Here is a 54,915-nt window from a genome sequence, read left to right as displayed (position 1 = left end):
AAGGTCTAACTTTCATTGAATCCCCCGAAGATTTTCAATTGAAACTCAAGCCAATTTACATTTGGCTGAGAATAAATGGTCCGTCCTTGGTGATGGCCACCGAATGTTCAAAATGAGCAGATAGGCTTCGATCTTTGGTTACTGCGGTCCAACCGTCGGAGAGGATTTCGACTTGGTCGGTACCAATTGCAACCATTGGCTCAATGGCAATCACCATTCCCGGCTTCAAAGGCAATCTTGAGCTATTCTTGGGCACGAAATTGGGGACTTCTGGCTTCTCATGAAGCATCCTGCCGATTCCATGACCAACAAATCGCTTTATAACGGAAAACCCTTGAGCCTCAACCCGTTCCTGTACAGCCCGTGAAACATCGTAAAGGTCATTTCCCGGAACGGCCTGCTCGATTCCCAATTTGAGGGAATCCAAGGTGACTTCCAGTAAATGGGCCGCGCCCTCACTGATGCTTCCTACAGGAAAGGTCCTTGCGGTATCTCCGTAAAAACCCTGAAACTTAACGCCAAAATCAATGGATACTATGTCACCCTCAAGAAGTTCTCGCTTGGACGGAAATCCATGCACGATCTCTTCGTTGACGGAGCAGCAAAGGGCATATGGGAATCCCAGATAGCCCTTGAATGCTGGAATAACATCAAAAGCAGCGCACAGCTCTATAGCTTTTTCTTCCAATTCCCAGGTCGTTACTCCGGGGGCAACCAAGCAGCCAACTTCATCGAGAACGTTGGCCGCTATCCGGTTGGCTTCTCGCATGACGGCAATTTCCTGCGTATTTTTCAGGAAAATGCCCCTATGTTTTTTCAACCTTGCCTGCCCTTGATTTTTGCCTTGGCAAGCAGGCCGTCATATCGTCCCGAAATGAGATGCGACTGCACCTGGGACATGGTGTCCATGGCCACACCGACAACGATCAGCAAGGATGTTCCACCGTAATAAAAGGGGACATTGAACTGCTTCATAAGGACCATGGGCAAAACACAGACGAGCGAGATATACAAAGCGCCCCATAAAGTCAAACGGGTCAAAACCTTGTCGATATACTCGTTCGTCTTGAACCCAGGGCGAATGCCAGGGACAAAAGCCCCTTGTTTCTTTAGATTTTCGGAAATTTCCTTGGGATCAAAAACAATCGCCGTATAAAAAAAGCAGAAAAATACGATGAATGCAACGAAACAAATATTGTAAATGATTGAATCTGGCCTGAAATAATCAGACATCTTGTTCAATATTTCAACATTTGAAAAGTTGGCTATCGTCGCGGGAAACATCAGGATCGAAGATGCGAAAATGGGCGGGATGACTCCAGCCGTATTTATCCGCAACGGCAGATGACTCGTCTGCCCTCCATACATTTTCCGTCCGACCATTCGTTTGGCGTAATGGATGGGAATCCTGCGCTGCGCACGCTCCATGAAGGTGATGCCTACCAGAACCCCAGCCATGACAACGACAACCAGCAGTACCGTAAAAAGGGAGACGTCACCGGCCGTGAAAAGCCGGTAGGACTTCCCGATACCGCTGGGCAGACCGGAGATGATACCAGCGCAGATGATCAGGCTGATACCGTTGCCGATCCCCTTCTCCGTGATTTTTTCCCCCAGCCACATGATGAACACAGTGCCTGCGGTAAGAGTCAGAACGGTGATGAACCGAAATCCCCATCCCGGCATGTAAACAATGGAAGCCCCAGTGGGGCTTGTCATCGTTTCAACACCAATGGAGATTCCAAGACCCTGAATCACGGATATCAACACCGTTCCATATCGCGTATACTGGGTAATTTTCTTCTTTCCCGCAGCGCCTTCTTCCTTGCTCAGCCTTTTGAGTTCAGGGCTGACCACGGTCAAAAGCTGCAGGATAATCGAAGCGGAGATGTAAGGCATAATCCCAAGTGCAAATATGGACAGATTCATCAAGCCGCCGCCCGAAAACATATCGAACAGCCCAAAAAGGGTATTTTGTGCGTTGGCAAAAAAATCTGCTAGAGCATTCCCGTCAACACCTGGTATCGGCAGATGAACACCTACTCGGAAAACAGCCAACAGGAGAAAAGTCCATAAAAACTTGCTTTTCAGCTCTGACATACCCGTGTTTGCGCCTTTGGATATACTCACATTACTATCCTTCGATCGAAATGGCTTCGCCACCTGCTGCAGTGATTTTTTCCACAGCCTGCTTGCTGAACTTGTGAGCAGTGATCTTGAGCGCCTTGACAGCTTCACCGTCGCCAAGAATCTTGATCGGCTGATCGCGATCAACAAGACCGGACAGATACAAATCTTCGATCAGCACTTCGGCCTTATCTGCAAAGGCGGAATAAACGGTCGAGAGATTGAGGGTCTGGTAGCTGACGCGAAAAGGGTTCTTGAAGCCGCGCTTCGGCAGTCTGCGATAAAGGGGCATCTGGCCGCCTTCAAACCCTGCGCGTACACCGCCACCAGTGCGGGCATTCTGACCCTTGTGACCTTTGCCTGAAGTTCCGCCCTGGCCCGAAGCAGTGCCGCGGCCCAATCTTTTCACCTTGGCGCGTTCCTCGGGATATGGATACAATTCATGCAGGTTCATTATTGAATAACCTCTACAAGATGCTTGACTTTATTGATCATCCCTCGAACACATTCATTGTCGGGAAGAGTGCGGACCTGGTTGAGCTTGGTAAAACCAAGAGCCTTTACAGTTCTTTTCTGCACAGGGCTCTGGGTGATGAGGCTCTTAGTCAGTTTGATCTTAATCATAACTTCACCTATTTTCTCTTGATGGTGAGAGTTTTGCCTCTCATCCGTCCGACGAGTTCGGCGCTGCGCAGGGAGCGAAGTCCGGCGAATGTAGCGCGAAGCACATTGTGAGGATTGTTCGTTCCAATGGCCTTGGTCAGGATGTCATGAACGCCAGCGGCTTCCATGACGGCACGGACGGGCCCGCCGGCAATGATCCCGGTACCTGCCGAGGCAGGTTTGAGCATCACGTGACCTGCGCCAAAATTCCCCAATACTTCGTAAGGGATGGTACCATCGAGAAGTTCAACCTTCTGCATATCCTTGCGAGCCCTGTCGGTGGCCTTCTTGATGGCATCGGGAACCTGGTTGGCCTTACCAAGGCCAAACCCAACCGTTCCCTTTCCGTCACCGACAACGACTAATGCGCTGAAGCTGAATCGACGGCCACCCTTGACAACTTTGGCGACGCGATTGAGATAGACAATTTTCTCAATGAGTTCAAATTCGTTTTGTTGCATGGATGTCCTCGATTAAAAATTTAAGCCGCCTTCTCGGGCTCCATCGGCAACGGCTTTGATCCGGCCATGGTATACGAAGCCGTTGCGATCAAAGACCACGGAAGTGATGCTCTTCTTGATCGCTTCTTCGGCAACCTTCTTTCCTACCAGCTTGGCATTCTCGACAGTCAGACGAATATTGTCGCCTTCGAGGCTCAGTGTTGAAGCGGATGCCAATGTTGCGCCAGCCAAGTCGTCAATTATCTGCGCGTAAATATGCTTGCTGGAGCGAAAAACAACAAGTCTAGGCCTATCAGGCGTACCGTTGATCTTTTTACGAATCCGCATTTTGCGTTTTTTACGGGCTTCATCTCTTGATAATTTCATAGCTTATCCTATTTCTTGCCACCGGATTTGCCGGCCTTGCGACGGATAGTCTCATCAGTATATTTGATACCCTTGCCCTTATAGGGCTCAGGCGGACGAACCCGGCGAATCTGAGCCGCGACTTCGCCGACAGCCTGCTTGTCACATCCGGAGATGGTAAGCTTGCTGCCTTCGGCCTTGGCCTGAATTCCGGCGGGCAACGCAAAGTTGACCGGATGAGAAAAGCCGACATTCAGCACTACGGTATTGCCCTGAACGTTAACCTTGTAACCAACGCCAATGACTTCGAGAGTCTTCTCGAATCCGCTGGTGACGCCGGTCACGGCATTGGCAAGCAGTGTTCTCCGCAAGCCATGCTGCTGGCGAGCGATCCGGCTGTCGTCAACAGGATTAACGGAAACCGTATTATTGTCGACACTGACTGCGATGGCAGGATGATTGGCAAGAGTAAGAACCCCCTTGGGTCCTTTCACTTCAATCCCGCTTTCCGCGATTTTGAGATCAACACCACCAGGGATGCTGATCGGCATTTTTCCTACTCGAGACATAGCGATCTCCTACCAAATCTCACAAAGAAGTTCGCCGCCAACGCCGATTTCGGCAGCCTGTTTTCCCTCGAGCACACCCTTGGAGGTGGACAAAATGCAAATTCCAAGACCATTTTGCACCGAAGGAATGCTCTTTGCACCCACATAAATACGACGACCCGGCTTGCTGATTCTCTTCAAGCCGGCAACGACAGCCTTATTTTCATGGTATTTCAAATTAACCAATAAGGCATCATTCTCAAGGGCATATCCATTGATATAGCCCTCTTCGTTCAATATTTTGAGCAGCGCCTCGCGGGTGCGGCTGGGAGTAATAGAAACAGTTGAATGCATAGCTTTGTATGCATTACGAATTCGAGTCAATAAATCTGCAATAGGATCTATGACAGACATGAGCGTACCTCATTTACCAGCTAGATTTTCTTACGCCAGGCAGTTCACCGGCAAGGGCCATATTCCTGAAGCAGATTCTGCAAATGCCGAACTTGCGCATGAAGGCTCTGGGCCGACCGCAAATGGGACATCTGTTATACTGGCGTGTGGAAAATTTGGGCTTCCGCTGAGCCTTGACCATCAAAGATGTACGAGTCAAGTTACACTCCTCCTTACTTCTTGAAGGGCATTCCAAGAAGCTTCAAAAGCATCTTGCCTTCTTTGTCAGTCTGGGCAGTAGTTATAACAGAAATATTCATACCCACTGCTTTTTCGATCCTATCAATCTCGATTTCGGGAAAGATAGTATGTTCCTTAATGCCAAGGGTATAATTTCCGCGGCCATCAAAACCTCTGTCCGGTACTCCCCGGAAGTCGCGGACTCTGGGAAGCGCAATGGTCAAAAGCTTCTCCAGAAAAGCCCACATTCTGTCTCCTCGAAGCGATACCCGGCAGCCTACAGGCATTCCCTCACGCAGCTTGAACGCAGCGATGGATTTCTTTGCCCGTGTTACAACGGCCCGCTGACCAGCAATCAGAGACAAATCGCGTACAGAATCCTGTATGATTTTGTTATTCTGGCTACCTTCACCCAGTCCCATATTCAATGAGACACATTTAATCGAAGGAATCTGCATCACTGACGTGTAGTTGAATTCCTTCGAGAGTTCAGGAGCGACTTTATCTTTGTAGATCTTTATGAGACTACTCATTGCTGCACCTTAACTGATCGTTTCATTGCATTTTTTGCAATAACGAACTTTCTTGTTATCGTCAGTAAACTTATAACCAACTCTTGTCGGCTTTGAGCAAGCGTTGCACACCAACTGAACGTTAGAAACGTCAACAGGCATTTCCTTCTCAACGATTCCGCCAGGCTGGTTGTTATAAGGATTAGGCTTGGTGTGTTTTTTCACCATATTAGCCTTCTCGACAATAACCTGTTTTTTGCTGCGAAGAATTTTGACAACCTTGCCGATCTTACCTTTGTCTTTTCCGACAAGAATCATCACATTGTCATCTTTGTGAATTTTCCAGACATGAGTAGACATAGATTACAACACCTCTGGGGCTAAAGATACAATCTTCATAAAGTTCTTTGCCCGCAATTCACGTGCAACAGGCCCAAAAATACGAGTGCCCATCGGCTCAAGGTTCTTATTCAACATAACTGCTGAATTATTGTCGAAACGGATAAAAGTACCATCGGGTCGGCCGATCTCTTTTGTTGTTCTTACAACTACTGCCTGGAGAACATCGCCCTTTTTGACTTTTCCATGAGGAATCGCTTCTTTGACGGACACCATGATGATGTCCCCAACACGAGCGTAACGCCTCTTGCTTCCGCCTAGCACCTTGATGCAGGCAACCTTCTTGGCTCCGGAATTGTCTGCGACATCCAAAGTCGTCTGCATTTGAATCATTTTACAATCCCCTACAAAGCTCTTTCAATGATTTTCATCAGATGCCAATTCTTCCGCGCACTCAAAGGACGGGACTCGACGATCTGAACTTTATCCCCAATGTGACATTCATTGTTGGGGTCATGAGCCATGAATTTCTTTCTGCGGCGGATATATTTTTTAAGAACAGGATGTTTGACCAGTGTTTCGACACGCACGACAATGGTCTTGTCGTTCTTATCGCTCACTACGAAGCCAACAAGAGTTCTCTTGTTTGATGTCTTTCCGCTGTTACTCATCACCTGTCTCCATGTCCTTCGCTTTCAAAATCGTCAAAATCCGAGCTATGGATTTCTTAACAAGCGGTATTCTCTGACTATTTTCAAGCTGCGCGGTTGCATGCTGAAAACGAAGATTCATCAATTCCTTACGAAATTCACCAAGTTTAACCTGGAGCTTCTCAGGACCCAATTCCCGTAATTGTTGAGCATTCATCCTGTCTTACTCCTTTTCGACTATGGTAGTCTTTATAGGCAGCTTGTAGGCAGCTCTCTGCAATGCTTCTTTAGCCAGTTCGAAGTCGACACCCTTGATTTCATAAAGGATGCGGCCTCTCTGAACTGGTGCGCACCAACCGACTGGCGAGCCCTTACCTTTACCTTGACGAACTTCCAAGGGTTTGGCCGTGATCGTCTTGTCGGGAAAAATACGAATGAAAACCTTACCGCCTCTTTTAATGTGTCGCATCATCGCGATACGGGCGGCTTCAATTTGCTGACTCGTGAGTTTTCCGCATTCCATAGCCTTCAAACCGATTTCACCAAAAGCAACCGTGGTCGCGCGTCCTGCAAGACCGCGAATACGACCCTTCTGCTGCTTCCGAAATTTGACCTTTTTAGGACTCAGCATCAGCTATCTACCTCGCTCAGGATCTCACCCTTGAACACCCATACCTTTACGCCAATGATCCCATAAGTGGTCTTGGCAAGTGCAACACCGTAATCGATGTCGGCACGTAAGGTATGCAAAGGCACACGACCCTCTCTCGCCCATTCCGTACGAGCGATTTCCGCTCCACCAAGACGGCCGCCACACTGGACCTTGATCCCGAGTGCGCCGAACTTCTGGGCCATGCCCAGTGTCTTCTTGATGGCACGACGAAAAGCTACCCGACGCTCAAGCTGCTGCGCAATGGATTCCGCAACGAGCTGTGCATCTGTTTCCGGGCGGCGGATTTCGTTGACCTCTATCACAAACTCACGAGCGAACTTGCTTTTGAGTTCAGCCCGCAACTTTTCAATTTCAACGCCCTTTCGTCCGATAACAATACCGGGGCGTGCAGTGAAAAGTATCAGACGAACCTTGTCGGCAGCTCTCTCGATTTCAATCTTGGAAATACCGGCGTGAAACAGCTTTTCCTTTACATATTTCCGAAGCTTACTGTCTTCGAAAACATACTCAGCATATTTCTTGTCGCTGAACCAACGGGACTTCCAGTTTTTATTGTATCCCAAACGGAATCCGTAAGGATGAACTTTATGACCCAAAGCACTGCCCTCCTAGAGTTCATCGACAACCACAGTGATGTGGCTGCTGCGCTTGATAATTCTGTAAGCCCGGCCCATTGCCCTCGATTGAATCCGCTTCCAGCTCGGGCCGCCATCTATGCGAACTTCCTTCACATAGAGGTTGTCGACGTTGAGCTTGGAATTGTGTTCAGCGTTGGCAATTGCAGTCGTCAGAACCTTCTCAATCAGACGGGCAGCTTTCTTGGGGGTGAATTTCAGGACATTCAACGCATCTTCCACGTGTTTACCGGTCACGTTACGTGCGACCAACCTGGCTTTCTGCGGGGAAACGCGTATAAACTTGGCAACTGATCTTGTTTCCATTTGAAACTTCCTGTCTATTTCTTCTTCTTATCAGCAGCGTGGCCAAAATAAGTCCTGGTGGGTGCAAATTCACCAAGTTTGTGTCCGACCATATTCTCGGAGACAAACACCGGGATAAATTTCTTTCCATTATGAACTGCAAAGGTAAGTCCGACCATCTCTGGTAAAATCGTAGACCGGCGAGACCAAGTCTTGATCACCTGACGGCTTCTATCAGTGTGGGATTTTTCCACCTTGTTAAGCAGATGGCCATCCACGAAAGGGCCTTTTTTCAGAGACCTAGGCATAGAAACTCCTACTTACTTCCACGGCGTTTTACGATTAACTTGGACGAAGGCTTCTTCGGTGAACGAGTCTTATATCCCTTGGTGGGTTTACCCCACGGGGTAACGGGATGACGTCCGCCAGAACTTCTGCCCTCGCCACCACCCAACGGGTGATCGACGGGGTTCATCGCTACGCCACGAACCTTGGGGCGCTTGCCGAGCCAACGATTACGTCCTGCTTTGCCGATGGAGACATTCTCATGCTCGATATTGCCAACCTGACCGACAGTTGCGATGTTGACGGCCAACACCTTACGAACTTCGCCGGAAGGCAATCTGAGCAGAGCGTACTTGTCTTCCTTGGCGATAACCTGGGCGTATGCTCCGGCAGAGCGGGCCAACTGGCCGCCACGTCCGGGGTACAGCTCAATGTTATGCACAAGGGTGCCAAGGGGAATGCGGGCCAGCGCCAAGGCATTGCCGGGCTTGATATCGGCCTTGTCGCCGGCAAGGATCTGATCGCCTACATTAAGTCCAAGCGGACAGATTATGTAACGCTTGTCGCCGTCAGCGTAATGCAGCAGAGCGATTCGCGCACTTCTGTTCGGGTCGTACTCAATAGTGGCTACCTTGGCCGGAACATCGATCTTGTTACGCTTAAAATCAATCAGGCGATACAAAGACTTGTTTCCACCGCCGCGGCGGCGCATGGTTACACGGCCGTTATTGTTACGACCGCTTTTTTTATTCAAACCCTTGGTCAGGGACTTCTCAGGGGTTGTACAAGTGATCTCATCAAACGTGAGAACAGTTTGCGACCTGCGTCCGGCAGATGTGGGTTTAAGCTTTCGAATTGCCATGATTACACCCCTTCAAAGAAATCAATCTTTTCGCCGGCGGCAAGAGATACGTACGCTTTCTTGTATCCGCTGATCTTGCCTACCACGCGACCGAACTTCTTTCTCGTGCGCGGACGGTAATTGACAATGTTCACAGCGGTGACTTTAACGTTGAATACGTTCTCAACTGCACGCTGCACGTCGATTTTGTTCGCGGCAGAATGAACAAAAAAAGCAACTTGATTCCCAAGTTCCTTAAGGCCCGTGGATTTTTCAGAAATCAACGGCCTGAGTAATACTTGCGTGCTTTCCATTATTTCAACCTCTCCTGCAGGGCCAAAACAGCACCCTGGTCCAGGACCATCTGGGGATACTTGAGGATTTCGTAAACATTGATCGACTGCGGATCCAACACGAGAATACCAGGAACGTTCCTGGCCGAAAGAGCAAGGTTGGTATCTTTTTCAGCAACAACAATCAAGGCTTTTTTCAACCCGAGGGTATCCTTGCAGGCCACGAAGTTCTTGGTTTTGATCTCATCGAACTGGAGCTTGTTGACGACAAGCATGTTCTCGGAGGTAAACCGCGAGGAGATGGCCATCTTCAGAGCAAGCTTGCGGATCTGCTTGTTGATCTTGAAACTGTAGTCACGGGCCTGAGGTCCGTGGATCACAGCGCCACTTCTCCAAAGAGGGGAACGGCTGGATCCGGCACGAGCCCGACCGGTGCCCTTCTGGCGCCACGGTTTCTTGCCACCGCCCCTGACGAGACCGCGGGTTTTGACACCTACGGTTCCGGAGCGAAGCTTCGCCAAATGAGATTTCACAGCCAGGTGAAGCACTTCGGGTCTTACTTCAACCTGGAAGATGTCATCGGCCAGGGAAATCTCGCCGACTTCCATCCTGTTTTGATCGTATACTTTCGCGTTTGCCATTATCTATACCCCTTTACTTCATCTTGCTGAGGACGACGATCCCCTGCTTGGGTCCTGGAACTTGGCCGCGTACAAGCACGACATTGTCTTCCGGGCGGACGTCCACAATCTCAAGATTGAGCATCGTGGCGGTCTTGTTTCCAAGCTGACCCGGCATTTTCTTTCCCTTGAAAACCTTGCTCGGCCATGCGCACTGGCCGATCGAGCCGGGCTTTCTGTGGACCTGTTCGTGTCCGTGTGATGCAGGAGCTCCGCCGAAATTCCAACGACGGATGACGCCTGCGAATCCGCGGCCCTTGGAGGTACCGGTAACGCGAATTTTTTCGCCGGGAGTGAACATTTCAACGGTCAGTTTCTGACCGACTTCATATTCATCAACGCTGCCAAGACGGATTTCCTTCAGCATTTTGTAAAAGCCACAATTTGCCTTTTGCTGATGGCCCTGCTCGGGTTTGGTCAGTCGATGTGCTGCCACTTCTTCAAAACCAACCTGTAAAGCGGTGTAACCGTCTTTTTCGCTGACCTTTTTTTCAATAACTGGGCAAGGACCGGCCTGAATGACCGTTACGGGGATGACGTTTCCGTCAGCACCATAGATTCTGGTCATACCGATTTTGCGCCCAACGATTCCCAAAGTCTTTTTCATGATAGCCTCTCGTTATCCCTACAGCTTGATTTCTACATCAACGCCAGCGGGAAGATTCAGCTTACCCAGAGCATCAACCGTCTGTTGGGTGGGTTCAAGAATGTCCAAAAGGCGTTTGTGTACACGCATTTCAAACTGTTCCCGAGATTTCTTGTCCACATGCACAGACTTCTGAACCGTCTGCTTGTGAATACGGGTCGGCAACGGAATGGGACCGGCAATAGATGCACCGGTATTACGTGCGGAATCGACAATCTCGGCTACAGCCTTATCCAGAATGCGGTAGTCGTACGCTCTCAATTTTATGCGAATTTTGTCACTGTTCATGATGACCTTGCCTCATTACTCCACAATTTCGGAAACAACACCAGCGCCAACGGTACGTCCACCTTCGCGGATAGCGAAGCGAAGACCCTTTTCCATGGCGATCGGGTTGATCAGATGCACATGGAAAGTCGTGTTGTCACCAGGCATGATCATTTCTACGCCTTCGTCCAGAGTCACCACACCGGTGATGTCTGTCGTACGGAAATAGAACTGAGGACGATAGCCGGAGAAGAAAGGTGTGTGACGGCCGCCTTCTTCCTTGCTCAGAACATACACTTCGGCAGAGAACTTCGTGTGCGGGGTGATGCTGCCCGGCTTGGCCAGAACCTGGCCACGCTCGACGTCGTCACGCTTGATACCGCGAAGCAGGGCGCCGATGTTGTCGCCGGCCTGGCCTTCGTCAAGAAGCTTGCGGAACATTTCAACACCGGTGCAAGTCGTCTTGCGGGTGTCGGTGATGCCGACGATCTCGACTTCCTCGCCAACGCGGACGATGCCGCGCTCAACACGACCGGTGACGACTGTGCCGCGACCGGAAATGGAGAACACGTCTTCGATGGGCATCAGGAAGGGCTTCTCGGTCTCACGGATCGGATCGGGAATGTATGCGTCGCAGGCGTCGAGCAGCTCGAGGATGCACTTGGCCTCATCGGTGTCGGCGCTGTCGCTCTCAAGAGCCTTCAGTGCGGAACCGCGGATGACAGGAACGTCATCGCCGGGGAACTCGTACTTGGACAGGAGTTCACGAACTTCCATGTCGACCAGTTCGATCAGCTCTTCGTCGTCAACCAGGTCAACCTTGTTCAGGAAAACCACGACATAGGGAACGCCGACCTGACGAGCGAGCAGGATGTGCTCACGAGTCTGGGGCATGGGACCGTCGGTGGCGGCGACAACGATAATCGCGCCGTCCATCTGGGCCGCGCCGGTGATCATGTTCTTGATGTAGTCGGCGTGACCGGGGCAATCCACGTGAGCGTAGTGACGCTTGGAGGTCTCGTACTCGACGTGCGCGGTGGCAATGGTGATACCGCGTTCCTTTTCTTCAGGAGCCTTGTCGATCTCATCGAACGCTACATAGGATCCACCGCCCTTGAGGCTCGCGATCTTGGTGATCGCGGCGGTCAACGTGGTCTTGCCATGGTCGATATGACCAATCGTACCAATATTGACGTGCGGCTTCTTTCTTTCAAATTTTTGCTTGGCCATTCTTCATCTCCATTCTCATTTCTTGGTCAATTCTTCAGCAAGACTTGCAGGGACGCGATCATAATGATCAAACAACATAGTGTATGTCGCACGACCTTGAGTTTTTGAACGCAGATCCGTTGCATAACCAAACATGCTACTAAGCGGCACGTTTGCGCGGATGATCTGCATCCCGTGTCGCATTTCAAGACTGACGATCCGACCACGACGGCCATTGAGGTCGCCCATGACATCGCCCATATAGTCGTCCGGAGTCAGTACTTCCACAAACATAATCGGCTCAAGTAGCACTGCGGCCGCTTTATGACACGCTTCTTTCACAGCCATGGAACCGGCAATGTAGAAAGCCTGCTCGGAAGAATCAACTTCATGATACGAGCCGTGAACCAATTCGACCTTGAGATCGACCATGGGAAAACCGGCAAGAACACCGTTGAGCAGAGCATCGCGGATGCCCTTGTCAACAGCGGGGATGTATTCCTTGGGAATTACACCGCCCACGATGCCGTTCACGAATTCATAACCGCCACCCGGCTCCTGAGGCGTGACCTTGATGACGATATGCGCATACTGACCACGACCGCCAGACTGCTTGGCGTATTTGAGATCTTTTTCCGCCGGCTTGGAAATGGTTTCACGATAGGCAACCTGAGGCTTGCCAACGTTGGCGTCGACCTTGAACTCACGGGTGAGGCGGTCAACAATGATCTCAAGGTGCAATTCACCCATTCCGGCAATAAGCGTCTGTCCGGTTTCTTCATTCGTCTTGACACGGAAGGAGGGATCTTCCTTGACCAGCTTCTGCAGGGCCTGCCCAAGGGCATCCCTGTCGGTCTTGGTCTTGGGTTCGATCGCGACTTCGATAACAGGCTCGGGAAAATCCATTGATTCAAGCAGGATTGCCCGCTTGAGATCGCACAGAGTTTCACCAGTGCTGGTCTGTTTCAGGCCGACTGCGGCAACGATGTCGCCCGCATAGGCTTCCTTGATGTCTTCGCGTTTGTTCGCATGCATCTTCAGCAAACGGCCAACACGTTCCTTTTTGCCTGAGGCGGCATTCAGAACCGTCGAACCGGTAACAAGCACGCCGGAATATACTCTCAGGAAGGTCAGGTGCCCAAAGAAGGGATCGGCCATGAGCTTGAACGCCAAGGCGCTGAGCGGCAGATCATCGGAACACTCACAAAGAACCTCTTCCTTGGTGTCAGGATCAACACCAACCATGGCCGGGACCTCTACCGGAGAAGGCAGATAATCCACAACGCAATCAAGCAGTGCCTGTACGCCCTTGTTCTTGAACGCTGAACCGCAAATCACCGGGCAAATTTTCATGCCTATGGTGGCGGAACGAATTCCCGCCATGATTTCTTCAGGCAGGAGCTCTTCTCCGCCCAAATACTTTTCAAGCAGGGTCTCATCTTCCTCGGCGATAGCCTCGACAAGATTCATGCGCCATTCATCAGCCAGATCCATCATTTCAGCCGGGATCTCGCGCTCGACAATTGTTTCGCCCTTGGAATCAGCGTCATAATAGAGAGCGACCTTGCGAACGAGGTCGATCTGCCCCAAAAAGTTCTCCTCTGCGCCGATGGGCAGGTGCAGCGGAACAGGCTTCGCCTTGAGACGATCCTTGATCATGTCGACAACCCGGTAGAAATCTGCTCCCGAGCGGTCCATCTTGTTTACAAAGGCGATCCGGGGAACCCGGTATCTGTCCGCCTGCCGCCATACAGTCTCGGACTGCGGCTCGACTCCACCAACAGCGCAAAAAACAGCAACAGCGCCATCAAGCACGCGCAGCGAACGCTCTACTTCAACGGTGAAATCCACGTGGCCGGGAGTATCGATGATGTTGATGCGGCAATTACGCCAATGACAGGTTGTCGCAGCAGAGGTGATCGTGATGCCACGCTCCTGCTCCTGCTCCATCCAGTCCATGGTCGCCTGGCCATCATGAACTTCTCCAAGTTTGTGAGAAACACCGGTGTAATATAATATACGTTCGGTAGTCGTGGTCTTGCCCGCATCGATGTGGGCCATGATACCGATATTGCGCTGATCTTTTATGGGAACACGTTTAGACACGGAAAGAACCTCTTTTACCAGCGGTAATGAGCAAAAGCTTTGTTGGCTTCTGCCATTCGATGGGTGTCTTCACGCTTCTTGATGGCACCACCGCGATCGTTATAAGCATCCAGAAATTCAGCCGCCAAACGCAAAACCATGCCTTTCTCTCCGCGAGTACGGGCATAGTTTACCAGCCAACGGATAGCCAATGCTTCCTGTCGTGCCGGGCGGACTTCCATGGGAACCTGATAGGTGGCGCCACCGACTCGACGGGATTTGACTTCCATCTGCGGCTTCACCTTTTCAATGAGCTGCTCGAAAGCCCTCAGCGGCTCGCTGTCGGTGCGCTTTCCAAGTTCTTCAATGGCATCATAGAATATCGTTTCGGCAACGCTTTTCTTGCCGTCATACATCATCTGGTTCACAAATTTTGTGACCACCCGGCTTCCGTACTTCGGATCCGGCAGCACTTCACGCTTTGGCGTGGCTCCCTTGCGAGGCATACGTCAATCTCCTTGTACCTATTTAGGACGTTTGGCTCCGTACTTGGAGCGGCTCTTCCGGCGATCCTGAACACCGGCCGCATCCAACGTACCTCTGATAATGGTATAGCGGACACCGGGCAGATCCTTTACGCGGCCGCCGCGGATCATGACCACTGAGTGCTCCTGCAGATTGTGCCCTTCACCGGGAATGTAGGATGTCACTTCAATTCCATTGGTCAGACGCACTCTGGCCACTTTCCGAAGAGCGGAGTTCGGCTTCTTGGGCGTCGTGGTGTAGACGCGCACGCAAACTCCCCGGCGCTGCGGGCATTCCTGCAGCGCGGCTCTCTTTTTGCCTTTCACCTGGAGGACCCGTGCTTTACGGACCAACTGATTAATAGTGGGCATTTCAAACTCCATTAATAAACATTTTGAGAAGGGGGTTCATAATTGAACTCCCTCCCCCTGTCAACTCAACTGCCGAGACAATAAAAAGTTATTGTCCCATGAAAAACGGATCTTTCTCCAAATCTTCCAGGAACTTGTCTGGGCTTTCCGGCTGATCCGGAACCACAATTCCATTTTCGATATAAGATCTGAACCCGGTTCCGGCGTTGACCAATCTGCCGACAATGACATTTTCCTTGAGGCCGTAGAGGTAATCCTTTTTACCAATCAACGCGGCTTCGGTCAGCACCTTTGTCGTCTCCTGGAAGGACGCCGCGGAGATGAACGATTCCGTGGACAAGGATGCCTGCGTGATTCCGAGCACCAGCGGCTCGGCAGTCGCCGGCAGCATCCCGGTGCCTACGCACTTGGCGTTGATGTTGGCAAACTTGGCCTTATCGACCTGTTCGCCCATGAGCAGACCTGTCTCGCCCGGATCGATGACCAGCAATTTCTTGAGCATCTGGCGGACGATGATCTCAATGTGCTTGTCATTGATGTAAACACCCTGGAAACGGTACACGTCCTGCACTCCTTCGACCAGGTAAAAGGCCAGGTATTTTTCACCCTTGACCTTGAGCAGGTCGTGAAGATCCGGGGTGCCCTCTGTCAGCAGCTCTCCGCTCTCAACGAAGTCACCTTCACCAACACTGATATGCTTGCCTTTGGGAATGAGGTAGACGCGGGCGTCTCCCACTTCCGGCTCGACAATAAGCTTACGCTTGCCTTTGGAGTCGGGGCCGAAGCTGACGATACCGTCGATTTCGGACAGAATCGCCTGATCCTTGGGCTTGCGCACCTCGAAGAGTTCGGCAACGCGGGGCAAACCACCGACGATGTCCTTGGTCTTCATGGTTTCACGCGGCTTACGTGCGATGATGTCGCCCGGCTGGACCACATCACCGTCGTTGACCATGACGATGGCGCCAACCGGCAGTGCATAGGAAGTCTGAGTTCCCGTGTCCGGCTTGGTCTTGCAGACGCCATTCTCATCGCAAATGGAGATGCCTGGACGGAAGCTCGACGACCTGAATTCAATAACCGTCAGAGTCGACTTGCCCGTGGCTTCGTCTATACGCTCCTGAGCGGTGCGGCCTTCGATGATGTCCGTGAAATGGACAACACCCTCGACATCCGTGACGAAAGGCTCGTTGAAGGGATCCCATTCAGCCAGACGATCGCCTTTTTTGACTTCGGCACCGTTCTCAAAATACAGCTTCGCGCCGGAAGGCAACGCGTATTTTTCACGTTCGACGCCCTGATCATCGACAATGCGCAGCTGGCCGCTCTTGCCGAGAACCATGCGCTCCCCACGGTTATTGGTAACCGTCCGCACACGAGAGAGAACGATCCGACCCTTGTTCAGAGCCTCATACCTGCTCTGCTCGATTTCCTTGGAGGCGGTACCACCGATGTGGAATGTTCTCATGGTCAACTGCGTTCCAGGCTCACCGATGGACTGGGCGGCGATGATGCCTACAGCCTCACCGACATTGACCAGATGGCCCCGCGCCAGGTCGCGACCATAACACAGCGCGCACACCCCGTGCTTCGCCTTGCATGTCAGCGCGGAACGGATGGTGATGGTCGAGATGTTGCGCCGTTCGATCTCGGAGACAAATTCCTCGTTGATCATTGCATTGGCGGGGATGAAAACCTCGCCGGTTTCAGGATCAAGAATGTCGTACATGGCTGTCCGGCCAAGAACGCGCTCACTCAGACGCACGGTGATTTCACCGCTCTTGGTGACGTGCGTGAGCTCGATACCGTCAACCGTCTTGCAGTCATGCTCGCTGACGATGACATCCTGCACCACGTCGACCAGACGGCGTGTCAGGTAGCCCGAGTTCGCGGTCTTGAGCGCGGTGTCGGCGAGACCTTTGCGTGCTCCGTGCGTGGACGTGAAGTACTGCAGAATGGTCAACCCTTCACGGAAGGACGAGGTGATGGGCGTCTCGATGATTTCACCGGAGGGCTTGGCCATCAGACCACGCATGCCGGCCAGCTGGCGCATCTGGTCCTGATTGCCTCGGGCGCCGGAGTTGGCCATCATGAACACCGAGTTGAAGCTGTTGCAGCGCTCTTCCTTGAGCTTGGAAACTTCCCAACGCAGCGCATGCTTGACATGCGGGGAATCATCCTGCTTCGGGTTGAGCACGGTGTCGTACTTGAGCTCCCGCATCATGGCGTCGGCCACGTCATTGGTCGCCTTTGTCCAGACGTCAACGACCTTGTTGTATTTTTCCGTGCGGGTGATGATACCCTCGCGGTACTGCTGCTCGATATCCGAAACTTCCGTGTGGGAGCGGTCCAGGATGCCGGACTTGGCTGGCGGGATGGTCAGATCCTTCACGCCGACGGTAATGCCGGCCTGGGTCGAATACTCAAAACCCAAATCCTTGAGCTTGTCGCACAGAATGACCGTGGCCTTGGTGCCGGCCAGACGATAGGCTTCGCCCACCAGACGGCCGATAACTTTCTTGCTCATCTCGCGGTTGTACACCTCGAAAGGAACTTCCGTCGGCACGATCTCGCGGATGATGATTCTCCCGGGGGTGGTCTCGACCAATGCACCGTCGATGCGGACCTTGATCCGGGCATGCATCTCCACATGGTTTGCGTCAAAGGCGCAGATGACCTCATCGGGATCGGCGAAGATCATGCCCTCGCCACGCTCGAAAGGACGCTCCACGGTCAGGAAGTACAGACCAAGAACGATATCCTGCGAAGGCACGATGATTGGAGAACCGTTGGCCGGGGACAGAATGTTGTTCGTGGACATCATGAGCACGCGGCATTCGATCTGGGCCTCAACCGAAAGAGGCACATGCACGGCCATCTGGTCACCGTCAAAGTCGGCGTTGAAAGCCGTACACACCAGCGGGTGCAAACGTATCGCCTTTCCTTCGACCAGAATCGGTTCAAAGGCCTGGATGCCAAGACGATGCAATGTCGGTGCGCGGTTCAGCAGAATGGGGTATTCACGCACTACCTCTTCGAGGATATCCCATACGGCGATTTCCTCGCGCTCGACCATCTTCTTCGCGCTCTTGATGGTGCTGGCATAACCCCGCTCCTCAAGCTTTGAATAGATGAAGGGCTTGAAGAGTTCCAGAGCCATCTTCTTGGGAAGGCCGCACTGATGGAGTTTCAGATACGGGCCGACCACGATAACGGAACGTCCGGAATAGTCGACGCGTTTGCCGAGAAGATTCTGACGGAAACGGCCCTGCTTGCCCTTGATCATGTCGGACAAGGATTTGAGCGGACGCCCGTTGGTCCCGGTTATGGCGCGACCGCGGCGGCCGTTGTCGAAAAGGGCATCCACGGACTCCTGCAACATGCGCTTTTCATTGCGGATGATGATGTCCGGTGCGCCAAGCTCCAAAAGCCGCTTCAAACGGTTATTGCGGTTGATGACCCGGCGATACAGATCGTTCAGGTCCGACGTGGCGAACCTGCCGCCGTCGAGCGGAACTAGGGGGCGCAGCTCGGGCGGGATGATCGGGATCACGTCCATGACCATCCACTCGGGCTTGTTCCCGGATTCCAGAAATGCCTCGACGATTTTCAGCCGTTTGGCCAACTTCTTTTTCTTGGTCTGGGAGCGGGTGGACTGGGATTCCTCGCGCAATTCCACTCGCAGGCTCGCCAAATCAATTTCCTGAAGCAGGATCTTGATGGATTCGGCACCCATGCCGACCGTTATGGCGTTGTCGTCATAGTGATCGAGAATCTGAAAATACTGTTCCTCGGAAATGACCTGCTTCTTCAGCAAGGTCGTCTCGCCTGGATCCAGAATTATATATGAATCAAAATAAAGTACTTTTTCGAGATCGGCCATGGTCATATCAAGCAAGGTGCCGATCTTGGACGGAAGGGACTTCAAGAACCAGATGTGAGCGACCGGAGCGGCAAGTTCAATGTGCCCCATTCTCTCGCGCCTGACCTTGGAGGCAATTACTTCGACACCGCACTTTTCGCAGACAATGCCGCGATGCTTCATGCGCTTGTACTTTCCGCAGTTGCATTCGTAATCCTTTACCGGACCGAAGATCTTGGCGCAGAAAAGGCCGTCCCGCTCCGGCTTAAATGTACGATAGTTAATCGTTTCGGGTTTTTTTACTTCACCGAAAGACCATTCGCGAATCTTCTCCGGAGAAGCGACGTTTATTCCGATCGCTTTGAGATTCTGGCTATTGAAAGAGCTGGATGCACTGCCCCGTTGTGTAAAAAGATCATCAAGACTCATCGTGTATTCCTCTTGCTTTGGTCGAATTGCAATGCTGTGGCCGGTCTTGCCGAGGGATCATCTCTTCCTCGGGCGCTTCTTGTCGTCTTCCACGAGGGTGACTTCAAGACCCAGCGCCATCATTTCCTTGACCAATACGTTGAATGATTCGGGCATTCCGCTTTCGAGGAAATTGGATCCCTTCACAATCTTTTCATACATCTTCACACGACCGTTCACATCATCGGATTTGACCGTCAAAAACTCCTGCAGCAGATAGGCGGCGCCATATGCTTCCAGTGCCCAGACTTCCATTTCACCAAGACGCTGTCCGCCAAACTGGGCCTTGCCGCCGAGGGGCTGCTGGGTGACCAGGGAGTAGGGACCCGTCGAGCGGGCATGAATTTTTTCGTCAACCAGGTGGTGCAACTTCAAATAGTACATATAACCGACAGTGACCTTATTGTGGAAAGGCACTCCGGTGCGACCGTCAAAAAGCAGCGCCTTTCCATCTTCGGGCAGGCCGGCTCTCTTGAGCAGCGCCCAGATTTCACTCTCATCGGCGCCGTCAAAAACGGGAGTTTTCATGATAATGCCGCGATTAAGATCCCGGGCAGCTTCAATCACCTCGTCATCGGTCATGGTATCAAGCAGCGCCGAGGTCTCGGGAGAATCGAAAATGTCCTTGATCTCGCTGCGGACCTTGGCCACGCCTTCATCGACCATGGCCGCGATCTGCTGGCCAAGCGACTTGGCCGCCCAGCCCAGATGGGTTTCCATGATCTGGCCGATGTTCATTCGCGAAGGCACACCCAGAGGATTCAGAACCACGTCCATGGATGTTCCGTCGGCAAAGAAAGGCATGTCCTCTTCCGGCAGGATGTTGGAAACAACGCCCTTGTTGCCATGACGGCCGGCCATTTTGTCGCCGACATTGAGCTTACGTTTCACGGCCACATAGACCTTGGCCATCTTGATGACGCCCGGAGGCAGATCGTCGCCCTCGGTGACCTTGCCGCGCTTGCTTTCGTAGACGTCCTTGACGAACTTGAGCTGCAGGTCGAAATAATCGAGCTGCACTTTCACGGCCTCGTTAACGTCCTTGGCCGCGAATGCGCCCACAAGCTTCTTCAGCGGAATTTCTGCAAAAACATCTTCCTTGATGGGCTGGTTGGCCTCAAGAAGCACTTCGCCCTTGCGCTTGCCCATTATGGTCTTGGCTACGCTCTTGCCCTTGCATACCTCCCAGATCTTGCGCCGGGTGGTCTCGGTCAGGGCCGCAGCATGCTGTCTCTCGCGCACGTCAATGCGCTCAAGCTCGTAATTCTCGATCAAGTGTGTGCGCTCGTCCTTGTCTCCGGATCGGCGGTTAAAAACCTTGACGTCGATTACCGTGCCCTCGATTCCCGGCGGAACCTTGAGAGAGGTATTCTTCACGTCGCGGGCCTTGTCTCCGAAGATGGCTCGCAGCAACCGCTCTTCCGGTGTCAGCTGCGTCTCACCCTTGGGCGTGATCTTGCCGACCAGGATGTCGTCGGGCTTTACCCGTGCGCCAATGCGAATGATGCCGCTCTCGTCGAGATTGCGCAGCATTTCTTCGCCTACGTTGGGAATGTCACGGGTGACTTCCTCCGGTCCGAGCTTGGTGTCGCGGGCGAACACATCAAATTCCTCGATGTGGATGGATGTATAGACATCCTCCTTCACAACCCGCTCGGAAATCAGGATGGAGTCTTCGTAGTTGTAGCCGCACCAGGGCATGAACGCCACAAGCAGATTCTTGCCAAGCGCCAGCTCTCCGTTATGGATGGCCGGTCCATCCGCCAGAACCGCGCCCTTCTTGACCTTGTCCCCGATCTGAACCCGGGGTTTCTGGCCGAAGCAACTGTTCTGGTTGGACTTGTGATACTTCTGCACTTCGTAAAAACGAACGCCGCCGGCTTCCGGGTACAGATCGTCAGTATAGGAGACGATTACCCGGTCCGCGTCCACGTACATGATTTCACCGTCACCCTCGGCCAAGAGACAGCTTCCGGAATCCTGGGCGACCTTACCCTCGATGCCGGTACCGACAAGGGGCTCCTCGGTCACCAGAAGCGGAACCGACTGGCGCTGCATGTTGGAACCCATGAGCGCACGGTTTGCGTCATCATGCTCCAGGAAGGGGATCAGCGCGGAAGAAATGGAAACAATCTGCCCAGGAGAAATATCCATGAGCGTCACTTCCTCACGAAGAACGATGGCGAACTCGCCCTCGACCCGGGCCTCGACCTGAGCGTTGATGAACTGACGGTCATCGCCAAACAGGGCGTTGGCCTGAGCAATGATGTGTCCGCTCTCGGTGGAAGCCTCCATGTACTGGATCTCGTCGGAGACGAACCCATCCTTGACCACCCGGTAAGGCGTCTCGATGAAGCCGTAGTCGTTCACCAGTCCGTGCGTGGTCAGGGAGACGATCAGGCCAATGTTCGGACCTTCAGGAGTTTCAATGGGGCAGATGCGGCCGTAATGGCTCAGATGGACGTCTCGTACCTCGAATCCTGCGCGCTCACGCGTCAGACCGCCGGGTCCAAGAGCGGACAGTCGGCGCTTGTGTGTAACCTCGGACAGGGGATTGGTCTGGTCCATGAACTGGGAAAGCTGCGACGTGCCAAAAAATTCCTTCAGCACCGCAGTGACCGGCTTGGGATTGACCAGATCGTGCGGCATGAGCGTGGCTACTTCCTGCAGGCTCATGCGCTCCTTGATGGCGCGCTCCATGCGCACCAGTCCGATGCGGTACTGATTCTCCACCAGCTCGCCGACGGGACGCACGCGGCGGTTGCCGAGATGATCGATGTCATCAGCGGGTCCGTGCGAGTCCTTGAGCTGAATGAGCTTCTTGACCGACCGGAAGATGTCGTCATTGGACAAGGTGCGGTGGTCGATGGGCAGACTCAGATTCAGACGGGAATTGAGCTTATAGCGTCCAACTGGTGAAAGATCGTAATAATCCGCATTCCTGAACAGGTTGTCGAAGAAACTGGCGGAAATTTCGGCCGTGGGCGGAGAGCTGGGACGCAGACGCTTGTATATGTCGATCTGAGCGCTCTCCAAATCTTCGCACTTGTCCATGGCCAGGGTGTCGCGCAAACACGCCGACGCCTCGGCACCCGAGGAAAAGATCGCACCGAGTTCGGTAATGCCGGCGCTAAGACATTTCTCCACGGCGCTGGCGACAAAGGGGTCTCCGGCGCGCAGGATGACCTCGCCGGTAGCGGGGTCGACAATATCCTTGGCTGCATATTCCGTCTCAAGCGTATCGGGGCGAACTTCGTAATACTCGATTCCGGCTTTGATCATCCGCTTCCACATGCCCTTGGTCAGAGCCTTGCCGGCAGCGACAATCACCGTCCCGTCAGAGGTGACTACATCGGCATGGGCCAGTTCCTTGCGGAAGTTGTAATCCTCGACGCGACGCAGAACGGAGGTTCCTTCCAGCCGAAAGGTCTCCTTGGCGTAATAGTAGTCGAGGATATCCTCGCTGGTCATGCCCATGGCCTTGAGCAAAATCGTGGCGGGCATTTTGCGACGGCGATCGATGCGCACATACAGGATGTCTTTGTGATCAAAATCAAAATCCAGCCAGGACCCGCGCATGGGGATTATGCGACAGCTGTACAGGATTTTGCGGCTGGAATGAGTCTTGCCCGAATCGTGCTCGAAAATGATGCCGGGCGAACGCTGCAGCTGGTTAACAATGACGCGCTCGGTGCCATTGATCAAAAACGTTCCCTTCTGGGTAATGAGAGGGATCGTTCCGAAATATATGTCCTGCTCCTTGATGTCGTGGATGGTGCGACTGCCGGACGCCTCATCGACGTCGTACACGGCAAGGCGAACCTTGATCCGCAAGGGAGCTTCGAAAGTTAGACCCTTGGCGATGCATTCATCGACATCGTATTTTGGCTTGCCGATATCGTAGCTGACATATTCCAGGGTGGCCGTCTTATTGAAATCATGAATCGGAAAAACAGAACGAAAAACGCCTTCAAGACCGATATCCGTGCGCATGCTCGCAGGAACGTCGGTCTGCAGAAATTTATTATACGAATCAAGCTGAAGGCTTAAAAGATGAGGGATATCAATGGAATCTTTAATTCGTCCGAATTTCTTGATCAGTTTGTTCATCGTTTCCCCTCAGGAAATGGGATGTTGCTGGGCAGGCAAAGCGTTCTGGGACCAAAGGGAGAGAAGCTATGGTGAAAAATCACTCAGTCGCATATGCTGACGCTTAAGGCGTGGTGTTACACAAAAAGGCGTAAAGAGTGTAAGAGGTTTTTTTCCCCTTACACTCTTTACGAAAAGTCAAACAGAAAGCAAAAAACTACTTAATTTCAACCTTTGCACCAGCTTCTTCAAGCTGCTTCTTGGCGTCGTTGGCGGCGTCCTTTGCAGCGGCTTCCAGGATCACGGAAGGAGTCTCGTCGACTTTGGCCTTGGCTTCTTTCAGACCCAGGCTGGTCAGAGCGCGCACAACCTTGATGACACCAATCTTGTTGGCGCCGGCTTCGGTCAGGACGACATCGAATTCGGTCTTCTCTTCTTCAGCGGCTTCGGCAGCGGCTGCAGGAGCAGCGGCGAAAGCGGCAACGGGAGCTGCGGCGGATACGCCGAACTTCTCTTCGAGTTCCTTGATGAAGACGGAGAGTTCCAACACAGTCATGTTAGCAATAAATTCGACAACCTGTTCTTTGGTGATATCAGACATTTTATCCTCCTAAATATTAGCTTTGGCTCATTCTTCTTTTTTGTCTTTGAGAGCGGTCAGTACATTGACCATACCTCGAACAACATTGGCAAAGAGAGAAACGAAATTCTGCGGAACCGCGTTCATCGTACCCAGAACAGATGCAAGCAGCTGTTCGCGTCCGGGCAACTCGGAAAGGGCCTTAATGGATGCCTCTTCCAGGAACTTGCCTTCAAGACTGGCATAACGCACGGAAAACTTGTCGTTCTTCTTTGCAAACTCAACCAGGACCTTTGCAGCGACGACAGGGTCGTCATAACCGAAAGCCACGGCGCAGTTGTACTTCAAATGATCATTGAGTACCACATGCGGTCCTTCCATGAAAGCTTTCCGTGCCAGAGTATTCTTCACGACCTGATAGTCGCACCCCACCTCATGCAATTTTGCACGCAAGGGAGTAAGCTCTGCCACTTTGAGCCCATGGAAATCCGTGACAATGGCGATGCTCGCCTTGTCAGCCCTCTCCTTCAGGCCATCGATGATTTTTGCTTTTTCTGCCCTATTCACCACATACCTCTCTATAGCTAGGCAGACTGAGCCAAAGCAGTCTCAGCAGGATATTAAGGAAGATCCACCTGCATTCTCTGACTCATCTACTTGTTTTGAAACTTATTCACCCGCTTTGCGCAGGGAAGCAGCGTCAACCTTGACGCCCGGTCCCATAGTGGAGGACAGGGACACTGCCTTCACATACGTACCCTTGGCGGTGGAGGGTTTGAGCTTGATCAGCGCATCGATTACCGTGCGCAGGTTGCCAAGCAGCTTCTCGGAACCGAAGGATACCTTGCCAATGGGAGCATGGATAACGCCGGCCTTGTCCACACGGAACTCCACCTTGCCCGCGAGCAGTTCCTGAATGGCCTTCTCCAGCTCGACGGTGACCGTGCCGGTCTTGGCATTGGGCATGAGACCACGGGGTCCGAGGATCTTACCGATCTTGCCGACGTGTCCCATCATATCGGGAGTGGCTACGGCATTGTCGAATTCGAGCCAGCCGCCCTTGATCTTCTCGACGAGCTCATCTCCGCCTGCCGCAATGGCACCGGCGCTCAGAGCCTTTTCTTCGTTTTCACCCTTGCAGAAGGCGACCACGCGGACAGTCTTGCCCAGGCCGTGGGGCATGGATACAGCACCGCGCACCATCTGATCGGAGTACTTGGGATTGACTCCAAGATTTACTGCGACGTCAACGGTCTCGTCAAACTTGGCATACGAGCTTTTGAGAACCAACTCGACAGCTTCAGCCACATCGTACATCTTGAGACCATCGATGGCCTCAAATACTTTCTGAAATTTTTTTCCGTGCTTGGGCATAGCTCGCTTACTCCCTTATTCCACTTCAATTCCCATGCTGCGTGCAGTGCCCATAATGGTCTTGCATGCGGCATTCAGATCATAAGCCGAAAGGTCGGGCATCTTGATCTTCGCAATTTCCTCGATTTGAGCCATGCTCACCTTCCCAACCTTTTTCTTGTTGGGCTCACCAGATCCCTTTTGCAGCTTGGCAGCCTTGACCAAAAGCACTGCAGCCGGAGGAGTCTTGGTGATAAAGGTGAAAGAACGGTCGGAAAAGACCGTGATCTCAACCGGAATGATCGTACCCTTATCATTGAGAGTCTTGGCGTTGTACGCCTTACAGAACTCCATGATATTCACACCATGCTGACCCAAGGCAGGGCCCACCGGGGGTGAAGGGTTCGCAGCTCCTGCGGGAAGTTGCAGTTTGATTATTGCATTAATTTTTTTGGCCATAACACCACCTCATATCTAAAAATTATCAGCCTTTGGTCACCTGAACAAAGTCCAGCTCAACCGGCGTTTGTCTTCCGAAAATAGATACCGAGACACGCAATTTGCCTTTATCGTAATTCACATCTTCAACCGTGGCATTGAAATTTGCAAAAGGACCGTCAATTACACGGACGTCGTCACCACGTTCAAAATGAAATTTTGGCCTGGGCTGTTCTTTCCTGGTTTCGATTGTCGCCAGAATTCTCTGCGCTTCTTTATCCGTAAGCGGCACCGGTCGGCTTTTTCCGCCAATGAAGCCGGTTACTTTCGGAATGGACTGAATCATGTGCCATGAATCGTCCGTGAACACCATTTTGACCATTGCATAACCGGGATAAAACTTGCGCGTGGAGGTGCGCTTCTGCCCCTTGATCAGCTCAACCACTTTTTCCGTCGGAACAATCACGTCTTCGACCAAGCCCTTGGCCTGTCCGGTACGGATCATTTCCCTGATCGTCTGCTCCACCCGCTGTTCGAATCCCGAATATGTGTGAATTATATACCAGCGCGCCTTAGGTTCGTCGCTCATGATGGCCTCGCCTTAGGACAGAACGGCTGCAATGATTTTGGTCAGCACCAAATCCACAACGCCAAGAAAGAGTGCCATTACGACTACCAACAACAAAACCGCCGAACTGGTACTGATGGTCTCCTGCTTGTCAGGCCAAACAACTTTCTTCAGTTCCACTTTTGCTTGGTCAAAGAATACACGCAGATCAGTTAACTTCTGCATGATTCCTTGTTTTTGCAATTCTGCTTCGGCATTCTTTTTCATTATGTCCATCGCTAGTAAATGTATGGCAGGCCAGGAGGGATTCGAACCCCCAGCCCTCGGATTTGGAGTCCGATGCTCTACCGTTAGAGCTACTGGCCTGCGTGAGGGAAATTTTCAATGCAGATGCTGCTTGGGCAGCATCCGCATTACACTATTTAGATTCGCGATGCTTCGTGTGCTTTCCGCAAAAAGGACAGAATTTGCTCAGCTCAAGCTTCGTAGTCGTGTTCTTTTTGTTCTTCTGGGTAGCGTAGTTTCTACGCTTGCAATCACCACAAGCAAGAAGGATATTAATGCGCATTCTTTACTCCACGATTTCGGAAACAACACCAGCGCCAACGGTACGTCCACCTTCGCGGATAGCGAAGCGAAGACCCTTTTCCATGGCGATCGGGTTGATCAGATGCACATGGAAAGTCGTGTTGTCACCAGGCATGATCATTTCTACGCCTTCGTCCAGAGTCACCACACCGGTGATGTCTGTCGTACGGAAATAGAACTGAGGACGATAGCCGGAGAAGAAAGGTGTGTGACGGCCGCCTTCTTCCTTGCTCAGGACGTACACTTCGGCAGAGAACTTCGTGTGCGGGGTGATGCTGCCCGGCTTGGCCAGAACCTGGCCACGCTCGACGTCGTCACGCTTGATACCGCGAAGCAGGGCGCCGATGTTGTCGCCGGCCTGGCCTTCGTCAAGAAGCTTGCGGAACATTTCAACACCGGTGCAAGTCGTCTTGCGGGTGTCGGTGATACCGACGATCTCGACTTCCTCACCGACGCGGACGATGCCGCGCTCAACACGACCGGTGACGACTGTGCCGCGACCGGAAATGGAGAAAACGTCTTCGATGGGCATCAGGAAGGGCTTCTCGGTCTCGCGGATCGGATCGGGAATGTATGCGTCGCAGGCGTCGAGCAGCTCGAGGATGCACTTGGCCTCATCGGTGTCGGCGCTGTCACTCTCAAGAGCCTTCAGTGCGGAACCGCGGATGACAGGAACGTCATCGCCGGGGAACTCGTACTTGGACAGGAGTTCACGAACTTCCATGTCGACCAGTTCGATCAGCTCTTCGTCGTCAACCAAGTCAACCTTGTTCAGGAAAACCACGACATAGGGAACGCCGACCTGACGAGCGAGCAGGATGTGCTCACGAGTCTGGGGCATGGGACCGTCGGTGGCGGCGACAACGATGATCGCGCCGTCCATCTGGGCCGCGCCGGTGATCATGTTCTTGATGTAGTCGGCGTGACCGGGGCAATCCACGTGAGCGTAGTGACGCTTGGAGGTCTCGTACTCGACGTGCGCGGTGGCAATGGTGATACCGCGTTCCTTTTCTTCAGGAGCCTTGTCGATCTCATCGAACGCTACATAGGATCCACCGCCCTTGAGGCTCGCGATCTTGGTGATCGCGGCGGTCAACGTGGTCTTGCCATGGTCGATATGACCAATCGTACCAATATTGACGTGCGGCTTCTTTCTTTCAAATTTTTGCTTGGCCATACATTACCCCCTAATAAAATTACGAATTACTATATATGTATAAGTGAATGCTACTTAAGAAGAGATGAGGAAAAATGGAGGCGCAAGACTGGTGAGACGAGGAAATGGAGCGGGAAACGGGACTCGAACCCGCAACCCTCAGCTTGGAAGGCTGATGCTCTAGCCATTGAGCTACTCCCGCATTTCATCTCAGTAGTCAGGCGACAGCATGATCTCTGTCTCCTACTGGTTTTCACGGCTTCTTCTTGGTGGAGGGGGGAGGATTTGAACCTCCGAAGGCGTACGCCGACAGATTTACAGTCTGTTCCCTTTGGCCACTCGGGAACCCCTCCATCACCTGGAGCTGGCGATGGGACTTGAACCCGCAACCTGCTGATTACAAATCAGCTGCTCTACCAGTTGAGCTACGCCAGCCCGTGAGAACGAAGTCATTATGAGCATTCAATCTCAAAGGCAAGCATTATTTTTCAGGAAATTAAAAAAAGCGTCTTTCGACGCTTTTCGACTCAGGCCCAGGCAGGCACCCCTACAGGCACAAGCACCGGGTCAGGGCATTTGGCATGGCTTACAGTGTCTTCAAGAGCAACAAAATCCAGGAACTCTGACTGATTATCAAAAAGATAACGCATGAATCTGTTGTTGAAGTCATGACCGGAACAGGAGACTTCAAAATGACCCCAAATGCGATGACTTCCCACAGCTATATCACCCATGAAATCCAAAATTTTGTGGCGGACCATTTCGTCTGTGAAACGCAAGCCTTCAGGATTGACCACTCCGTAGTCGTCAAAGACAACCGCATTTTCGAGTGAACCGCCAAGAGCCAGACCGTTTTTCTGCAACCACTCAACATCTTTCATGAACCCGAATGTTCTGGCCCGGGCGATGCGGTGGGAGAAAGTAAGCGGAGTGGACTCGAAACTAAAATTCTGCGTGCCGATCTGCGGATGCGGGAAGTTGATTTGATAATCAATCTTCAAACCATTGAAGGGCTTGGCCACAACGCGTTTTCCGTCCTGTTCGAAAACAAGGGTACGCTTGATCTTGGCAACCTCGCGGGGACGATCGAGAACCCGGATCCCGGCGGAATTGATCAGGTACACGTATACGGAAGCGCTCCCATCGAGAATGGGGATTTCCTCTCCATCAACTTCGACTAGGACATTGTCTATTTCCAAACCGACCAGGGCGGCAAGAAGGTGTTCCACCGTGGAAACCTTGGCCCCCGCAGTGCCCAAAGTTGTGGCCAACCCTGTGCCTACGACCTTTCCAGGCTCCGGCACCACGACCTGTCGCCCGCTCTTGGTCGACAAGGAAAAAATGACCCCTGTATCGGCAGGCGCGGGCTTGAGAACCATCTCAACCTTCTGGCCGCTATGCAAACCGACGCCGGAGCATCGAACTTCTTTTCGTAGTGTAGTCTGTTTCATGACCAGCTGTTATCAAACTTCATGCCACAAATTCTGCAAACGCAACAACCCGAAATCAATCACGTTTAACCGAACTACACACATCCGCCTCAATGACAGTTCCTTTCAGACAACATATTAAGTGCTAAAAAACAACAATCGCCACTCGGTCCAGCCCAGCATAATCCTGCACGATACGCACATCCCTGGCGATCCCTGAAAACAACTCGGTCATGGCCTGTCCGTGGGTGTGGTCAATTTCGCACAGGAGCAGGGCTCCGGGCTTCATGGCGCCGCGAAGCGACAGAGCCAGGGCACGATAACAATCCAGACCGTCAGGACCGGAAAAAAGTGCGATTTCCGGTTCATGGCAAAGCACTTCCCGACTGAGTGATTCTCGCGTGGACAGGGGTACGTAGGGAAGATTTGCGAGCACGACATCGAAAACATCCGTGCGCAGAGATTCGAGCAGATCTCCTTGCAATAAGAGAATCCGGTCCGTGACATTGTGAAGCCGCGCATTCTTGCGTGCGACTTTTAGCGCATCAAAGGATATGTCAACCGCCACAATCCGAAAGTTGGGAAAAAGATTGGCACAGGATACGGCCAGGGCGCCGCTTCCAGTACCGACATCCAGGACCTTCAGGCATGAATCCTTGCCCAGCGAATCGAGCAAATGGTCGATAATCAGCTCGGTCTCGGGCCTGGGGATGAGTACCTCGGGGCCGACGTGGAAGGCAAATCCGTAAAATTCCCTTTCGCCAACAATGTACGCCACGGGCTCGCCGGCCATTCGCCGCCTGCAAAGTTCAGCCATCCGCAAGCGACATGGCTCGTCCACCGAGGCGCCACTCTCAAGGAGCATGTCGAGTCGGGAAATGCCAAGGACATGCGCCAGCAGAACCTGCGCGGACAGGCGGGGGGAATCAACACCGCTTTCAAGCAGCAATTTCTCCCAGTGCTCCAGTATTGATTTGCGGGACGGCATGGGCAAAAAAAAAGCCGAGTCTCCTCAGCTTTCTTTCATGGCTTCTGCTTGGTAATGCTGAACCAGACCATCAATGATGTCATCGATGTGACCCTCCATGGCCTGATCAAGATTATAAAGCGTGAGGTTGATGCGGTGGTCGGTCACACGCCCCTGCGGATAATTGTAGGTGCGAATGCGCTCGGAACGATCGCCCGAGCCCACCTGTGACTTGCGATTGTCGTCATAGGCCTTCTTCGTCTCATCCTGGGCGGCCTGAAGAAGACGGGAACGCAGCACTTTGAGGGCCTTGGCCTTGTTCTTGTGCTGCGATTTCTCGTCCTGACAAATGACGACCAGACCCGTGGCGAGATGGGTGATGCGGATGGCCGAGTCGGTCGTGTTGACCGACTGCCCGCCAGGACCGGAAGAACGGAACACATCCACCCGGATATCGGTCGGATCGATCTTCACATCGACTTCTTCAGCTTCCGGAAGAATCGCGACGGTGATGGCGGAAGTGTGAATGCGGCCCTGACTTTCGGTTGCCGGAACACGCTGGACCCGATGTGCACCCGACTCGAACTTGAGCTTGCTGTAAACATTGGTCCCGGAAACGGACGCAATAATTTCCTTGAAGCCTCCAGTCCCCGTGTCGCTGCTACTCATAACTTCCACACGCCAGGAATGCAGCTCGGCATAGCGCGAATACATCCTGAAGATATCGGCCACAAACAGGGCCGCCTCTTCTCCGCCGGTACCGGCACGGATCTCAAGGATGATGTTTTTCTCATCCAGGGGATCCTTGGGGGTCAAAAGCTGTTTGAGCAACCGCTCCTGCTCCCCGATCCTGGCTTTCAGAATGACAATTTCCGCCTGGGCCATCTCGCAAAGCTCGGGATCTGGATCCTTGGCAAGCTCCTGATTTTCAGCCATCTCGCGAAGCAATGTCTTGTAGAGCTCGAAAGCCTTGACGATCTCGTCAAGCTCAGCATGCTTTTTGGCGATTTTCCGATAGCGCTCCTGATCCTGAAAAATCTCAGGAGTACTCATTTCGCGCTCAAGTTCGCGGTACTTTGCCGCAAGACTTTCTAATTTATCGACCATGTGTATGCTGTGCTCGACGTCGGCTAAATTTCAACAATTATTTTGCCAGGCTGGCGTATTTCTTTCTGAACCTGTCGATACGACCGGCAGAATCGATAAAACGCTGCTCACCCGTGAAAAAGGGATGGCAATGCGAACAAATTTCAACATTGAGTTCTGCGCCAACTGTGGACTTGGTAGTGAACTCGTATCCGCAGGCACAACGTACCGCGGTTTCATAAACCTTGGGATGCAAATCTTTCTTCATGGGAAACCTCCAGTTTCAAAAGAGAGAGGACAACTAAACCACTCGGAGACGAATGGCAAGCCGAAATTCACGTAACCTGAATTGGAAAAAAAAGGGAGTTAGGAAAGGCCCTTGGCCTGATTTATCGAAATATTGAAGGCCACGGAAAAAATATGGTGCATGAAGTCCACGTATTCAACGGCAACATTTTCCGGAACCGAGATTCTGGCCGGCGCGAAATTCACGATGCCCCGCACACCCGCTTCAATCAGGTAGTTGGCGGCACGCTGCGCTCGTTCGGGAGGTGTCGTGATGATTCCTATTTCAATCTCGAGTTCGCTGACTTTTTCCTTGAGTCTGCGCGAACAGACGACCTCCAGACCGGCGACTTCCTCGCCAATCTTGAAGGGATCGCAATCAAAGGCTCCCACGAGAATAAACCCGCGACGCCTGAAAATGCCATGCCTGAGCAATGCCCGCCCCAGATTGCCGACTCCGACCAACGCGACATTCCATGTCCGGTCGATGCCAAGAGACTGTTTGATGGCGGTCAGCAAATCCTGAACATAGTATCCAACGCCTCGCACGCCGAATTCACCAAAATATGCCAAATCTTTTCGAATCTGCGAAGGATTTACGCCGCAAGCACGGGCCAGGCCGTCGGAAGATATGACGGAATCGCCCTCTTGAAGGAGCGTCTCCAAAACTTGTACGTAGACAGCCAATCGCTGAATTGTGGCGCGAGGTATGTGGGCGCTTTTCAAAATGACTCCAAACAATAACTTTGTGAGCTATTTCATTAAAATAGCCAAAAAAAGGGGGGAGGCTGGGCCTCCCCCCCTTTTTCGATCAGAGTTAGCCAACGAAGGGGTTGGCGAACAGCAGGATCAGGTTAACAACCAAGGCGTAGATGGCCAGGGATTCGATCAAAGCAAGACCGATCAGCATGGTCACGGTGATTTTGCCGGAAGCTTCGGGGTTGCGGGCGGTGCCTTCGCAAGCAGCCTTGACGGCGAGACCCTGAGCGATGCCACAACCAGCAGCGGCGATGGCCATTCCCAAGGAAGCAGCCCAAGCGATGGTGGAGATGACTTCAGGAGCAGCGTCAGCGGCGAAAGCGGAAGAAGCGACAGCTACCAGAGCGACAGTGGCCAGTACGGACAGAAAACCTTTACGCATGATTCAAAAACCTCCTAAAACGTATAATGATTAGTGGTCGAAAAGACCATTTCCCCCAAATTAGTGCGCCTCTTCGAATGCTCCCTTCAGATAAAGCATGGACAGCATGAAGAAGACCAAAGCCTGGATGACTTTCAGCAACATGAACAGGAAGTAAATCGGAACGGTGGATACGACCGGGGCCAGCATGAACAGCAGGACCAGCACGATTTCCTCACCCTTGATGTTTCCGAAAAGTCGCAAAGAGAGCGAAAGCATGCGTGCGAAATGCCCGATTACCTCGATGGGAAAGATAAGCGGAGCAAGCCACGGAACAGGCCCGGTGAAGTGATGGATGTAGTGGAATCCATGCAGCTTGAACCCCCAGTACTGGTAGTACACAAACACGAACACGGCCATGGCCAGAGTGGTGTTGATGTTCGCGGTAGGAGCGTCCAGGCCGGGCACCAGACCTTCGTAGTTGCTGAACAGGATGAAAATAAACAGGGTCGCAAGTACCGGGAAGACCTTTCGACCGTCTTCGCCCATGTTGGCAACGACAAAGTTCTCTAATGATTCGATGAGCAGCTCAAAAAAATTCTGCAACCCTTTAGGAACAAGGGAGAGTTTTTTCGTGGCCAATATGCCAAGAGCGATGAGCACACCCATGACCACCCACGCGTGGAGGACTTGGCCCGGTATCAAGCTGTGACCATGAGCGTCCACGAGACCAATGGCTTTTACTACTTCCTCTACTAAGAAAATTGGATGTAAATCCCCTGCCATTTTTACGCCTCCTTAGAAGTTTTCCCCAAAAATTGTGACATTCCCCAAAGCAAAATATTGATCAGCACAGTGGAAAATCCCATCAGCAGCCAGACACCGGAGGAACCCAGATGGGCGATCAGCACATAAAAGGCCAATGCCGTTATCATCAGGCGTCCGTAAAAGCTGAAAATCTGAACAACCACAGCACTTTTTTGCAAATAGACCAATTCCTGAATCAACTTGGCCAGCGCCAGAAAGTTGAGGGTTCCAAGCAGCACACCGGTTGCAAGGTCCAGGCCTTTCCAGCCAAAAGCCAGCGCCGGCAGGGCTCCAAGCAGAAAGTAAACCTGTCGCAACGCCATCTTGCGCACCTCCGGGACGTGAAATCCCCGGGCGTAGAGGACGCGCTCAATCTTCTTCTGCATTGTTGCGAGCATCGGCTTCCGCTTCTTTCTTCTGGATACGCTGCATTTCCCGAAACATGTTCCTGTATCCGGCGATGATGCCAAACACCAAAAAAATCAGCGTCAACCAAGGTTTTGTTCCGAAATATTTGTCGAGATAGTAGCCCATGGCAAAGCCCACTACCACCCCGGATACCAACTGAAGCCCCATCACCGAAGCAATACCCAGCGACTCGAAATGTTTGGAATTTTTCCTGTTAAAGAGCATATGTTCGTCTCGATGGGTTTTTGCTGTCCCAGATCGTTCGTGCAATAAATCACAAATCGAAGTCGGGGCTACCACACCCCCCAACTTCGCGTCAACCAAAGTTTTTCGCCTGATGAATTTTAAAACCCCTCCACCCATGCCCTGCGCGCACATCCATCAATTATTAAACCCACTGCCGCCGGAAGAGGTTGGCTTGCCAGCAGGACCTATTCGCACTATGCCCGGACACGAAATCAACAACCCCGGCATAAAAGCCGGCAGCACGAGAATCAATGAAAAACATCCCTGAACTCAAAGCCCGTCAACTCAAGATCGAGCCGGACCCACGCAAGATCCTGCGCAGCAACGATATCCGCGACAACACGAACGCCGTTTGCCTGTTCCAGCCCAGAGCCCGCAAGGCCCTGGAAATGGGGCTCTCCATTCCGGGCATGGAATACAATGTTTATGTCGCCGGAGAACCGGGACTTGGACGGACATATCTTGTCGAGAACTTTCTTCTCCCCCGGGCCAAGGAAGGAACGACGCCTCCAGACCTCGTCTATCTGAACAACTTCGACAATCCCGACAAGCCGCTCCTGGTCAGCCTGACGCCCGGTCAGGGCAAAGTTCTCAAAGAGAACCTGCAGCGCGTCGTCAAACGTCTACGCCGCGACCTGCCGCGTCATTTCGAGCAGGCCAGCTACCTCAGGCTCCAGAACAAGCTCTTCACCAAACTGGCCCTGGTGCGGGACGATCTGATGGACAGGATGGATGAAGCCGCCCAGAAAAAAGGGTTCAGTCTGAACATCGATGACACCGGAGCGGTTTCACTGACGCCACTGGTGGACGGCAAGGTCCTCAGTTCGGAAGAATTCGAACGTCTTGAGTCCTCCCAGAAGAAAATTCTCAAGGACCAGAGCAGTGCCGTCCTTAACACCATCGCGGACCTTTCACGGTTGGTCAATAAAAGCGAGCAGGAATTCCGGGCCAAGGAGGTGCAATTGGCGCAAGAGCATGCCGCAAGCCTCGTGGACCGTCTGCTTATGCCCATCCACAAAAAATTCACCGAGAACAAGGCGCTCAAGAAATATTTCGATGCCTTCAAGGAAGACATTCTTGAAAACCTTCCCCACTATCAGGGTCGGCAGGAGCGCGAGCCCCGCACCGGGCCGGAACAGCAGGGGGAAGGCCTGTCGGATTCCTTTTTCCAGCGCTACGACGTCAACCTCTTTGTGGACAATTCCGAAGTCACCGGCGCGCCCGTGGTCAAGGAAATCAACCCCGGCTTTTTCAACCTCCTCGGCTGCGTGGAGCGTGAAACGGAATGGGGCACCTACTACACCGATTTCTCCCTGATCAAAGCCGGGGCGGTGCATCGCGCCAATGGCGGATTCCTCATCTTGCGCGTGGACGACCTCCTGAACCACCCCGCCGCCTGGGAAGGCCTGCTGCGCTGCCTGCGCACCAAGCAGTCGAGCCTGGACGACCCTACGGATCATTACGACTTGCTGCGCACTCGCACCATCAGTCCGGACCCGATTCCGCTCTCCCTCAAGGTTCTGCTCATCGGCGACGACGAGACATACGAACTGCTCTACATGCATGACGAGCGGTTCCGGAAGATATTCAAGCTCAAGGCGCATATTCAGGACACCGTCGAGCGCACCCCCGAGTCCATCACCGGGTATGCCCAGGCCCTGGATCGCGCCGGACGCGAAACCGGCCTGCGTGGATTCACGAAGGACGCCTTCGCGGAATTGGTGAATTACTCTACCCGCATGGCCGAAGACCGGGAGCGCCTGTCCCTGCATTTTTCGCATTTGCGCGAGATCATGATCGAATCCAATGCCCTGGCCATCACCCAGGACAAACGGGTCATTGACGCCGTCATCGTGAAGCAGGCCCTTGAGGAACGCGAATACAGGACCAACCTGTACCAGGAGGAGTTCCTGCGTGAATACGATCGCAGATCCATCAAGGTCCGCACCCAAGGGCAGGGAGTCGGCGTGGCCAACGGCCTGTCCGTGACCCAGGTCGGGGATTACGTCATGGGCCTGCCGCATCAGATATCCTGCACTGTGGGTGTGGGCCACGGCGGCATCATGGACCTGGAACGTGAAGCCGAACTCGGCGGCCCGATCCACACCAAGGGCATGATGATCCTCAAAAGCTATTTCGTGAACCTGTTTGCCCGCAACAAGCCACTCGTCCTGACCGGCAGCCTGTGCTTCGAGCAAAGCTACGCCCAGGTCGATGGGGACTCCGCGTCGGGCGCGGAACTCGCGGCCCTGCTCTCCGCCCTTTCAAACGTGCCGATCCGCCTCGATCTGGCCTTTACCGGAGCCATTTCCCAGTCGGGGGCCATCATGGCCGTGGGCGGGGTCACGCACAAGGTTGAAGGCTTTTTCGAAGTCTGCAGGCGACGTGGCCTCACCGGCCAGCAGGGAGTGCTGCTTCCCAGGGACAACATCGTACACCTGGTGCTTCGGGACAATGTGCTGCAGGCCATAAAGGACCGACAATTTCATATCCATCCCGTCAGCACCATCGAGGAGGCCATGGAGTTCCTGACCGGCAAGAGAGCCGGAGAACGCCTGAAGGACGGCCGTTTCTCGCAAAACTCCATCTACGCAGCCGTGGACGAAAGGCTGACCGAGCTTGCGGTTCTCGCGGAAAAGAAATGCGCCATGCCCAGGCGAAAAGGCATAAAAAAAGCCGGATCCTGAAAAGGGTCCGGCTTTCTTCGATTTTGGCCTTGGATTCTAAAAAGAGCTCCAGACTTCCCTCACTGAGCCAAAAGCTCCGGATTTCTTTGGCCCATGGCCCCATAAAGCTCGGCCACGGAGCGCTCATAATCCGACAGTGCCTCGTGCAGGCTGGCTTCGCTGAGCGTCTGCTTTGATTGGGCATCGAGCACGTCAGTGTTGGTGCCCACCTGAGCTTCGTACCTGGCCACTGCCATGCGGTAGCTCTCCTTGGCGGCGATCAGCCCCTGCCTCGCGGCAGAGATGCGTTTTTCAGCGGCCTGAATCTGCAAAAAGCTCTTCTTGACCTCAAACGAGGCGTCATTCTCAAGATTCAGATACTCCTGACCCAGCCGGCTCACATTTTTTTCCGCCTGCTTTTCCCCGTAATAGGTCTTTCCCCATTCGAAAAAGGTCCACTTCATCCCGACCTGTGCGTTCCACTGGCTGGGCGCATGGTAGTCTCCGCCGTGCACCAGGGGATCCTCCCCTTGGCGGATGTAATTGAAATCGGCGGCCACCTGCGGATAGTACGGCACCGCCGCCAGCACCTTGTCCTTTTCCGCCAGCATGACGGCCTGACGGGCAATGCGCAGATCCGGACGATGCCGGCCCGCGCGCTCCAGGCATTCTTCGAGAGTCAAAGGCATGGGAAAATAGCGCAATTCTCCGACATAGCTTACATCCGCCTCCACACTCTTGCCGAGCAACGTGTTCAGCTGGGCGATCAAGGTCGCTTCGTTGTTTTCTGCGGTCAACAGCAACTGCTCGGCCGTGGCCACGTCCACCTGGGCCTGCAACATGTCGAGCTTGGGACGCAGGCCGACCTCGTAAAACGCGGTGTTCACCTTCAGTTGTGACCGCAGTCGGACAAGGGAATCCTCGGCGGAGCGCACATTCTCCCGCGCCTGCAGCAAACGCAGGAACGTGTCCTGGATGGCGACGATCAGCCGCAGCTCGACATTGTCGATCTGCGATGCGACCTGCTCCTTCTCCAAGATGGCTCTTTCGTGCGTCGTCAACAGGTTGAATCCGGTGAACAGCGGCTGGTGCACATTGAAGGCAAGTTCCCAGTTGTCCAGTGTGCCCGCGTTGACCCCGAAGGAACGCGGCCGTTCGTCGAGCCGGGTGTAGCCATACTGCGTACTGAAGGATGGCCCAAAAGCCGCCTTGGCCGATTTGACGGCATAGTCCGAGGCCATAAGCGCCTCGCGCGCGGCCAGAACCGAAGGATTCGACTTCAGTCCGATCTCCACGGCTTCCCGCATGGTCAAGGTCTCCGCGCCCCAGGCAGGAAGGGAAAAGAAACAGAAATAAATCATGCACAAACCGCATTTCAATATTCTCATAAAACACTCCGGAACCGGTTGTTTGAAAAGTTTTCTCCGCAATCAGGGTCACATACTCTCCACCGCTTCAAAACGCCACCCCGTCGCCTCAAGCTGCTACCGACTTGTGAAGAAAAGCACTTGAAGTCAAGAAGGATCTCGCCTATGTTTTTGGACTAGATCATAATCAAGAGGAGGCATCCCATGTTTTCTGGACTCATTCTTGCCCTGGGCCTTTGCTGCGTCGGCCTTATCGTCTATTCCCTGAACAAGGAACACGGACCCGACAAGCATCACCATTAATCCCCAATTCCGCCCTTAGCTCAGCTGGATAGAGTACCGGACTTCGAATCCGTTGGTCGCATGTTCGAATCATGCAGGGCGGGCCATCCTGATGAATTTAATTGCGGGGCGCGGACCAATCTTCACGCCGGCAGCCCTGCTGCCGGAAGTTGGTTTGAACAAAACGAAGGAAATTCGGAAAGTACAAAATTCCCTCTTGCCTTCGCCATCGCCTTTGCATAAAAGCACCTCTCACCACACGTTGCCGGGGTAGCTCAGTCGGTAGAGCAGGGGACTGAAAATCCCCGTGTCGGCAGTTCAACTCTGTCCCCCGGCACCATGAAATCAAAGGTCGCATTACGCGGCCTTTTTTCTTTTCTGCCGAGCCCGGCACGAAACGTCATCGACCTTTCGGATGTGCCGGCGACTCATCGACCCCTGCCGACGGCCCCTCCCGACCACAAATTTTGCAAATCCCATTTTTTAGCTTGCCAAAGCAGGCCGATTTCCATAGTAACGGTCTTCCGTCGAGCCGGGGTAGCTCAGTCGGTAGAGCAGGGGACTGAAAATCCCCGTGTCGGCAGTTCAACTCTGTCCCCCGGCACCATGAAATCAAGGTCGCATTACGCGGCCTTTTTTCTTTTCAGCATCCCACCGCCCGCCCGTCTGCGCAAATTTTCCGCCGCGGGCATCCAGTCCAGAGATGCCGTTCCGCGGCTCCGCCACAATTCTTGACGAAACCGGCCCGAAGCACCTAACCCTACACGGATGCACCGGCCTTGAATCAGGAGAGTTCCGCCCATGCTCATCACCCAGCGACGATTTTCAAATACCTTCACGTTCAAGTTCGAACCCGACACCCTGACCTACACCAGGGTCGACGCCTATGGTTCGCACTCCTTCCAGTTGCCCTACGGCTCCATCGGCATGGACCCGCAACGCACCTCGGAGCGGAACGCAACCCTGTTCAACGGAGGGATTCTCCTTTCGGCCTGGGGGCTGGCGCAGGCTGGTTACACCATGGCCCACGGCGATCTTCTCGGGATCATCTTCCTCTTCCCCGGAATCGCGTGCTTCCTTCTCCATTTCCTGACCAAAATCGAATTGACATCACTCAGTTCCGACGCCGGAGAAATCGTCCTGCTCCACGACAGGCACTACGACCGCATCATGGAGGCCATACGCGAGCGCAGAAAAAAACAGCTGCTCGAATGGTACGGCAACATCAACTTCGCCAATGATCCCGAGGAAGAGATCCGCAAATTCCACTGGCTCCATTCCCAGCACCTGATCAGCGCGGGACAGTTGCAACAGATCATCACAACCATCCGCAACGCCGATATCGAAGGGCGGGATGGAATCGACGATCCCGTCCCGCCCCAACAATAGTCCGCTGAACTCAACGGGGTCCTCGCGGCCGACACCGCATGGCCCCCGGCAGGCCCTTTTCCCCCTTCTTTCAGAAGGTCATGTCCGAGCGCAGCCCGGCCCAGCCCAAACCGAGACGCAGCCGGTCCAAAAATACTCCGACACCGCCGTCCGCGCACTGTCCGATGGTCCAGTCCGCGCCACGCCGCGTCCACTCCCCGGCGTTGGCCACGGCGGCGCAAGCTCCGCAGAGGGCAAAGAGCAGCTCGTCATTTTCCGTGTCGCCCACGGCCAGGGAGTGCAAAACCGGCCACTGGGCACGTTCCATGACGGTACGGGCAGCCTGTCCCTTGTTCCCCCGCTTGGGCAGAAATTCCAGAAAATGCCGGTCGCTGCGGCAGCAATCCACGCCCAGTTCCGCAGCCAGAAGGCGCAGCTCATCCTCACGCCGGAGATCATCACCATCCACAATGCACAGAATCTTCAGCGCCGCGCCCGGCAAGCGCGTCCGCGTGGGGCGGATCTCTCCGTAGCGGTCGAAAATCTCATCCAGGGATGCCGGCCACAGTCCTCCCGTCTCGATGCCTTGCGGGCGGTAAACGGCGATGGGCAGTCCCCGGCTCTCAAGGGCGCAACGCAGGGCCTCCTCCGCCTCCCTGAGCTCGTCAAGGACGGTTATCCCGTTCCTGTCCAGCAGGCAGGACCCGTTGCCCGCCACCTGGGTGGTGTTCAGGCCCAACTGCAAAACCAGAGGGGCGATGCTCAAAGGATGCTTGCCCGTGGCGACAGAAAAGGCTCCGCCTGCCGCCACGTAGGCCTTGACCGCCGTCTTGTTTGCATCCGAGAGCCCGTCTCCGGGACGGATGAGCGTGTTGTCCACATCGCAAAAAACCCAAGGCAGGGGGCGGCGTTCCGTGGCCATGTCCCGCGCCCACTCCAAAAACGAATCCCGCACCTCGTTCACCATGGCTGCCGCCTGCCGCACCTTCCCGGGGTTGTCCGGGTTGCGCGCGGCGATATCCTCGAAGCGCCGCGCAAAGGAAACCCGCTTGCCCACACCGGCGGCGCGCCAATCGGCCACGGTCACGGCCCGCACCAGCCAATCCGCCTCGGCCAGCGGCGGCCGACTGGCGTAGTGTTCGCTCACGAGAGGCATCCGCCCCCCCCTCCTGTCCGCCTGGGAATGACGCAGCACCCCTTCCACCACCCATGGATGTTCGCCCTTCTCCTCCAGGAACAGTGCCCCGTCGAGGGCATGGTATTCGAAACGGCGCAGCGCTGAGGCGTACCCGATGTCGTGCAGCAGTGCTGAACGGATCAGCAGCCGCGCATGTTCCGTCGGCAGGGAAAAGCTCTCCGACAGATCCTGGGCAAAGGACGCGGCGTCACGCATGTGCGCAAGACGCGGCATGCGGTCGGTAAAAAGGGACTCAAGGGCACGGATATCGAAACCCGACTCGGGGCAACTCGAAACGAAAGGCATGTGATTTCCTGTGGAAGATAAGGGTGATGAGCGAAAAGAAAGGGGACGATGACTCGCAAAAAAAAGTATTTTCCGTTTACTTTCAAGATGATTCGGCTTAGTAAGCTGAGCCTAATAATAAAGGATTCAGGCAATGAAACAAGCTGAAAATTTACTGCGGCAAGCGCAGACGTTCATCCGTCGACTAGGCATTCATCCCCTGATTCTCATCGCGGGACTACTGTTTTGCCTGTTTTTTCCGCGCTTTTTCCTTCTCGCGGCCTTTGGCTACGCCGCCTATTGGGTGATCAAGAACATCGGTTTCCCCCCGAAAGGTCGGGGCGGACGCAAAGGCCGGGGAAGAAAGTAGACCGACCAAGACATCAAGAGGAGTTCCATGGCTTCCAATTCATCCCTTTTCATGCGCATTCTCCGGGCCATCATTCACAGGGTCTGGACCGTCCTCTTTTTCCTGTCCGTCCTGTCCGTGCTCTCCCTGGCCAATCATTGGTGGGATGTCATCGCAAGCGGCTACCATGTGCTACAAAGCTGGATTCTGGCCGGAATAGACCTGATTCGCGGCTAGGGATCACCCCTTCTCATCCACCAGTCTGTCCTCGGCATGGAGTTCATTCCAGACCGGGGAACCCGGGGCAGTTTCCCTTTGCCTGGGACGGGTCCGCCCGACGGACTTGGACTCGGCAACCTCTTTTTCAATCTGCCGCCGCCGCTCGAAATTTCCCAGAATTCCATCCACCTTTTCGATTTTTTCCGTCATATCAAATATCCAACGCTTCGGGCGCACGCCCGGGTGAAATGCCCGCCAGCCCTTCATGACGAGACTGGTCCAATGTCACCGAAACCCTTGGCAAATCATCCGCTACGGATTCCAAAATTCGCGCATTCCCACGGGCGCCTGACTTCGCAAGCCGCTCCGGGACTGCGCCAAGGCCAGGCAAAGGGCGGACCTGTTGCTCCGGAGGAGCCTCTGCGGGCATGCGGAAAGGATGAGCCGGACATGGCGGTTGCGCGCCGATGGGAACGTTCGCGCTGCAATCGGCCACCGCCTCGGCACTACCCGCGCAGGCCAGACAAAAAGCCGAAATACAACTCTGCAGAGCGGTGTCCTCCCCGTCCTCGATCATCCTGCACGAATGCAGCGGGCACAGGACATGCTCGCACTCCCTGACAAATTTCGGGCTCCCGCCCTGACAGCACAGACAGATTTTCCGGATCACTCCGGGCATTGCGTTCCTGGCGGCCATGCACCCCTCTCCTTGGTCCTGGCGGAATGGAATTGCCCCACCATACGCACGAACCCAGCGTGCATCAATGCCCAAAATGGAGAACTCCGGACGCCGCGCATCAACGGCGAAATCACCACCCAAAATAAAAATGACCGGCGGTCATAAAAATTCTTGACAGCCTTCGGACAAACTGAGTAATCAGGCAATCGTTATGACAAACTTCTCCCTCAATCACAGCCTGTACTTTTTTTGGTACTTTTATTTTAGCAGAGCCTGTGGTCTGAGGGGACTGCTTTAGCCTTTTTGACGAAGCAAACCAACCTTAGGGCCGCAGGCAATACGCCGGCGGCCCTTTTTTACATTTTAAGGCCCCGGGTGCCCGGCCGAAACCGGAGGAAATCATGAACATGGGAAAAAGCGTCAGGCTGGAAAGAATCTTCAACCGCAACACGGGCCGCAGCATCATCGTGCCCCTGGACCACGGAACCACCGTCGGCCCCATCCACGGTCTGGTGGACCTGCGCTCCACGGTGAACAAAGTGGCCGAGGGCGGCGCCAACGCGGTGCTCATGCACAAAGGTCTGCCGCGCTGCTCGCACCGGGGTCATGGCCGCGACGTGGGCCTCATCATCCATCTGTCGGCCAGCACCACCCTCTCTCCCTTCCCCAACGCCAAGATCCTGGTCGGGACAGTCGAGGACGGAATCAAGCTTGGCGCCGACGCGGTGTCCGTGCACCTCAACCTCGGTGACGAGTCCGAACGCGACATGCTGCGCGACATGGGCCAGGTCGCCTCCAAGTGCGCCGAATGGGGCATGCCGCTTTTGGCCATGGTCTACGCACGAGGCCCCAAGGTCAAATCCGAATGGGATCCGGCGACCGTGGCGCACTGCGCACGTCTGGCCGAAGAACTGGGCGCCGACGTGATCAAGGTCGTCTACACCGGCGATCCCGAATCCTTTGCCAGGGTGACCGAAGGCTGCTGCATCCCCATCGTCATTGCCGGCGGACCGCGCATGGACTCCCCGCGCGACATCATCCAGATGGCCCACGACTCCATCAGCGCGGGTGGCGCGGGCCTGTCCATGGGACGCAACATCTTCCAGGCCGAAGATCCGACCCGGCTCGTCCAGGCCCTGCACGCCGTGGTGCACATGGATTACTCCGTCGAACAGGCCCTGGCGCTGCTCGAAGAACCCAAACTCTAGGCCAGTGTCATGAAAAAAGTACTCTTTTCCGGCGTCCCCTTCGACAAGGGGGAAATCACCCTGGCTCTGGAATCCGGCGTGGACGCGGTCATTGTCGAACGCGAGCATGTCGCCTCCGTGCAAGCGCTGAGCAAGATCCAGGTCCTGGCCGCCGAAGACCAGCCCTATGTGCTCCTGTCCTCCAAGGCCGACGAGGAAGAGGCCGTGCGTCTCCTGGGCCAGGGCAGGGAAGTCATCCTGCGTGAAGGCTGGGAGATCATTCCCGTGGAAAACATCCTGGCCCAGTCCGACCGCCTGGCCGTTGAAGCCGCCAGCCTCGACCGCGCCAGGCTGGCCGCCGGCATCCTTGAGCGAGGGGTCGAAACCGTCGTCGTCCTGCCCGGCGCGGCCGAGGATCTCAAGACCATCGTGCGTGAACTCAAACTGAGCCAGGGAACCATGGAACTGGAAACCGCGACCATCACCGCCGTCACCTCCGCCGGGCTCGGCCACCGTGTCTGCGTGGACACCATGAGTCTTTTGAAATCCGGTCAGGGCATGCTGGTCGGCAATTCGAGCGCCTTCACCTTCCTCATCAACGCCGAAACCGAGTCCAACCCCTACGTGGCGCCCCGCCCGTTCCGAATCAATGCCGGGGCCGTGCACGCCTATGCCGCCATGCCCGGGGACAGGACCACGTATCTCGATGAACTCAAGACCGGCACCGAAGTGCTCATCGTCGGCGCCGACGGCTCCACCACCCTGGCCACGGTGGGCCGCTGCAAGGTCGAAATCCGGCCCATGCTGCTCATCGAGGCCGAGTGCAACGGGAAAATGGGAACCCTCTTCCTGCAAAACGCCGAGACCATCCGCATGGTGCGGACCGACGGCCGCCCTGTCAGCGTGGTCGACCTCAAGGCCGGAGACAAGGTGCTGTGCCGCACGGATCAGGCAGGAAGGCATTTCGGCATGCGCATCACCGAGGAGATCAAGGAATGAGCGCATCCACGCAGCGTCTGACCGAGATCCGGACCCAGATCGACGACCTGGACGAACAACTCCTGGGCCTGCTCAATCGGCGCGCCTCCCTGAGCCGCGAGGTGGGCCAGCTCAAGTCCGATTCCCTGGACATCGTCTTCAAGCCCTTTCGCGAAAAGGAGGTCCTGAACCGGCTGAATGCGTTAAGCCCCGGCATCCTGCCCGAAGACCACCTGCGCGCCATCTACCGCGAGATCCTGTCCTCCTCGCGCCGCCTGCAGCAGCCCCAGACCGTGGCCTACCTCGGCCCCGAAGGGACCTTCACGCATCTGGCGGGCCTTGAATACCTCGGCCGCTCCATGGACTTCTCGCCCTGCCCGACCCTGCACGACGTCTTTCTGACCGTGGCCTCGCGCAAGGCCGACCTTGGCGTGATCCCGCTTGAAAACTCCCTGCAGGGCAGCGTCGGCCAGAGCCTGGACCTCTTTCTGCAATACAACGTCTATATCCACGCCGAACTTTTCAGCCGCATAAGCCACGCGCTGCTGGCCACAAACGCCGATCTGGCATCGGTGCGCACGGTCTATTCCCACCCCCAGGCCCTGGCCCAGTGCTCGGGCTGGCTGCGCACCAACGTACCCCAGGCCGTCGTCGTCCCCACCGAGAGCACCGCAGCGGCGGCAGCCCAGGCCGAGCGCGAGGGCGAGGGTTCCGCCGCCATCGGCCATCCGCGTCTGGTGGAGCGCTATGGACTCAAGGCCGTGGCCCTGGACATCCAGGACCTGCCCGACAACTGGACCCGCTTTCTGGTCATCGGCCCCACGCCGACGGTGGGCAGCAGCCGCGACAAGACGTCGCTGCTCTTCACCACTCCGGACAAGCCCGGCGCACTGGCCGCCATCCTGAACCTCCTGGCCGACCAGGGGCTCAACCTGACCAAACTGGAGTCGAGGCCGCTCAAGGGCGAAAAGTGGAAATACGTCTTCTTCATGGACGTGGAATGCGACCTGTCCCAGGAGCAGTACGAGAACACCATGAAGCATCTGACCAGCCTCTGCCACACCATGCGCGTGCTCGGCAGCTATCCTACGGGCCCGCACCTCTACGGCGCAGGCATAACCCAGGAGTCCTCATGAACCCGCTCATCCGCATCACCGCGCCTTCATCCAAGTCCCTGTCGCACCGGGCACTCATCTGCGCGGCCCTGGCCACAGGGGACTCCCTGCTTGAAGGGGTGCTCGACAGCCAGGACCTGACCCGCACCGCCGAGTGTCTGCGCCTGCTCGGCGCGACGATCGAACCCCGGGAAGACAAGCTCTTCGTGCACGGCATCGGCGCGGCGTCGCGGCCAGACGCATCCGAGCCGGTCTCCATGAACGTCGGAGAGTCCGGCACCACCTGCCGGCTCATGGCCGCCGTGGTCACGGCCATCACCGGCATTTACCGTATTTTCGGCGAGGGGCGCATGCACGACCGACCCGTCTCGCACCTGACCGACGCCCTGACCCGCCAGGGAGTGCGCGTCACCTTCGAGGAAAAGGACGGCTACCCGCCCCTGGTCATGTCCAGCCCCGGCCTGTCCGGCGGCGAGGTGACCATCAATCTGGAACAGAGCAGCCAGTACCTCTCGGGCCTGCTCCTGGCCGCACCCCTGGCGACCGGGACGACGACCATCCGGCTGATCGGCAAGTCCGTGGCCTCCTGGCCCTATGTCGCCCTGACCCTCGACACCATGGCCCGCTTCGGCGTGCCCGTGATACTGGAACGCCGGATCCTCGACGACTGGCAGCCTTGCGCCCACGCCGAGGCCGCAGATCTGCCCCCCACGGACATCCGTCTCATCGTCCATCCGGCGCCCTACCGCGCCGGAGCCATGCGCGTGGAAGGCGACTGGTCCAATGCATCCTACTTTCTGGCGGCCGGAGCCGTCGGCGTCGCTCCGGTGCGCATCTCCGGGCTGAACCCATCCTCGGCCCAGGGCGACCGCTTCATGCTTGAGATCCTGACCCGCATGGGAGCGCGCATCGAATGGACCGATGACGTGGTCACGGTTTTTCCATCCGCGCTGCACGGCGTGCACGTCGACATGAACGCCTGCCCCGATATCGTGCCCACGGTTGCGGCCATGGCCGCCTTCGCCACCGGGGAAACGGTCATCTCCGGTGCCGCGCATCTGACTCTGAAGGAATGCGACCGCATCCAGGGCCCGGTCACGGAGCTGTCCAAGGCAGGCGTGAACATTGAGGCCCGGCCCGACGGCATGGTCATTCGCGGCAACGGCGGACTCCTGCCCCGCGACGTGGACATGCTCACCCACGGCGACCACCGCATGGCCATGAGCTTCGCCATTCTCGAACTGGGCGGCATCGGCGTTCACCTCGACAACCCGTCCTGCGTGGCCAAATCCTTTCCCGGATTCTGGGACGTCTGGGGCAAGGTTCGCCTCGGCAACGGTCTTGGAGAAGCTCATGAGGCTTAGCCCGGCATCGCCCATCGTGATCATCGGTGCCAAGGGGCAGATGGGCGCGCGGTTTGCGCAGCGCTTTCGCGAGGCGAGAAATCCCGTCACGGAATTCGACCACCCGCTGGACCTTGCCGCCCTGCCCGAGGCCGTACGCACCGCCGCGCTGGTCCTCTTGTGCGTGCCCATCACGGCGGTCAAGGATGTCACCCAGGCGATAGCGCCGTATCTTACGCAGGATTGCATCCTGGCCGACATCTGCTCGGTCAAGGTCCAGCCCCTGCGCGAAATGCTGGCGCTGACCACGACGCCCGTGGTCGGCACCCATCCACTTTTCGGGCCCGGAACACTTGACGCGGAGCTGCGTATTGCCGTAACCGTGGGGCGTGACCAAGAGGCAAGCGATAATCTATCAGACTGCCTCCGCTCGCTGGGATTCTCCCCGTTCAACACCACGGCCGATGAGCATGACCAAGCCATGGCCTACATCCAAGGACTCAACTTCGTGACCACCGTCGCTTATCTCTGTGCTTCCCCTCTGGAAAACGGAATCGAGCGTTTCTTCACGCCCTCGTTCGGGCGACGCATGGAGGCGGCCACGAAAATGATCACCCAGGACGCTCCCCTCTTCTCCACCATGTTCGAAGCAAATCCGCACAGCCTTGAGGCCGTGCGCATATTCCGTTCATACCTGAACGTCGCTGCCGGCGGCGATCTGGAACTCTTGAGCCAGAAGGCTCTTTGGTGGTGGCGCAAGCAGCATGACGCAGGGGGACCCGCTTCCTGACGGCATCGTAGTGCCGTTAGTTCAGGCATAAAAGGCATAAAAAGCCGGATCCTCCAGGGGATCCGGCTTTTTTTTATCCGAAATTCAACAATCGATTATGGAGGCACCATGATCATCCTACCCCAACAGGGGACCTGGCTCCCGGCGGACACACAGACGCCCATCTCCCTGTATCTGACGCTGGTGCGCGAAAAGCAGGGATTTCTCCTTGAGAGCACCGAAGTGGACGGACGGCTTGGCCGTTACAGCCTCATCGGCTGGGATTTTCGGCTGATCCTGTCCTGCGTCTCCGGCAAGCTCGACGTCCAGAGCTACGACCCGCGCCTGCACGGCCTGAAGGAATTCAGCGGCCAGGATTACGTTTCCGGGCTGCGCGCCTGCCTGGCCGAACTGACCGTCACCGGCCCCGAAAATCTGGGCCCGCTTCCGGCGGTGACCAGAAGCGTGTGCGGCTACATGGCCTACAACATGGGCGGCATCTTCGAGCCGGCGCTTGCCGACAAGCTGCCGCCCGAAGAAGCGCGCTCCATCATGGTCCTGCCGGGCAAGGTCATCCTCTTCGATCACCTGCACCACCGCTGCTGCTATCTGACACTGGATTCCTCCACCAACCTGAACGGCTGCCAGCGTCCGAGCACGCCTGCCCCTCCGGTCGTCGGGGCCATCACCACCACGCCGAACCAGGACGAATTCCTGCGCCGCGTTTGCCGGGCCAAGGAGCTGATCACCCAGGGCGAGGCCATCCAGATCGTGCTCTCGACCCGCTTCAGCGCGCCGTTTTCCGGCTCCGCCTTCGAGCTTTACAGACGGCTGCGGCAGATCAATCCATCCCCGTACACCTTCTTCATGTCCTTCGGGGACCTGACCATCATGGGCTCGTCTCCGGAGCTGCTCATCCGCTGCGAGGACGGTCTCCTGCAATTGCGACCCATCGCCGGGACCCGCGTACGCGGCGCCACCGAGGCCGAGGATCAGGCCCTGGCCGAGGAGCTGCTGGGCGACGAGAAGGAGCGGGCCGAACACGTCATGCTCGTGGACCTGGGGCGCAACGACCTCGGCCGCATCGCCGCCCCCGGCACGGTGCACGTCGACAAGTACATGCAGGTCGAACGATTCTCCCATGTCATGCACCTGACCTCCTACCTCTCGGCGCACTTGGCCGAGGGCCTTGACGCCATCGACGTCTTGAAGGCCGGGTTCCCGGCCGGGACGGTCTCCGGAGCGCCCAAGATCCGGGCCATGCAGATCATCGCGGACGAAGAGAAGCTCGATCGCGGCCCCTATGCAGGCGGTATCGGCTGGATCGGCCTGGACCAGGGGCAGGTTAATCTGGATACAGGCATCACCATCCGCTCCCTGTGGGTGGAAAACGGCCAAATCAACTGGCAGGCGGGGGCGGGGCTGGTCTTTGATTCGGACCCCGAAAAGGAATGGCAGGAGTGCCACAACAAGGCCAGGGCGATTTTGAAGGCCATCACCAGCACCGGAGGCGGAGATGATTTTACTGATAGACAACTTTGACTCGTTTACTTTCAACCTGGTTCAGGTTTTCCAATCTTTGGGCGCAAACCCCTTGGTGCTTCGTAACAACGAGCCGGAAATCCTGACCCTGGCCACGGACCCGCGCCTGCAAGGAGCGATCATCTCCCCCGGCCCGAGCCATCCGCGCAACACGGGGCTGTGCCTTAAGTTTCTCGATCTGGTGCCACGCAGCGTCCCGGTCCTTGGCGTGTGTCTCGGACATCAGACCCTGTCGCATCACAGCGGCGTGAACGTGGGCGCGGCCCAGCGGATCATGCACGGCAAGACTTCAAACATCCGACACGACGGGACCGGGCTTTTCGAAGGGGTGCAAAACCCGATGCAGATCGGCCGCTACCATTCCCTGGCCGTGCATGGGGAGGGGGACCTGCCCTTCACCGTCACCGCCCGCACCGAAGACAATGAGATCATGGCCCTGGCCTTCAAGGACCGCCCCTGGGTCGGCGTGCAGTTCCACCCCGAATCCGTGCTCACGCCGGAAGGGCCGAAACTGCTGAACAACTTCCTGAAAATGTGCAACATCCAAGCGGAGTAAGCCATGAACACCATCAGCCATATTCTTGAATATCTGACCACGGGCGCCGATCTTTCCGGCATTCAGGCCAAGGAGGCTTTCGATCTCCTGCTGACCGGCGCGGTTTCCCCGGTGCAGGCCGGGGCCTTTCTGATGGGCCTGCGGGCCAAGGGCGAAACCGCCGCCGAACTCTCGGCCGCCGTGGATGCGGCCCTGGGACAGGCCCGGCTCATCCCCGGGCTCTCGGGCAAGCGCATCGACACCTGCGGCACGGGCGGAGACGGGCAGCAGAGCTTCAACTGCTCCACGGCCGTGTCCTTTTTCCTGGCCGACATGGGCTATCAGGTCGTCAAGCACGGCAACCGCGCCGTGTCGAGCAAATGCGGCAGCGCCGACGTGGTCGAAGATCTGGGCTACCCCCTGGTCACGGACCCCGAAGCGGTCAGGGACGAGCTTGCGCGACGCAATTTCGTCTTCCTCTTCGCCCCGCATTTCCATCCGGCCTTCAAACACGTGGGACCGGTACGGCAGCAACTGGGAGTACGCACCATCTTCAACCTCATGGGCCCGCTTTTGAACCCGGCCCTGCCCACCCACCAGATTCTCGGCGTGCCGGACTTCCGATTCGCGCCCATGATCGCCCAGGTGCTGGCGGCCAGAAAAGGTCTCGAACGCGCGGCCATCGTGCACGGCGCGGGCGGATTCGACGAACTGACGCCCTGCGGACCCGGTCAGGTCATTTTCGTGGAACACGGCAAGATCCGCGAGACGGTCATTGACCCTGCGGATTTCGGACTCTCCACCTGCGTCCCGAGGGACCTGGCCTGCGACAGCAAGGAAGATGCACTGAAGCTCCAGCGCCAGGTTCTGGCCGGACAGGGACCAAAATCCCTCCAGGACATGGTCACCCTCAATCTGGGCGTGGCCCTTTTCCTGCTGGAAGACGACCTGCCCCTGGAACTGGCCATGGAAATGGCCCAAGCCAAAGTGGAGCAAGGGCTCCTCGGCGGAGCGCTCCATGCTTGAGAAATTCCGCCGGGCCAAGCAAGCTGAAGTCGACGAACTCATCCGCCTCCGTGACGCGGGGCACAGGCACATCCCGCATGAGGGCGTCCGCCCCGAATTCGGCGCGGCCCTGACCCGGCCCGGGACCTCGGGGATCATCGCCGAGTACAAGCGCGCCTCCCCGTCCAAGGGCGACATCAATCTTGATGTCCTGCCCCTGCAAGCCTGCCGGGGATACGCAGAGGCCGGAGCCTGCGCCCTCTCGATCCTGACGGAATCGAACTATTTCAAGGGGAGCCTCGGCTTTCTGTCGGAGGTAGCACCGCTGGGCCTGCCTCTGCTGCGCAAGGATTTCATCATCCATCCCCTGCAGGTGGAGGCAACCGTGGCCACTCCGGCCTCGGCCATCCTGCTCATCGTGCGCATGTTCGAGGACCTTGACGAGCTGGCTCAACTTCACGCTCTGTGCCTGACAAGCGGTCTTGAACCGGTGGTCGAGGTCTTCGATGAACGCGACCTGGACAGGGCCAAGGAAATCGGGAGCACCATCATCCAGGTCAACAACCGCGACCTGGACACGCTGACCACGGACATTGGTCGCTGTCTGGACATGGTCCGACGCAAGGAGGATGGAGAGATCTGGATCGGCGCCAGCGGCATAAGCACCCCTGAACAGGTAAGCAGGCTCAAGGCTGCCGGCCTGGACGCGTTGCTCATCGGCACGGCGCTCATGCAACACGAAAGTCCCGGTCTGGGCCTGGCCCGGCTGAGCGGAGGCCGATCATGATCATCAAGGTCTGCGGCATGACCAGAGCGGAGGATGTCGAATTTTGCGACGCGCTCGGCATCGATCTGCTTGGCTTCATCTTTCATCTTGAGAGCCCCAGAAACGTCACACAGGACTGGGTCTCCGCCCAAAAGCCCAACCGCGCCCTCAAGACCGGAGTCTTCGTGCGTCAGGGCGTGGAGGAAATCCAGGCCATCGCCGCCAAGGCGGGCCTCGATCTGCTCCAGCTTCACGGCGGGCACACCGTGGAACAATGCCTCGCCCTGGGTCCAGAGCGAGTCATCAAGACCATGTGGCCCGAGCGTTACCCAACGGTGGAGCGGCTGGCCGCGGACATGCTGCTCTTTGCCCCGGCCTGCCGGGCCATTCTGCTGGACAGCGGCAAAAGCGGCGGCGGACACGGCAAGAGCCTCGCCCCCAAGGATCTGCAACGCCTGCAATGCCCCCATCCCTGGTACCTGGCCGGGGGCCTTGGCCCACACAACCTGACGGTCATGAAAACCACCGGCGCGGCCGGGTTCGACCTGAACTCCGGAGTGGAAAGCGCCCCCGGAATCAAGGATCACGAAAAAATACGCCACGCCTTACAACTGCTGCGAGGAAAACCATGAGTACGATATCAGACATGCTCCCGCGCCATTTCGGCCCTTATGGAGGGCGCTATGTGCCGGAAATGCTTGTCCCGGCCCTGGAGGAACTGGAACAGGGCTACCTGAAATACAAGGACGACCCCGAATTCACGGCCGAACTGGCCGACCTGTACCAAAACTACTGCGGCCGTCCCACGCCCCTCTATTTCGCGGAAAATCTGACCCGCGAGCTTGGCGGCTGCAAGATATACCTGAAACTCGAAGGGCTGGCGCACACCGGCGCGCACAAGATCAACAACGCCCTGGGCCAGGCCCTGCTGGCCAAACGCCTGGGCAAGACCAAGGTCATCGCCGAGACGGGCGCGGGCCAGCACGGGCTGGCCTCGGCCACCGTTGCGGCGCGCTTCGGCCTTGAGTGCAAGGTCTTCATGGGCGAGGTGGACGTGCGCCGCCAGTATCCCAACGTCTACGCCATGAAGCTTCTGGGGGCCGAGGTCGTCCCGGTCACCGATGGCACGCGGACGCTGAAGGACGCGGTCAACGCCACGCTCAAATACTGGATTCAGAATTTGAAGGATACGCACTACATCCTGGGCTCGGCCCTGGGGCCCTTCCCCTACCCGGTCATGGTGCGCGACTTCCAGTCCGTCATCGGCCGCGAAGCGCGCGCCCAGATCATGGAACGCGAAGGCAGGCTGCCGAGCCATCTCGTGGCCTGCGTGGGCGGCGGCTCCAATTCCATCGGCCTCTTCCACCCCTTCCTGGGGGAAAAGGGCATCCGCTTCCACGGGGCGGAGGCGGGCGGGCGCGGTCCCGAAATCGGCGACAACGCGGCCCGCTTCGGCGGCAGCCCCAAGGTCGGCATCGTGCAGGGCTACAAGAGCTATTTCCTGCAGGACGAGAGCGGACAACTGCAGGACACCCATTCGGTCTCGGCGGGCCTCGATTATGCGGGAGTCGGACCGGAGCTGGCCTGGCTGTTCGATCAGAACGTCGTTGAGTTCTCGCCCATCACCGACGTGAAAGCCCTGGACGCCTTCAAGCGGCTGACCCGCCTTGAAGGCATCATCCCGGCCCTTGAATCCTCCCACGCCGTGGCCCGGGCCATCGAACTGGCCCCGACGCTGCCCAGGGACGAGATCATGATCGTCAACATCTCAGGCCGGGGCGACAAGGACATCTTCATCACGGCCATGGAACTGGACCGCGAAAACTGGATTGCCTTTCTGGAAAACGAGGTACGTCATGGAAAATAGAATCGACCTGGCCCTCAAAGAGGCGAAGGGCATCCAGCTCATGACCCATGTGGTGGCCGGATACCCGAGCCTTAATGTCAACGCCGACCTGATCCGCCTCATGGCCCGCAGAGGGGTGCGGCTGGTCGAAATCCAGATCCCCTTCACCGACCCCCTGGCCGACGGGCCGACCATCATGCGCGCCAACCAGGCCGCCCTGGACGCAGGGATCACCCCCGCGCACTGCTTTGAACTGTGCGCGGCCTTATCCAGGGAACTCGACGTGGCCTTCATGCTCATGACCTACGCCAACATTCCCTACGCGCTGGGCATGGAGGCCTTTCTCGACAAGGCAGCGGCCAGCGGCGCCAGCGGAACCATCCTGCCCGACCTGCCCTGGGACGAGGCGGACGGGGATTATGCGCAAGCCGCGCGACAAAGAGGTCTGCACCCGATCATGGTCATCTCCCCCGACACCCCGGCCCCACGCCTGGCGGGCATTCTCGAACGCGCCTCGGGCCTTCTTTACACGACGCTCAAGGTCGGCATCACGGGCGCGGGGACAAGCATGGATCAGGCCGGGGTCGACTACGTCAAGGCGCTGAAAGCCAAGGCCGGTCTACCCATCGCCGCCGGATTCGGCATCTCGCGGCCCGAGCACGTACGCATGCTGGACGGCCTGGCCGACGTGGCCGTAATCGGCAGCCACATCATCAATCTGATGGACGCTGATGGTCTTGGGGCCGTGGATGATTTTTTGGCGGCGTGCCAGGAATGAAAAACCGGGAATGCACATGGCGCCGATAATCACACCGTACGGGCGGAACGAAGAGGGCAGGCACGCAGGCCTGCCCCTACAACGATCAAACGCCACGGTTTACCCATTTCCAACAATCCACACACCGTAGGGGCG

The 54,915-nt window shown here is 55.7% G+C and carries 66 protein-coding genes and 7 tRNA genes (1 of these 73 only partly in view); 19 read left to right on the top strand and 54 right to left on the bottom strand.

Annotation, left to right across the window (positions count from 1 at the left end):
* The 51 genes from rpmJ to H4684_RS08615 form a co-directional block, all read right to left on the bottom strand.
* On the bottom strand, positions 1 to 16 hold the 5' portion of the coding sequence (gene rpmJ / locus H4684_RS08865) for a 50S ribosomal protein L36 (RefSeq protein ID WP_081434451.1). The gene continues 98 nt to the left of window position 1, outside the view; the window shows 16 of its 114 coding nt (coding positions 1-16); it begins with the start codon at positions 14 to 16; its stop codon lies beyond the left edge, outside the window.
* 39 nt (positions 17 to 55) lie between these two features.
* Entirely contained in the window at positions 56 to 820 is a 765-nt protein-coding gene (gene map / locus H4684_RS08860; RefSeq protein WP_192623475.1) for a type I methionyl aminopeptidase, read from the bottom strand.
* Entirely contained in the window at positions 817 to 2,100 is a 1,284-nt protein-coding gene (secY, locus tag H4684_RS08855; protein ID WP_218143780.1) for a preprotein translocase subunit SecY, read from the bottom strand. Before secY ends, map begins: the two co-directional genes overlap by 4 nt.
* Positions 2,101 to 2,134: 34 nt before the next feature.
* Entirely contained in the window at positions 2,135 to 2,581 is a 447-nt protein-coding gene (gene rplO, locus H4684_RS08850; RefSeq protein WP_192623474.1) for a 50S ribosomal protein L15, read from the bottom strand.
* Positions 2,581 to 2,751, bottom strand: a complete 171-nt coding sequence (gene rpmD / locus H4684_RS08845; RefSeq protein ID WP_092190641.1) for a 50S ribosomal protein L30 — start codon at positions 2,749 to 2,751, stop codon at positions 2,581 to 2,583. The genes rplO and rpmD overlap by 1 nt, the downstream gene beginning before the upstream one ends.
* A gap of 8 nt (positions 2,752 to 2,759) precedes the next feature.
* On the bottom strand, positions 2,760 to 3,251 hold the full coding sequence (gene rpsE / locus H4684_RS08840) for a 30S ribosomal protein S5 (protein WP_015774922.1): 492 nt from the start codon (positions 3,249 to 3,251) through the stop codon (positions 2,760 to 2,762).
* 12 nt (positions 3,252 to 3,263) lie between these two features.
* Entirely contained in the window at positions 3,264 to 3,617 is a 354-nt protein-coding gene (gene rplR, locus H4684_RS08835) for a 50S ribosomal protein L18 (protein WP_192623473.1), read from the bottom strand.
* 8 nt (positions 3,618 to 3,625) lie between these two features.
* Entirely contained in the window at positions 3,626 to 4,165 is a 540-nt protein-coding gene (rplF, locus tag H4684_RS08830) for a 50S ribosomal protein L6 (protein WP_092190639.1), read from the bottom strand.
* Between the two features lie 9 nt (positions 4,166 to 4,174).
* Complete coding sequence (gene rpsH, locus H4684_RS08825; RefSeq protein ID WP_015774925.1) at positions 4,175 to 4,558, bottom strand: 30S ribosomal protein S8; 384 nt, start codon at positions 4,556 to 4,558, stop codon at positions 4,175 to 4,177.
* Positions 4,559 to 4,571: 13 nt separating this feature from the next.
* Complete coding sequence (locus tag H4684_RS08820) at positions 4,572 to 4,757, bottom strand: type Z 30S ribosomal protein S14 (protein ID WP_015774926.1); 186 nt, start codon at positions 4,755 to 4,757, stop codon at positions 4,572 to 4,574.
* A gap of 13 nt (positions 4,758 to 4,770) precedes the next feature.
* Positions 4,771 to 5,310, bottom strand: coding sequence for a 50S ribosomal protein L5 (rplE, locus tag H4684_RS08815; protein ID WP_092190637.1), 540 nt, complete (start codon positions 5,308 to 5,310; stop codon positions 4,771 to 4,773).
* Positions 5,311 to 5,319: 9 nt separating this feature from the next.
* On the bottom strand, positions 5,320 to 5,649 hold the full coding sequence (gene rplX, locus H4684_RS08810) for a 50S ribosomal protein L24 (protein ID WP_092190635.1): 330 nt from the start codon (positions 5,647 to 5,649) through the stop codon (positions 5,320 to 5,322).
* A gap of 3 nt (positions 5,650 to 5,652) precedes the next feature.
* Positions 5,653 to 6,021, bottom strand: a complete 369-nt coding sequence (gene rplN / locus H4684_RS08805) for a 50S ribosomal protein L14 (RefSeq protein ID WP_015774929.1) — start codon at positions 6,019 to 6,021, stop codon at positions 5,653 to 5,655.
* An 11-nt stretch (positions 6,022 to 6,032) separates the two neighbouring features.
* Positions 6,033 to 6,299 carry a 30S ribosomal protein S17 gene (rpsQ, locus tag H4684_RS08800; protein WP_015774930.1) on the bottom strand — a complete coding sequence of 89 codons (267 nt, stop codon included), beginning with the start codon at positions 6,297 to 6,299 and terminating at the stop codon, positions 6,033 to 6,035.
* Entirely contained in the window at positions 6,292 to 6,495 is a 204-nt protein-coding gene (gene rpmC, locus H4684_RS08795) for a 50S ribosomal protein L29 (RefSeq protein WP_015774931.1), read from the bottom strand. The genes rpsQ and rpmC overlap by 8 nt, the downstream gene beginning before the upstream one ends.
* 6 nt (positions 6,496 to 6,501) lie before the next feature.
* Positions 6,502 to 6,909 (bottom strand): 50S ribosomal protein L16, encoded by a 408-nt coding sequence (gene rplP, locus H4684_RS08790; protein ID WP_015774932.1) that lies wholly within the window; start codon positions 6,907 to 6,909, stop codon positions 6,502 to 6,504.
* Complete coding sequence (rpsC, locus tag H4684_RS08785) at positions 6,909 to 7,547, bottom strand: 30S ribosomal protein S3 (protein WP_092190633.1); 639 nt, start codon at positions 7,545 to 7,547, stop codon at positions 6,909 to 6,911. Before rpsC ends, rplP begins: the two co-directional genes overlap by 1 nt.
* A gap of 12 nt (positions 7,548 to 7,559) precedes the next feature.
* A complete protein-coding gene (rplV, locus tag H4684_RS08780) occupies positions 7,560 to 7,892 on the bottom strand; it encodes a 50S ribosomal protein L22 (RefSeq protein WP_015774934.1) in 333 nt (110 codons plus the stop codon).
* Positions 7,893 to 7,906: 14 nt separating this feature from the next.
* Positions 7,907 to 8,179 carry a 30S ribosomal protein S19 gene (gene rpsS / locus H4684_RS08775; protein ID WP_092190630.1) on the bottom strand — a complete coding sequence of 91 codons (273 nt, stop codon included), beginning with the start codon at positions 8,177 to 8,179 and terminating at the stop codon, positions 7,907 to 7,909.
* Positions 8,180 to 8,187: 8 nt separating this feature from the next.
* Positions 8,188 to 9,018 (bottom strand): 50S ribosomal protein L2, encoded by an 831-nt coding sequence (gene rplB / locus H4684_RS08770; RefSeq protein WP_092190628.1) that lies wholly within the window; start codon positions 9,016 to 9,018, stop codon positions 8,188 to 8,190.
* Between the two features lie 2 nt (positions 9,019 to 9,020).
* Positions 9,021 to 9,311 carry a 50S ribosomal protein L23 gene (gene rplW / locus H4684_RS08765; protein ID WP_015774937.1) on the bottom strand — a complete coding sequence of 97 codons (291 nt, stop codon included), beginning with the start codon at positions 9,309 to 9,311 and terminating at the stop codon, positions 9,021 to 9,023.
* On the bottom strand, positions 9,311 to 9,931 hold the full coding sequence (gene rplD, locus H4684_RS08760; protein WP_092190626.1) for a 50S ribosomal protein L4: 621 nt from the start codon (positions 9,929 to 9,931) through the stop codon (positions 9,311 to 9,313). The genes rplW and rplD overlap by 1 nt, the downstream gene beginning before the upstream one ends.
* A gap of 13 nt (positions 9,932 to 9,944) precedes the next feature.
* A complete protein-coding gene (gene rplC / locus H4684_RS08755; RefSeq protein ID WP_092190623.1) occupies positions 9,945 to 10,577 on the bottom strand; it encodes a 50S ribosomal protein L3 in 633 nt (210 codons plus the stop codon).
* Positions 10,578 to 10,595: 18 nt separating this feature from the next.
* Positions 10,596 to 10,904 (bottom strand): 30S ribosomal protein S10, encoded by a 309-nt coding sequence (gene rpsJ / locus H4684_RS08750; protein ID WP_015774940.1) that lies wholly within the window; start codon positions 10,902 to 10,904, stop codon positions 10,596 to 10,598.
* A 15-nt stretch (positions 10,905 to 10,919) separates the two neighbouring features.
* Complete coding sequence (gene tuf / locus H4684_RS08745) at positions 10,920 to 12,113, bottom strand: elongation factor Tu (protein ID WP_092190599.1); 1,194 nt, start codon at positions 12,111 to 12,113, stop codon at positions 10,920 to 10,922.
* Between the two features lie 15 nt (positions 12,114 to 12,128).
* On the bottom strand, positions 12,129 to 14,198 hold the full coding sequence (fusA, locus tag H4684_RS08740; RefSeq protein ID WP_192623472.1) for an elongation factor G: 2,070 nt from the start codon (positions 14,196 to 14,198) through the stop codon (positions 12,129 to 12,131).
* A 14-nt stretch (positions 14,199 to 14,212) separates the two neighbouring features.
* The gene (gene rpsG / locus H4684_RS08735) at positions 14,213 to 14,683 is read right to left on the bottom strand and encodes a 30S ribosomal protein S7 (protein ID WP_092190619.1); all 471 of its coding nucleotides are present in this window, start codon (positions 14,681 to 14,683) and stop codon (positions 14,213 to 14,215) included.
* Positions 14,684 to 14,701: 18 nt separating this feature from the next.
* Positions 14,702 to 15,073 (bottom strand): 30S ribosomal protein S12, encoded by a 372-nt coding sequence (gene rpsL, locus H4684_RS08730; protein ID WP_092190617.1) that lies wholly within the window; start codon positions 15,071 to 15,073, stop codon positions 14,702 to 14,704.
* A gap of 88 nt (positions 15,074 to 15,161) precedes the next feature.
* A complete protein-coding gene (gene rpoC / locus H4684_RS08725) occupies positions 15,162 to 19,364 on the bottom strand; it encodes a DNA-directed RNA polymerase subunit beta' (RefSeq protein WP_192623471.1) in 4,203 nt (1,400 codons plus the stop codon).
* Between the two features lie 57 nt (positions 19,365 to 19,421).
* Positions 19,422 to 23,513 carry a DNA-directed RNA polymerase subunit beta gene (gene rpoB / locus H4684_RS08720; protein ID WP_192623470.1) on the bottom strand — a complete coding sequence of 1,364 codons (4,092 nt, stop codon included), beginning with the start codon at positions 23,511 to 23,513 and terminating at the stop codon, positions 19,422 to 19,424.
* Positions 23,514 to 23,709: 196 nt separating this feature from the next.
* Positions 23,710 to 24,093, bottom strand: a complete 384-nt coding sequence (rplL, locus tag H4684_RS08715) for a 50S ribosomal protein L7/L12 (RefSeq protein WP_092190610.1) — start codon at positions 24,091 to 24,093, stop codon at positions 23,710 to 23,712.
* Between the two features lie 27 nt (positions 24,094 to 24,120).
* On the bottom strand, positions 24,121 to 24,639 hold the full coding sequence (rplJ, locus tag H4684_RS08710) for a 50S ribosomal protein L10 (RefSeq protein WP_092190900.1): 519 nt from the start codon (positions 24,637 to 24,639) through the stop codon (positions 24,121 to 24,123).
* Positions 24,640 to 24,741: 102 nt separating this feature from the next.
* Positions 24,742 to 25,446, bottom strand: a complete 705-nt coding sequence (rplA, locus tag H4684_RS08705) for a 50S ribosomal protein L1 (RefSeq protein ID WP_092190608.1) — start codon at positions 25,444 to 25,446, stop codon at positions 24,742 to 24,744.
* 15 nt (positions 25,447 to 25,461) lie between these two features.
* Positions 25,462 to 25,884 (bottom strand): 50S ribosomal protein L11, encoded by a 423-nt coding sequence (gene rplK, locus H4684_RS08700; protein ID WP_092190606.1) that lies wholly within the window; start codon positions 25,882 to 25,884, stop codon positions 25,462 to 25,464.
* A gap of 25 nt (positions 25,885 to 25,909) precedes the next feature.
* Entirely contained in the window at positions 25,910 to 26,452 is a 543-nt protein-coding gene (gene nusG, locus H4684_RS08695) for a transcription termination/antitermination protein NusG (RefSeq protein WP_092190604.1), read from the bottom strand.
* Positions 26,453 to 26,464: 12 nt separating this feature from the next.
* Entirely contained in the window at positions 26,465 to 26,698 is a 234-nt protein-coding gene (gene secE / locus H4684_RS08690; protein ID WP_161949068.1) for a preprotein translocase subunit SecE, read from the bottom strand.
* 23 nt (positions 26,699 to 26,721) lie between these two features.
* Positions 26,722 to 26,797 (bottom strand) — tRNA-Trp (locus H4684_RS08685).
* A 52-nt stretch (positions 26,798 to 26,849) separates the two neighbouring features.
* Entirely contained in the window at positions 26,850 to 26,999 is a 150-nt protein-coding gene (gene rpmG, locus H4684_RS08680) for a 50S ribosomal protein L33 (RefSeq protein WP_081434452.1), read from the bottom strand.
* Between the two features lie 3 nt (positions 27,000 to 27,002).
* On the bottom strand, positions 27,003 to 28,196 hold the full coding sequence (gene tuf, locus H4684_RS08675; protein ID WP_092190599.1) for an elongation factor Tu: 1,194 nt from the start codon (positions 28,194 to 28,196) through the stop codon (positions 27,003 to 27,005).
* A 105-nt stretch (positions 28,197 to 28,301) separates the two neighbouring features.
* Positions 28,302 to 28,377, bottom strand: a tRNA-Gly gene (locus H4684_RS08670).
* Between the two features lie 65 nt (positions 28,378 to 28,442).
* A tRNA-Tyr gene (locus H4684_RS08665) sits at positions 28,443 to 28,528 on the bottom strand.
* Between the two features lie 6 nt (positions 28,529 to 28,534).
* A tRNA-Thr gene (locus H4684_RS08660) sits at positions 28,535 to 28,610 on the bottom strand.
* 92 nt (positions 28,611 to 28,702) lie between these two features.
* Positions 28,703 to 29,626, bottom strand: coding sequence for a UDP-3-O-acyl-N-acetylglucosamine deacetylase (gene lpxC / locus H4684_RS08655; protein ID WP_092190597.1), 924 nt, complete (start codon positions 29,624 to 29,626; stop codon positions 28,703 to 28,705).
* 124 nt (positions 29,627 to 29,750) lie between these two features.
* Complete coding sequence (gene prmC, locus H4684_RS08650) at positions 29,751 to 30,593, bottom strand: peptide chain release factor N(5)-glutamine methyltransferase (RefSeq protein ID WP_225940338.1); 843 nt, start codon at positions 30,591 to 30,593, stop codon at positions 29,751 to 29,753.
* A gap of 24 nt (positions 30,594 to 30,617) precedes the next feature.
* Complete coding sequence (gene prfA / locus H4684_RS08645) at positions 30,618 to 31,679, bottom strand: peptide chain release factor 1 (RefSeq protein ID WP_092190593.1); 1,062 nt, start codon at positions 31,677 to 31,679, stop codon at positions 30,618 to 30,620.
* Between the two features lie 37 nt (positions 31,680 to 31,716).
* Positions 31,717 to 31,926, bottom strand: coding sequence for a 50S ribosomal protein L31 (rpmE, locus tag H4684_RS08640; protein WP_092190591.1), 210 nt, complete (start codon positions 31,924 to 31,926; stop codon positions 31,717 to 31,719).
* A 98-nt stretch (positions 31,927 to 32,024) separates the two neighbouring features.
* A complete protein-coding gene (locus H4684_RS08635; RefSeq protein WP_092190589.1) occupies positions 32,025 to 32,669 on the bottom strand; it encodes a redox-sensing transcriptional repressor Rex in 645 nt (214 codons plus the stop codon).
* 91 nt (positions 32,670 to 32,760) lie between these two features.
* Entirely contained in the window at positions 32,761 to 33,084 is a 324-nt protein-coding gene (atpE, locus tag H4684_RS08630) for an ATP synthase F0 subunit C (RefSeq protein ID WP_092190587.1), read from the bottom strand.
* A gap of 60 nt (positions 33,085 to 33,144) precedes the next feature.
* Complete coding sequence (atpB, locus tag H4684_RS08625; protein WP_015774960.1) at positions 33,145 to 33,849, bottom strand: F0F1 ATP synthase subunit A; 705 nt, start codon at positions 33,847 to 33,849, stop codon at positions 33,145 to 33,147.
* 2 nt (positions 33,850 to 33,851) lie between these two features.
* The gene (locus H4684_RS08620) at positions 33,852 to 34,256 is read right to left on the bottom strand and encodes a hypothetical protein (protein ID WP_092190585.1); all 405 of its coding nucleotides are present in this window, start codon (positions 34,254 to 34,256) and stop codon (positions 33,852 to 33,854) included.
* Entirely contained in the window at positions 34,240 to 34,602 is a 363-nt protein-coding gene (locus H4684_RS08615; protein WP_225940335.1) for an AtpZ/AtpI family protein, read from the bottom strand. Before H4684_RS08615 ends, H4684_RS08620 begins: the two co-directional genes overlap by 17 nt.
* Before the next feature lie 173 nt (positions 34,603 to 34,775).
* Between H4684_RS08615 and H4684_RS08610 the strand changes: the two genes are divergently transcribed.
* Entirely contained in the window at positions 34,776 to 37,211 is a 2,436-nt protein-coding gene (locus tag H4684_RS08610) for a Lon protease family protein (RefSeq protein WP_192623468.1), read from the top strand.
* A gap of 59 nt (positions 37,212 to 37,270) precedes the next feature.
* On the opposite strand, the gene H4684_RS08605 is transcribed toward H4684_RS08610, so the two are convergent.
* The gene (locus H4684_RS08605; RefSeq protein WP_192623467.1) at positions 37,271 to 38,578 is read right to left on the bottom strand and encodes a TolC family protein; all 1,308 of its coding nucleotides are present in this window, start codon (positions 38,576 to 38,578) and stop codon (positions 37,271 to 37,273) included.
* A 291-nt stretch (positions 38,579 to 38,869) separates the two neighbouring features.
* Here H4684_RS08605 and H4684_RS08600 point away from each other — a divergent pair.
* The 4 genes from H4684_RS08600 to H4684_RS08585 all read left to right on the top strand — a co-directional run bounded on the left by H4684_RS08600 (position 38,870) and on the right by H4684_RS08585 (position 40,228).
* Positions 38,870 to 38,946: transfer RNA gene (locus tag H4684_RS08600), tRNA-Arg, on the top strand.
* A gap of 157 nt (positions 38,947 to 39,103) precedes the next feature.
* Positions 39,104 to 39,179, top strand: a tRNA-Phe gene (locus H4684_RS08595).
* Between the two features lie 191 nt (positions 39,180 to 39,370).
* Positions 39,371 to 39,446: transfer RNA gene (locus H4684_RS08590), tRNA-Phe, on the top strand.
* A 194-nt stretch (positions 39,447 to 39,640) separates the two neighbouring features.
* Positions 39,641 to 40,228, top strand: coding sequence for a hypothetical protein (locus H4684_RS08585; protein WP_192623466.1), 588 nt, complete (start codon positions 39,641 to 39,643; stop codon positions 40,226 to 40,228).
* 70 nt (positions 40,229 to 40,298) lie between these two features.
* Here H4684_RS08585 and H4684_RS08580 read toward each other — a convergent pair whose 3' ends face one another.
* Positions 40,299 to 41,690, bottom strand: a complete 1,392-nt coding sequence (locus H4684_RS08580) for an HAD-IIB family hydrolase (RefSeq protein ID WP_192623465.1) — start codon at positions 41,688 to 41,690, stop codon at positions 40,299 to 40,301.
* Positions 41,691 to 41,823: 133 nt separating this feature from the next.
* Between H4684_RS08580 and H4684_RS08575 the strand changes: the two genes are divergently transcribed.
* Positions 41,824 to 42,039: a hypothetical protein gene (locus H4684_RS08575; RefSeq protein ID WP_092190567.1), complete on the top strand. Its 216-nt coding sequence runs from the start codon at positions 41,824 to 41,826 to the stop codon at positions 42,037 to 42,039.
* A gap of 27 nt (positions 42,040 to 42,066) precedes the next feature.
* Positions 42,067 to 42,255, top strand: a complete 189-nt coding sequence (locus tag H4684_RS08570) for a hypothetical protein (protein WP_092190565.1) — start codon at positions 42,067 to 42,069, stop codon at positions 42,253 to 42,255.
* A 3-nt stretch (positions 42,256 to 42,258) separates the two neighbouring features.
* Here H4684_RS08570 and H4684_RS08565 read toward each other — a convergent pair whose 3' ends face one another.
* Positions 42,259 to 42,447: a hypothetical protein gene (locus H4684_RS08565; RefSeq protein WP_092190563.1), complete on the bottom strand. Its 189-nt coding sequence runs from the start codon at positions 42,445 to 42,447 to the stop codon at positions 42,259 to 42,261.
* 870 nt (positions 42,448 to 43,317) lie between these two features.
* Between H4684_RS08565 and H4684_RS08560 the strand changes: the two genes are divergently transcribed.
* The 12 genes from H4684_RS08560 to trpA all read left to right on the top strand — a co-directional run bounded on the left by H4684_RS08560 (position 43,318) and on the right by trpA (position 54,780).
* Positions 43,318 to 44,124, top strand: a complete 807-nt coding sequence (locus H4684_RS08560) for a 2-amino-3,7-dideoxy-D-threo-hept-6-ulosonate synthase (RefSeq protein ID WP_092190559.1) — start codon at positions 43,318 to 43,320, stop codon at positions 44,122 to 44,124.
* A gap of 9 nt (positions 44,125 to 44,133) precedes the next feature.
* Positions 44,134 to 45,102 carry a 3-dehydroquinate synthase II family protein gene (locus H4684_RS08555; RefSeq protein WP_192623464.1) on the top strand — a complete coding sequence of 323 codons (969 nt, stop codon included), beginning with the start codon at positions 44,134 to 44,136 and terminating at the stop codon, positions 45,100 to 45,102.
* Positions 45,099 to 46,217 carry a prephenate dehydratase gene (pheA, locus tag H4684_RS08550; RefSeq protein WP_092190555.1) on the top strand — a complete coding sequence of 373 codons (1,119 nt, stop codon included), beginning with the start codon at positions 45,099 to 45,101 and terminating at the stop codon, positions 46,215 to 46,217. The genes H4684_RS08555 and pheA overlap by 4 nt, the downstream gene beginning before the upstream one ends.
* On the top strand, positions 46,214 to 47,560 hold the full coding sequence (gene aroA / locus H4684_RS08545) for a 3-phosphoshikimate 1-carboxyvinyltransferase (RefSeq protein ID WP_192623463.1): 1,347 nt from the start codon (positions 46,214 to 46,216) through the stop codon (positions 47,558 to 47,560). The genes pheA and aroA overlap by 4 nt, the downstream gene beginning before the upstream one ends.
* A complete protein-coding gene (locus H4684_RS08540) occupies positions 47,550 to 48,329 on the top strand; it encodes a prephenate dehydrogenase/arogenate dehydrogenase family protein (protein WP_092190551.1) in 780 nt (259 codons plus the stop codon). Before aroA ends, H4684_RS08540 begins: the two co-directional genes overlap by 11 nt.
* Positions 48,330 to 48,437: 108 nt before the next feature.
* Positions 48,438 to 49,850 carry an anthranilate synthase component I family protein gene (locus H4684_RS08535; RefSeq protein ID WP_192623462.1) on the top strand — a complete coding sequence of 471 codons (1,413 nt, stop codon included), beginning with the start codon at positions 48,438 to 48,440 and terminating at the stop codon, positions 49,848 to 49,850.
* A complete protein-coding gene (locus H4684_RS08530; RefSeq protein ID WP_192623461.1) occupies positions 49,825 to 50,406 on the top strand; it encodes an anthranilate synthase component II in 582 nt (193 codons plus the stop codon). Before H4684_RS08535 ends, H4684_RS08530 begins: the two co-directional genes overlap by 26 nt.
* 3 nt (positions 50,407 to 50,409) lie before the next feature.
* A complete protein-coding gene (gene trpD, locus H4684_RS08525) occupies positions 50,410 to 51,411 on the top strand; it encodes an anthranilate phosphoribosyltransferase (RefSeq protein WP_161949064.1) in 1,002 nt (333 codons plus the stop codon).
* Positions 51,404 to 52,177 (top strand): indole-3-glycerol-phosphate synthase, encoded by a 774-nt coding sequence (locus H4684_RS08520; protein WP_192623460.1) that lies wholly within the window; start codon positions 51,404 to 51,406, stop codon positions 52,175 to 52,177. The genes trpD and H4684_RS08520 overlap by 8 nt, the downstream gene beginning before the upstream one ends.
* Positions 52,174 to 52,788 (top strand): phosphoribosylanthranilate isomerase, encoded by a 615-nt coding sequence (locus H4684_RS08515; RefSeq protein ID WP_192623459.1) that lies wholly within the window; start codon positions 52,174 to 52,176, stop codon positions 52,786 to 52,788. Before H4684_RS08520 ends, H4684_RS08515 begins: the two co-directional genes overlap by 4 nt.
* Positions 52,785 to 54,023: a tryptophan synthase subunit beta gene (gene trpB / locus H4684_RS08510; protein ID WP_092190543.1), complete on the top strand. Its 1,239-nt coding sequence runs from the start codon at positions 52,785 to 52,787 to the stop codon at positions 54,021 to 54,023. Before H4684_RS08515 ends, trpB begins: the two co-directional genes overlap by 4 nt.
* Positions 54,013 to 54,780, top strand: a complete 768-nt coding sequence (trpA, locus tag H4684_RS08505) for a tryptophan synthase subunit alpha (protein ID WP_192623458.1) — start codon at positions 54,013 to 54,015, stop codon at positions 54,778 to 54,780. Before trpB ends, trpA begins: the two co-directional genes overlap by 11 nt.
* The last annotated feature ends 135 nt before the right edge of the window (positions 54,781 to 54,915 follow it).

Source organism: Desulfomicrobium macestii, assembly GCF_014873765.1.
GTDB classification, from domain to species: domain Bacteria; phylum Desulfobacterota; class Desulfovibrionia; order Desulfovibrionales; family Desulfomicrobiaceae; genus Desulfomicrobium; species Desulfomicrobium macestii.
Note: the sequence above shows the minus strand (reverse complement) of the source record. Positions and strands in the feature narration are given on the sequence as shown.

Coding starts and splice junctions, on each gene's coding strand:
- trpB (WP_092190543.1), top strand. CDS start 52,785: ATGAGTACGATATCAGACATGCTCCCGCGCCATTTCGGCCCTTATGGA.
- rplC (WP_092190623.1), bottom strand. CDS start 10,577: ATGAAAAAGACTTTGGGAATCGTTGGGCGCAAAATCGGTATGACCAGA.
- rpsG (WP_092190619.1), bottom strand. CDS start 14,683: ATGCCTCGCAAGGGAGCCACGCCAAAGCGTGAAGTGCTGCCGGATCCG.
- rpmG (WP_081434452.1), bottom strand. CDS start 26,999: ATGCGCATTAATATCCTTCTTGCTTGTGGTGATTGCAAGCGTAGAAAC.
- tuf (WP_092190599.1), bottom strand. CDS start 12,113: ATGGCCAAGCAAAAATTTGAAAGAAAGAAGCCGCACGTCAATATTGGT.
- rpsJ (WP_015774940.1), bottom strand. CDS start 10,904: ATGAACAGTGACAAAATTCGCATAAAATTGAGAGCGTACGACTACCGC.
- H4684_RS08605 (WP_192623467.1), bottom strand. CDS start 38,578: ATGAGAATATTGAAATGCGGTTTGTGCATGATTTATTTCTGTTTCTTT.
- rplF (WP_092190639.1), bottom strand. CDS start 4,165: ATGTCTCGAGTAGGAAAAATGCCGATCAGCATCCCTGGTGGTGTTGAT.
- rplX (WP_092190635.1), bottom strand. CDS start 5,649: ATGTCTACTCATGTCTGGAAAATTCACAAAGATGACAATGTGATGATT.
- atpB (WP_015774960.1), bottom strand. CDS start 33,849: ATGGCAGGGGATTTACATCCAATTTTCTTAGTAGAGGAAGTAGTAAAA.
- H4684_RS08515 (WP_192623459.1), top strand. CDS start 52,174: ATGATCATCAAGGTCTGCGGCATGACCAGAGCGGAGGATGTCGAATTT.
- rpoC (WP_192623471.1), bottom strand. CDS start 19,364: ATGAGTCTTGATGATCTTTTTACACAACGGGGCAGTGCATCCAGCTCT.
- rpsS (WP_092190630.1), bottom strand. CDS start 8,179: ATGCCTAGGTCTCTGAAAAAAGGCCCTTTCGTGGATGGCCATCTGCTT.
- H4684_RS08535 (WP_192623462.1), top strand. CDS start 48,438: ATGATCATCCTACCCCAACAGGGGACCTGGCTCCCGGCGGACACACAG.
- rplA (WP_092190608.1), bottom strand. CDS start 25,446: ATGCCCAAGCACGGAAAAAAATTTCAGAAAGTATTTGAGGCCATCGAT.
- rplL (WP_092190610.1), bottom strand. CDS start 24,093: ATGTCTGATATCACCAAAGAACAGGTTGTCGAATTTATTGCTAACATG.
- H4684_RS08560 (WP_092190559.1), top strand. CDS start 43,318: ATGAACATGGGAAAAAGCGTCAGGCTGGAAAGAATCTTCAACCGCAAC.
- rpmD (WP_092190641.1), bottom strand. CDS start 2,751: ATGATTAAGATCAAACTGACTAAGAGCCTCATCACCCAGAGCCCTGTG.
- rplK (WP_092190606.1), bottom strand. CDS start 25,884: ATGGCCAAAAAAATTAATGCAATAATCAAACTGCAACTTCCCGCAGGA.
- H4684_RS08585 (WP_192623466.1), top strand. CDS start 39,641: ATGCTCATCACCCAGCGACGATTTTCAAATACCTTCACGTTCAAGTTC.
- H4684_RS08570 (WP_092190565.1), top strand. CDS start 42,067: ATGGCTTCCAATTCATCCCTTTTCATGCGCATTCTCCGGGCCATCATT.
- H4684_RS08575 (WP_092190567.1), top strand. CDS start 41,824: ATGAAACAAGCTGAAAATTTACTGCGGCAAGCGCAGACGTTCATCCGT.
- tuf (WP_092190599.1), bottom strand. CDS start 28,196: ATGGCCAAGCAAAAATTTGAAAGAAAGAAGCCGCACGTCAATATTGGT.
- rpoB (WP_192623470.1), bottom strand. CDS start 23,513: ATGAACAAACTGATCAAGAAATTCGGACGAATTAAAGATTCCATTGAT.
- H4684_RS08520 (WP_192623460.1), top strand. CDS start 51,404: ATGCTTGAGAAATTCCGCCGGGCCAAGCAAGCTGAAGTCGACGAACTC.
- pheA (WP_092190555.1), top strand. CDS start 45,099: ATGAGCGCATCCACGCAGCGTCTGACCGAGATCCGGACCCAGATCGAC.
- lpxC (WP_092190597.1), bottom strand. CDS start 29,626: ATGAAACAGACTACACTACGAAAAGAAGTTCGATGCTCCGGCGTCGGT.
- H4684_RS08555 (WP_192623464.1), top strand. CDS start 44,134: ATGAAAAAAGTACTCTTTTCCGGCGTCCCCTTCGACAAGGGGGAAATC.
- rplN (WP_015774929.1), bottom strand. CDS start 6,021: ATGATTCAAATGCAGACGACTTTGGATGTCGCAGACAATTCCGGAGCC.
- prfA (WP_092190593.1), bottom strand. CDS start 31,679: ATGGTCGATAAATTAGAAAGTCTTGCGGCAAAGTACCGCGAACTTGAG.
- atpE (WP_092190587.1), bottom strand. CDS start 33,084: ATGCGTAAAGGTTTTCTGTCCGTACTGGCCACTGTCGCTCTGGTAGCT.
- rpsL (WP_092190617.1), bottom strand. CDS start 15,073: ATGCCCACTATTAATCAGTTGGTCCGTAAAGCACGGGTCCTCCAGGTG.
- trpA (WP_192623458.1), top strand. CDS start 54,013: ATGGAAAATAGAATCGACCTGGCCCTCAAAGAGGCGAAGGGCATCCAG.
- rpsQ (WP_015774930.1), bottom strand. CDS start 6,299: ATGAGTAACAGCGGAAAGACATCAAACAAGAGAACTCTTGTTGGCTTC.
- H4684_RS08610 (WP_192623468.1), top strand. CDS start 34,776: ATGAAAAACATCCCTGAACTCAAAGCCCGTCAACTCAAGATCGAGCCG.
- trpD (WP_161949064.1), top strand. CDS start 50,410: ATGAACACCATCAGCCATATTCTTGAATATCTGACCACGGGCGCCGAT.
- prmC (WP_225940338.1), bottom strand. CDS start 30,593: ATGCCGTCCCGCAAATCAATACTGGAGCACTGGGAGAAATTGCTGCTT.
- rpmE (WP_092190591.1), bottom strand. CDS start 31,926: ATGAAGAAAGATTTGCATCCCAAGGTTTATGAAACCGCGGTACGTTGT.
- rpmC (WP_015774931.1), bottom strand. CDS start 6,495: ATGAATGCTCAACAATTACGGGAATTGGGTCCTGAGAAGCTCCAGGTT.
- rplO (WP_192623474.1), bottom strand. CDS start 2,581: ATGAACCTGCATGAATTGTATCCATATCCCGAGGAACGCGCCAAGGTG.
- rplW (WP_015774937.1), bottom strand. CDS start 9,311: ATGGAAAGCACGCAAGTATTACTCAGGCCGTTGATTTCTGAAAAATCC.
- rplE (WP_092190637.1), bottom strand. CDS start 5,310: ATGAGTAGTCTCATAAAGATCTACAAAGATAAAGTCGCTCCTGAACTC.
- rplB (WP_092190628.1), bottom strand. CDS start 9,018: ATGGCAATTCGAAAGCTTAAACCCACATCTGCCGGACGCAGGTCGCAA.
- H4684_RS08530 (WP_192623461.1), top strand. CDS start 49,825: ATGATTTTACTGATAGACAACTTTGACTCGTTTACTTTCAACCTGGTT.
- secE (WP_161949068.1), bottom strand. CDS start 26,698: ATGAAAAAGAATGCCGAAGCAGAATTGCAAAAACAAGGAATCATGCAG.
- rplV (WP_015774934.1), bottom strand. CDS start 7,892: ATGGAAACAAGATCAGTTGCCAAGTTTATACGCGTTTCCCCGCAGAAA.
- H4684_RS08580 (WP_192623465.1), bottom strand. CDS start 41,690: ATGCCTTTCGTTTCGAGTTGCCCCGAGTCGGGTTTCGATATCCGTGCC.
- rplP (WP_015774932.1), bottom strand. CDS start 6,909: ATGCTGAGTCCTAAAAAGGTCAAATTTCGGAAGCAGCAGAAGGGTCGT.
- secY (WP_218143780.1), bottom strand. CDS start 2,100: ATGTCAGAGCTGAAAAGCAAGTTTTTATGGACTTTTCTCCTGTTGGCT.
- aroA (WP_192623463.1), top strand. CDS start 46,214: ATGAACCCGCTCATCCGCATCACCGCGCCTTCATCCAAGTCCCTGTCG.
- rplR (WP_192623473.1), bottom strand. CDS start 3,617: ATGAAATTATCAAGAGATGAAGCCCGTAAAAAACGCAAAATGCGGATT.
- rplD (WP_092190626.1), bottom strand. CDS start 9,931: ATGGCAAACGCGAAAGTATACGATCAAAACAGGATGGAAGTCGGCGAG.
- H4684_RS08565 (WP_092190563.1), bottom strand. CDS start 42,447: ATGACGGAAAAAATCGAAAAGGTGGATGGAATTCTGGGAAATTTCGAG.
- H4684_RS08540 (WP_092190551.1), top strand. CDS start 47,550: ATGAGGCTTAGCCCGGCATCGCCCATCGTGATCATCGGTGCCAAGGGG.
- rpsH (WP_015774925.1), bottom strand. CDS start 4,558: ATGTCTGTCATAGATCCTATTGCAGATTTATTGACTCGAATTCGTAAT.
- nusG (WP_092190604.1), bottom strand. CDS start 26,452: ATGAGCGACGAACCTAAGGCGCGCTGGTATATAATTCACACATATTCG.
- H4684_RS08620 (WP_092190585.1), bottom strand. CDS start 34,256: ATGCAGAAGAAGATTGAGCGCGTCCTCTACGCCCGGGGATTTCACGTC.
- rpsE (WP_015774922.1), bottom strand. CDS start 3,251: ATGCAACAAAACGAATTTGAACTCATTGAGAAAATTGTCTATCTCAAT.